Consider the following 57,671-nt stretch of genomic DNA (forward strand, 5'->3'; position numbering starts at 1 on the left):
GTTTTTACTGGGGCCAATGCCTGCCTTAATGGAGCGTAAAGCTGGTCGTTACCGCTATCAATTGCTGTTACATTGTCAGTCACGGAAATTACGTTTTCAGTTAATTGAGCACTTGCTGCCGCAGATTAACGCCTTGCCGTTATTGAAAAAAGTACGCTGGTCGCTGGATATCGATCCGCAAGACTTCAGCTGATTAACAACTAAGCGGTTTTTTTTATCGGGCGTAGCGATTAAACTAAGCGCTTTGAATTTCCTCTTCGATTTTTCATACAGGTAGTCGCATTAATGAAAGAACAACTTGAACAGTTACTGGCCGAAGCCATTGGTCAACTTAAAGCACAGGGGAAAATCCCTGCGGATCACCCAGTAAAGATTCAGTTGGATCGCCCTCGCGACAAATCGCACGGTGACTTTGCGACGAACCTGGCACTTATGTTGGCAAAGCCGGCAAAGTCGAACCCGCGTCAGTTGGCTGAAGCTATTGTTGATGCGGTCCCGGAGAACTCTCTGCTGTCGAAAATGGATATTGCCGGACCGGGCTTTATTAATTTCACTATTTCGCAGGACCAGCTGAAAGATCAGTTAACGGCGATGCTAAACAGTGACCGCCTGAATACCGATGTTGCTCACCAAAGCAAAACCATTGTCATTGACTACTCGTCGCCTAACCTGGCGAAAGAAATGCACGTCGGCCATTTACGTTCTGCCATTATTGGTGATGCCGTGTCCCGCGTGTGCGAGTTTTTAGGTCATAAAGTGGTTCGCCAAAACCACGTGGGCGACTGGGGTACACAGTTCGGTATGCTTTTGGCTTACATGGAAGCGCTGGATAACCAGTCGGCAGAATATGAACTGAGCAACCTGGAAACCTTTTATAAAGCAGCCAAGCAGCGTTTTGACGACAGCGAAGAGTTCGCTGACCGTGCTCGACAGCTGGTGGTAAAACTGCAGTCGGGCGACGAATACTGCCTGAAGCTGTGGAATCAATTTATTGATGTATCACTCAGCCATTGCCAGGAAGTTTATGATCGTTTGGGCGTTAAGCTGACCCGTGATGACGTGATGGCAGAAAGTGCCTACAACGACAAGTTACCGGGTGTCATCGAGCACCTGCGTGAAAAAGGTTTGCTGACCGAAGATCAGGGCGCGCAGTGCGTGTTCCTGGAAGAGTACAAAGGTAAAGAAGGCGAACCGCTGCCAATTATTGTGCAGAAAAAAGGCGGTGGTTATCTGTATGCCACCACCGATTTAGCCGCCATTGAATACCGTCAGAAAGTATTAGGCGGTGACCACTTAATGTATTTTGTAGACGCCCGTCAGGCACTGCATTTTGACCAAATTTTTACCCTGGCGCGTAAAGCAGGCTTTGTTGAGGGTGAGATACAGCTAGACCATTACGGTTTTGGTACGGTGATGGGCAAAGACGGAAAACCTTACAAAAGCCGTGACGGGGGTGTGACTAAACTGGCTGATTTATTAGATGAAGCCGAACGCCGCGCACTCGAGTTGCTTCAGCAGAAAACGACCGACTTAACAGACGAGCAGCAGAAACGCGTTGCTGAAGTGGTGGGTATTAGCTCGGTGAAGTATGCCGACTTGTCGAAAAACCGTACCAGTGACTACATTTTTGACTGGAATCACATGCTGACCTTTGAAGGCAATACAGCGCCTTACCTGCTTTATGCTTACACCCGTGTGAACAGCATTTTTGACCGACTCGGCGATACCGCTTTTGACCGTGATGCAGACATTATTCTTAATGACGAGCGTGAGCTGGCACTTGCGAACCAGCTGGTGCGTTTTAATGAAGTGCTGCATCAGGTTCAGGATAAAGCCATGCCGCACTTCTTATGCGGCTATCTGTTTGATCTGGCCGGGCGTTTTTCCAGCTTTTACGAAGCCTGCCCTATTTTGAATCAGGAAGATGAAGCCCTTCGTAACAGCCGCCTGAAGTTGTCGATGTTAACGGCTAACGTGCTGAAGCAAGGCCTGGATTTGCTGGGCATTCCAACCCTGGAGAAGATGTAACGCACTATGGATTACGCGAATCGTAAGCCAAAATCGCCGAAACGTAAGCCGGCTAAGAAAAAGGGAAGCAATAAAAAGCAGCAACGTGGCGCAAAACCTGTTGGTGAACGTAAAGCTGTCCCCTGGTTCGTGGTTATTATTGCCATTGGCTTAATCGCCTTATTTACTTATATTCTGGTGCAAATTAGCGGTAAGTCCGAGGAAGTTGAGCAACCGCATGTGCAGCAACCACCGGCCGATCTGTTGCCGGAAAAGTCGGCCGAACGCTGGCGTTATATTGAAGAGCTGGAAAGCAAAGAAGTGGAAGTGGATGTACCCGAACGCGAAGTGGGTCCACCTAAGCTTATGCAATGTGGCTCTTTTCGTCAGCAGGCTGACGCAGAAAGGCTGCGTGCGCAAATTGCTATGGCGGGTCTGGAATCTCAGGTTAGAGCAACGGACGGCAGTAATGGTCTTTGGTACCGGGTTATTTTAGGGCCTTATGAAACAAAACGTGACGCCGAACGTGATCGTCATAAACTGCAGCGGAATCAGGTGTTTGGTTGCGCAATTTGGAACTGGAACATTGATTAATCCATACCCACCATTGAAAAACACGATATAGACCCTCAAATACTTGTCATTGATGTCACAAAGACAAAAAAGAGGGTCTTGATTTGACTACTATCGTATCTGTTCGCCGCGGCGATAAAGTTGTAATTGGCGGAGACGGCCAGGTTTCCTTAGGTAATACCGTAATGAAAGGCAATGCACGTAAAGTGCGTCGTCTTTACCACGACAAAGTGCTGGCAGGTTTTGCCGGCGGAACCGCTGACGCTTTCACACTGTTCGAACGCTTTGAATCCAAACTTGAGCAACATCAGGGCAACCTGATGCGTGCTGCTGTGGAACTGGCAAAAGACTGGCGTACTGACCGGGCGCTGCGTCGGTTAGAAGCTCTGTTGGCAGTGGCTGATAAGGAAACCTCACTGATTATAACGGGTAACGGCGACGTTGTTCAGCCTGAGAATGACCTTATAGCTATTGGCTCGGGTGGTCCTTTTGCTCAGTCAGCGGCAAGAGCGTTGCTGGAAAACACCGACTTGAATGCCCGCGACATTGTGCAAAAAGCATTAACTATAGCGGGTGATATTTGCGTATATACGAACGGCAATCAGACCATTGAAGAAGAAGAGTCTATTGCTGAAGACAAAACAAAGCAGGGGAAAGAATAAGATGTCTGAGATGACCCCAAGAGAAATTGTTGACGAATTAAACCGACACATTATTGGCCAGGATAAAGCCAAACGCGCTGTTGCCGTTGCTTTGCGTAATCGCTGGCGCCGCATGCAGCTGGACGATGAACTGCGTCAGGAAGTGACGCCAAAGAATATCTTAATGATTGGCCCAACGGGTGTTGGTAAAACGGAAATAGCCCGTCGCCTGGCAAAATTGGCAAAGGCACCGTTCATTAAAGTAGAAGCCACTAAGTTCACCGAAGTTGGCTATGTGGGTAAAGAGATAGAGTCTATTGTTAAGGACTTGACCGATGTAGCAGTGAAGCAAACTCGTGAAGAGATGATGCAAAAGGTACGTTACCGCGCTGAAGAAGCGGCGGAAGAGCGTATTCTGGATGTACTGTTGCCTCCGGCGAAGAAGTCGTCCTCCGGTTGGGCTCAACAACAGGAAGAAACACCTGAAAACGATGATCAGCGCGGCACACGTCAGGTATTCCGTAAGAAGCTGCGCGAAGGCCAGTTAGACGACAAAGAAATTGAAATTGATTTAGCTATGCCACAAATGGGTGTTGAAATCATGGCACCACCGGGCATGGAAGAGATGACGTCGCAACTGCAGAATATGTTCCAGAACATGGGCAACGATAAAACCAAAGCCCGTAAGATGCGTATCAAAGACGCCTACAAACAACTGGTCGAAGAAGAAGCGGCGAAATTGCTGAACCCAGATGAAGTCAAAGAAGCAGCGATTGAATCGGTTGAGCAAAACGGCATTGTCTTTTTAGATGAAATTGACAAGATTTGTAAGCGCGGTGATACCAGCGGACCGGATGTTTCACGCGAGGGTGTGCAGCGTGACCTGCTGCCTTTGGTTGAAGGTACAACGGTGAACACCAAGCATGGCATGATAAAGACCGACCATATTCTGTTCATTGCCTCTGGTGCATTCCAGATGAGTAAGCCATCGGATCTTATTCCGGAGCTTCAGGGTCGTTTGCCGATTCGGGTAGAACTGGAAGCGCTGACCAGCGGCGACTTTGTTCGCATTCTGACAGAGCCTAGTGCTTCACTGACGACGCAATACCATGCGTTACTGAACACGGAAGGCGTGGAGGTTAACTTTACCGAAGAGGGCATTCAGCGCATAGCTGAAGTTGCATTCCATGTGAATGAGACGACCGAGAATATCGGAGCTCGCCGGCTGCACACCGTGCTTGAGCGCTTGATGGAAGAAATTTCCTTCCATGCAACAGACCACAACGGTGAGAAGCTGACCGTAGACGCAGATTACGTCAACGAACATGTTGGTGAGTTGTCGCAGGACGAAGACTTAAGTCGCTTCATCCTGTAATACATTACCGTTAAAAAGCCGTTGCAAACTCCCCGGGAGGCAGCGGCTTTTTATTGCTCTGAATTTGACGTTCAATAAATTGTTCGGCGAATTGCAGGCGCATTGGCGGCGAATAGAAATAGCCCTGCATCATGTCACAACCCAGTTTCTGCAACATATCCTGCTGTTCTTCGGTCTCAATTCCTTCAGCAATCACTCGTTTTCCTAAACCATGAGACAAGCGGATCATGGCTTTTAAAATGGTCGCGTCGTTATTATTTTGCTGAAGTTCGCTGATGAAACTTCGGTCAATTTTAATTTTGTTAATAGGCAAGGACCGTAAATAAGCCAGAGAAGAATGTCCTGTACCAAAGTCGTCGATGGATATACCAAAGCCCATCTCCCGCAAACGTTGAATGACACTCATGCCATTATGCAAGTCAGACATAGCGACATTTTCAGTAATTTCTAATTCCAGCCATTCCGGCGAGATACCGTAGTCTTCCTGCAGCCGCTGCATTTTTTCAATCAACTGGAAATGCTGAAACTGAGGTGCAGAGAGGTTTACCGCAATTGGCCAGCATACGCCAAACTTTTGTTGCCAGGAGCTAAGAATCGCAGCGGCCTGATTCAGCACCCAGTCATCTAAATCGGTAGAAAGGCCGAGTTGTTCTATGTAAGGCAGGAACTCTGCCGGACTCAGCAAGCCCCGTTCGGGGTGTTGCCAGCGTATGAGGGCTTCAAACCCACAAAGCTGCTGATGGTCGAAGTCGAACTGAGGCTGAAGGTACAAAGTGAATTCATTTTCTTGCATTGCCTTACGAAGCACTGGCTCCATATCAACCAGATAGGAGTACATTTCGTCCATGCCGCGCTCATAAAAGGTTATGGTGGGCTGGTGCGACTGCTTGGCCTGAGTTAAACCTATGGTTGCCTTATTGAGCAAGACTTCCGATCGGCTGCCGTGCTGAGGGTAGCGCGAAATACCAATGCCTACTGCAATATTTACGGTTTTCTCGCCAATATCAATGGGCAGGGTCAATGCTTCCTGAAGTTCTGTGGCTAAGTCTTGTATCAGGCTTCGGTTCTTTAAGTGGTCAAAAGCAATAGCAAAAACGTCACCGCTGATACGTGAAACAGTGAGGGGCTGCTTAGTAAAATTTTGCAGGCGGCGGGCAATTTCCTTTAGAACCTGGTCACCGCCGCGAATACCGATATTTTCGTTCACCACTTTAAAACGGCTGACACCAATTAGCATCATGGTTAAGTGGCGATTGTTGCTACGGCAATATTCAATAAATAACGGAATTTTACTGACCAGTTGATCGCGGTTAGAAACCCCTGTCAGAGCGTCATGAGTGTGAAGATATTCGGCGCGTTGAATAGCGCGCACTGCGGTATTGCGCTCTGACTCCAGCAGCCAAATAATGACGCCAACAATAACAACGGCAATGATAATAACCGTTAACAGAGCCTGGAAACTTAAAACCCAGTCGATGGCGTTGGCTGATAACGAGAACATTCCGGCCAGCACCAGAAAGTTTTTAATGCCAATACTCAGAAAACCACCTGATACTAACTTGGGGCCGATACCTGCGCCTAGCCTACGCCACATGAAAAAGCCGATAGCAATAAGCGCTAAGCCTGTGACTAAAAAGCGCATAAACCCGGCATTGGGGGTGCTGCCGACAGAGCTGATAGTTGGCTCCAGCCAGAAGTAGGAGATAACCCCACCAATGAGTGAAACGGCGTAAGCAATATACTGCCAGTATTTTTGTGGTTTGCTGTTAAAGGCGGCACAGGACGCCCCCAAAGCAATAAAGCAAATTGCCAGGTACTGGAAGGTTAAGGCAATGCCTTGTAAGCCGCCGGACCAGTTAAGTGCAGACTCGGGTGCAACCATTGCGCTGCCTGCAAGAAAGGCGCGAATTAACTCACTGGGGCCAAAGGCAAAGCAGGCAAAAGACCAGTAACTTAAGTAGTCACGTCGATAATAACGGTGATAATACATAAGCAGCGACGCGAAACCGATAAGAAAAACGGCTTGTATGGCGTGCGCAAAGGTCTCTATTGCCAGACTTGTCATTAGGTCAAGCTGCGGCATGAAAATAGCGATTCACTTTATTATTATTATAGTTAGTTAGATTAAACGGGTTTTTATTCTATAATTCAAGGGTTTCGTTACCTCTGTCGGGCTTACTTTTGTCCTTGCCGGATAGCAGGTATACTGCCAGTCACTGCTATAGCAACGTCAGGAACACAATCATGGAATACAACACTTCAGAACTTTGCGATTTATACCCCGATATGGTCGATGTGGTTGAGCCCATGTTTGAGTCTTATGGAGGCCGTAGCTCTTTCGGCGGTCGTCTGGTTATCATTAAATGCCACGAAGACAAAGGGCTCATTGAAGAAACGGTGGCGGCAGACGGTGGCGGCAAAGTATTGCTGATAGATGGTGGTGGCTCGGCACGTCGTGCTCTGCTTGATGCTGCTATAGCTGAACAAGCTATGGATAACGACTGGGAAGGCATTGTCTGTTATGGGGCTGTGCGCGAAGTTGATGCGCTGGAAGAACTGGACATTGGTATTCTTGGCGTAGCTTCTATTCCTGTGGGGGCAATTAGTGAAGGTGTGGGTGAAGTGAATGTGCCGGTTAACTTTGGCGGCGTCACCTTTTTACCCGATGATCATCTCTACATTGATACCACCGGCGTCATCTTGTCTCCGGAACCACTAGATATTGAATAACTATGAGTGAGATTTCTTTTTTAGAATTAACCGATCCGGCTAAATGGGTAACGGTGCGCGAGCAGGAAACAAAAATTGGTCAGGCTATTCGGGTTCTTTCTGAGCAGGGAACTTATGAAGAAAGCCTGGCTGCAGCCTGGGAAGACGGCCAACGCGTAGCTTTAGTGGGAGTTCCGGAAAGTATTGGCGTGCGCGCGAATCTTGGGCGGGCAGGTGCCGACGATGGCTGGCAGTCCTTTCTCAAGAGCTTTTTGAACCTGCAGAAAACCGGCTTGCTTTCTACCCATGAATTGTTGCTGATTGGTGCTGTTAATTGTGATGATTTGAATGAAAAAGCTGAGGAGCTGGATACTTCGAACCCGCATGAACTAGCGACGTTACGCGAACTTTGCGCACAGGTCGATGCGCGGGTGGAAAAGGTGCTGACGCCGCTGTTCGAGCAAGGCTTTGAAGTCATTGTTATTGGTGGTGGTCACAATAACGCGTATCCACTATTGAAGAGCCTGCATAAAGTGACCGGTGAAGCCTGTGGAGCCGTGAATTTAGACCCGCATGCAGACTTTCGCCCGCGCGAGGGTCGCCACTCTGGTAATGGCTTTAGCTATGCCTATATGGAAGGCGCGCTGGAGTTTTATCATATTGTTGGTCTGCATCAGGGGAAAAACTCCGCCAGCAGTCTTCGCCAGTTGCAGGACGCAGGAATGCGTTACCATACGCTGCACCGCTTGTACGAGCGCCCATTTACTGAAGTGATGGACGAAGTGGTGGCAAAAGCGGTGTCCTGGCAACGTCCACTGGGCATTGAGGTTGACGTGGATGCCTTAAACGCTGTGCCTGCCAGTGCGGTGAATTATGTTGGCTTGAGTCTTGGACAAGGCTTTCAGTACGTTAAGCGACTGGCAGAGGTTAGCGAGGCACGTTACCTGCACCTTGCCGAAGCCGCACCGTCATTATGCAGTGCGGGCTTCGATGAAGGCATGAAAATTTGCGGACAGCTGCTTAGTGAGCTGACCACGGCTTACTTACACGGTCGTGAGCGACGCCGTTAAACCACAAGGTTTTTAGCGGGTTTACGCCAAATTGGTAAGTGAGCTCAGCGGCGTCCTGACAATTCCATAGCGCTAAATCTGCGTAACAGCCTTCGGCAATAACGCCCCGCTTCTGTTCACCTAAGGCTTTGGCAGCATTAACTGTTACCCCGCGCAAGCATTCTTCCGGTGTCATGTGGAAGAAGGTAGCGGCCATTTGCAGCATTAACGGTAGGTTGTGAATAGGCGAAGAGCCCGGGTTTGCATCGGTGGCAATGGCCATGGGAACGCCGTGTTTTCTCAGTAATTCAACCGGCGGCTTTTGGGTATCGCGCAGAAAATAGAATGCGCCCGGCAATAACACCGCCACTGTGCCATTTTCGGCCATGGCTTTAACGCCTTCCTCGTCTAGCTGTTCAAGATGATCAGCAGATAACGCCTGATATTCCGCGGCCAGCTTGGCACCTTGCTGATTAGTAATTTGTTCGGCATGAAGCTTAATAGGAAGTCTTAACTTTTTAGCTGCTTCAAACACTTTTTCAGTTTGGGCCGGGCTGAACCCAATGCTTTCACAAAAAGCGTCAACAGCATCGACCAGCCCTTCGTTCGCCAGAGTCGGCAGAATGTTTTGGATAATTTCATCAATATAGCCGTCGGCGTTATCCTTGAACTCTGGCGGCACGGCATGCGCTGCCAGTAGCGTGGTCTTTATGTTCACCGGCAACTGTTCGGCTAACTGACGCGCTACGGTTAACTGTTTGCGCTCGTTTTCTAAGTCCAGCCCGTAACCGGATTTCACTTCAATGCTGGTGACGCCTTGTGACATGAGCGTTTCTGCGCGCTCTAAAGCTAATTTAAGCAGCTTTTCCTGTGAAGCTTCGCGAGTGGACTTGACGGTGCTTTTAATGCCGCCGCCCTGCTCGGCAATTTCCTGATAGCTGGCGCCATGCAAACGTTGAGCAAATTCGTTAGCCCGCGAACCTGCCCATACCAGATGGGTATGGCAGTCGATTAACCCAGGGGTCAGCAAACCGCCGTTACCGTCAATGACTTCCGCCGTGGGAGTGGCGGGAGCGTCAAAGGCTGCACCTACAAATTCAATTTTTCCTTTATTGATAATGACTGTAGCGTCGTGGATCAGACCATAGCCCTGATCATCGTTCATTGTTGCTGCGTTGATGTTTTCTATACGTTGCATAGCAGTCCTTAAAGGTGAGTTCTGATAAAAGAATAGCAAAAGTAACTTGTATAGACAATTATTCTGGACTAGACTTTTACCCTCAAAAGTACCGTGTCATATCATTCATTGTTGGGGTCGGGATGAATAAATTCTCAAAGATAAAACAGCACATTTATCTGAAGATAGAGTCCGGTGAGTGGCCTGAAAACCACCCTGTCAGTTCGGAAAACGCATTATCGACGCAGTTCTCGGTCAGTCGTATGACGGCTCGCAGAGCCTTGCAGGAGCTTGCGGATGAAGGTCTGGTGATAAGAACGCAGGGGTCCGGCACTTACGTTGCCCCCATCAAGTCGCAAACCTCGTTTATGGCCATTCGCAATATTGCCGATGAGGTGCGTTCGCGCGGACACGATTACCGCGCCAAGGTGCATTTGCTAAAAGAACAGCCGGCAAGCGCTCAAATTGCGGAAGCACTGGAGCTGGAAGAAGGGAATCCGGTTTTTCATTCGCTGATCACCCACTATGAAAATGACCAGCCGGTTCAGCTTGAAGAGCGTTTTGTGAATCCGAAGCTGGTACCCGATTATCTTAAGCAGGACTACAGTAAGGTCACTCCGCATGAATATTTATGCGTAGTCAGTCCGCTAACCGAAGCCAGTCATCAAATTGAAGCCATTCTGCCGGTCAGCACGATATGCCAATACTTAAATATCGACCGTCACGAACCTTGTCTCAGAATTTTGCGCCGTACCTGGAGCTCAGGCGGTGTGGTCACCTTTGCCACACTGACTCACCCTGGCTCCCGGTTTAAGTTAGGCGGCCATTTAACCTTTAAGGAGTAAGTCATGTCATTCACCCGTTTGGATAAAAGTCGCAAAATAAGCGCACCTCATGGAACCGAGCTAACCACCTGTAACTGGCAGGTAGAAGCTGCAAAGCGGATGCTAATGAACAACCTGGATGACGAAGTTGCCGAACACCCACAGGCACTGGTCGTTTATGGTGGTATTGGGCGTGCTGCGCGCAGCTGGGAATGCTATGACAAAATTATTGAAACTTTAGAGCGCCTGAAGCCAAACGAATCTCTGTTGATTCAGTCGGGTAAACCGGTGGGTGTATTTCCGACTCATGAAGACGCGCCGCGTGTATTGATTGCAAACTCTAACCTGGTGCCCGAATGGGCAACATGGGAGCATTTTAACGAGCTCGATAAAAAAGGCCTGATGATGTACGGGCAGATGACTGCGGGTTCATGGATTTACATTGGCTCGCAAGGCATTGTGCAGGGCACTTATGAAACCTTTGGCGCCGTTTCGCGTCAGCACTTCGACGGCGACGCTAAAGGTAAGTGGGTACTTACTGGTGGTCTTGGAGGCATGGGCGGAGCTCAGCCGTTGGCGGCCACCATGGCCGGTTTTTGCATGTTAGCGGTGGAGTGTGATGAGTCGCGCATCGATTTCCGTTCGCGCACCGGCTATGTGGATCATAAAGCCACCAACCTGGACGATGCGTTAAAGCTGATTAACGACGCCATGGAAAAGGGCGAAGCCATTTCAGTGGGCTTACTGGGTAACGCCGCTGACGTTTATTCTGAATTGCAGCAACGCGGTGTCACACCGGATGTGGTGACTGACCAAACGTCTGCCCACGACCCTCTGCACGGTTACTTGCCACAAGGCTGGACGCTGGAGGAGTATAAAGAGCAGCAGGAAAGCGACCCCAGTGGCACGGTAACCGCCGCGAAAGAATCTATGGCGGTACAGGTTCGCGCTATGCTGCACTTCCAGAAAGAAGGCGCAGCTGTACTGGATTACGGCAACAATATTCGTCAGATGGCCAAAGACGTTGGCGTTGATAACGCCTTTGACTTCCCGGGTTTTGTCCCCGCTTATATCCGTCCGCTGTTCTGCGAAGGTATTGGTCCATTCCGCTGGGTGGCGCTTTCGGGTGATCCGGAAGACATTTACAAGACCGACCAGAAAGTCAAAGAGCTGATTCCGGACAACGAGCACTTACACAACTGGCTGGATATGGCCAAAGAACGCATTAGCTTCCAGGGCTTGCCGTCACGTATTTGCTGGATTGGCCTTAAAGACCGCGCCCGCATTGCTCGTGCGTTTAACGACATGGTTAAAAGCGGTGAGTTAAAAGCTCCTGTGGTTATTGGTCGTGACCATTTGGATTCCGGCTCAGTTGCCAGCCCTAACCGCGAAACCGAAGCGATGCAGGACGGCTCTGATGCGGTATCGGACTGGCCCCTGCTGAATGCGTTGCTGAATACAGCCGGCGGCGCGACCTGGGTCAGCCTGCACCATGGTGGTGGCGTAGGTATGGGTTATTCACAGCACGCTGGTGTGGTGATTGTGGCCGATGGTACCGAAGAAGCCGACAAGCGCTTAAGCCGGGTGCTGTGGAACGACCCGGGCACAGGCGTTATGCGTCATGCTGATGCCGGATACGATATTGCGAAAAACTGCGCCCGTGAACAAGGGCTTGATTTACCGATGCTGGATACGAAGTAAGGAGGTTGCATGAGTCATTTTGAATTACAGCCAGGACAGTTGCAGTTAAGCGAACTGCGCCACTGGTTTTATCAGCATCAGACGCTAAAGCTTTCTGATGAAGCGAAAGACAACATTGCGACTTCGGCAAAAACCGTTGCGGATGTACTGGAGCAAGGGCGAGTGGTTTACGGTATTAATACCGGTTTTGGACTACTGGCGAATACACGTATTCCACCAGAACGTTTGACTGATTTACAGCGCCGCATTGTGTTGTCGCACGCCGCCGGCACCGGTGACTTAATGGAAGACGCCGTGGTGCGTTTAATGTTGTTGTTGAAAATTAACTCTCTGTCGCGCGGGTTTTCTGGTGTGCGTCCGGTGTTGGTTGATGCGTTGATTAAACTGTTGAACGCCGAGGTGTATCCCTGCATACCGGAAAAAGGTTCCGTAGGCGCATCTGGTGATTTAGCCCCGTTAGCGCACATGGTATTGCCGTTAGTAGGCGAAGGTACGGTGCGCCATAATGGCGAGGTGCTAAACGCTAAAGAAGGTCTGAAAATAGCGGGCATTGAGCCTTTTGAACTTGCGCCGAAAGAAGGTCTGGCCTTATTAAACGGCACTCAGGCATCAACCGCACTGGCATTGGCAGGTTTGTTCCGAATTGAACGTAACTTCCATGCCGCCATTGTGGTGGGTGCGACTTCTGTGGAAGCCGCTATGGGCTCTCGGGCGCCATTTGACGAACGTGTACACGCTGTGCGAGGACAGCCGGGGCAAATTAAAGCGGCGGAAATGCTGCGTCACGTGCTGACTGACAGTTCTGAAATTGCCAAAGACCACGAAGACTGCGAGAAAGTGCAGGATCCGTATTCTCTGCGTTGTCAGCCTCAGGTAATGGGTGCAGTATTAGACCAAATTGAGCATGCCTCGGGCATTCTGGTACGCGAAGCTAACGGTGTTACTGACAACCCACTGGTATTCAGCGAAGAGCAGGACATTATTTCCGGTGGTAACTTCCACGCCGAACCTGTTGCTATGGCGGCGGATATTCTGGCCATTGCAGCGAGCGAAATTGGCGCTTTGTCAGAGCGTCGGAGTGCGCTGCTGATAGACAGCCATTTAAGCAAATTGCCGGCGTTTTTGGTGAATGACGGTGGGGTTAATTCGGGCTTTATGCTGGCGCAGGTTACTGCCGCGGCATTGGCGTCAGAGAATAAAACTCTCGCGCATCCTGCCTCGGTGGATAGCCTGCCAACCTCTGCTAACCAGGAAGACCATGTGTCGATGGCAACCTTTGCAGCACGCCGGTTAACGGACATTGCTAAGAACGTCAGCGACATTATTGCTATTGAGTGGTTAGAAGCGGCGCAGGGTCTGGATTTCCGTCGTCCTTTAAAAGGTGCGGCTGCGGTTGAAACGGCCTTTAACTGTCTGCGTGAGCAAGTGGCGTATTATGCGGAAGACCGCTTCTTTGCACCGGATATTAAAGCCGCCAGTGACCTGATTCAAAATGGCGAGTTAGCGGCAGTGGTGCAACTACCGCATATTTTGTCTGAAGTGTAAGGGTTAATCCCGTTTAGCAAGAACCACGAAGCGGCCGGTAAATTCTGCTACCGGCTGCTCTTCGTCGAGTATTTGAGCTTTTAGTGTTAACCGGGCATTTTTGCCTTGTTTTAACGCAGAAAAGTCACCGGTAACATCACTTAACCGTGCTACTGCCCGAGGCTCCTGAGTCACCGGCTTATGGTAATGAATGTTGCCATCGCCCAGTACGACTGACCCTTCAAGTTCCCGCTCCAACAGCTGCAAATGCAACAACCCCCAGCAGGTTAAGGTGCCCAGTGAATAAATGCTGCCTGCAAACATGGTGCCGTGTACATTAATGTTCCGTGATAGAACCGCGCGGGTTTCGAAAACACGCCCTGTGTATTGATGAATCTTAATGCCCATGGCATCGGAAATAGGAATGTCTTCCTGCCAGGTTTTCTGTAGCTCAGTACACCATTCGGGTCGATAAATTATGCGGTTATATTCAGTAAAAGACTTACGTAAGTGATGTTCTGCCATTGGGTTATTCACGGTATCGGCTTCTTCCGCGACTTCGTAACCACACTTCTTGTAAAAGCCGATGGTATTGTCGCGTGAGTTGATCACGACATGTGTTGCGCCTTCTTTGCGCGCAGCAAGCTCCAGCGCGTAGATAATAGCAACCCCATGGCCTTCGCCACGGTATTCAGGTGCAACGGCCATAAAGCGTATTTGAGCTTCTTCCGGGCTATTAAAATGCAGCCGGCCAACGGCAACGGCTTCGTCAGCTTCATTCACGACCATTCGGTGATGACCCACTTGATCGTATTCGTCTTGTTCAGAGCCCAGTGGCCGTTGAAAGGGTTCACGCAGAACCCGCCAGCGAAGGTAATAATAACGTTCGAGTTGCTCGTCGGTTTCAGGAGTAATAACGCGATACATGACAGTTATACCTTCAATTCAAATGTAACCGGGCCGTCATTGACCAGTTCAACCTGCATATCGGCCGCAAAACGACCGGTTTCTACCGGAACGCCCTGAGCTTTCAGCTTTTCACAAAACACCTGATATAAGTGTTGAGCCTGGTCGGGTGTTGCTGCAGATGAAAAGCTGGGGCGACGGCCTTTACGGGTATCTGCCGCCAGTGTGAATTGAGAAACAACCAGGGCTTTGCCTTGTTGATCAATGACACTGTTATTCATTTTGTCGTCGGCGTCACTAAAAATCCGATAATGAGCAATGCGTTTTGCCAATTTTTCGGCACTGGTTTCGTCGTCCTGGTGTTCTACTCCGAGCAAAACTAGCAGCCCGTGGTCAATGGCACCGACAACTTCATCGGCAACGGTGACCTTGGCATGGCTAACGCGCTGAATCAGTCCGATCATGAGTACATACCTTTAAAAAAGAGAACCGCTATGGTCGGTGAAAATTCACAGCAGGTCAATCAGACTTCGGCTCAGGCAGCTGTAACTGATACTCCTCTAAGCTAACGGTTAAAACCGCGCCAATGAGTACAATCAACCAGGAAAGGTAAATCCATACAATAAGAATAGGAATAGTGGCCAGCGCGCCGTAAATGGCCTGATAGGTTGGGAAGAAGGTGATGTACAGTGAAAATAGCTGTTTACTCAGCTCGAATAAAAGTGCCGCGATAACCGCACCAAAGGCGGCATAGCGGAATTTAACCTGACGGTTAGGTACCAGCTGATACATGAGCACAAAGAATACAAAAGAGGTGACAATGGGTACGAACCATAAGACAAAGTTTTGTACACCGGAAACATATTCATCAGCAAACTGGCTGAGTGATATCAAATAAGACGTGGCTGCCAGGCCGGAACCGATAAGTACCGGGCCGAGTGTAAGCAGCATCCAGTAAACCGCAAAAGAAACTAACCAATGTCTGCTGCTGGAGTCTCGCCAGATATTATTCAGTGCTTTATCAATGGCTGACATGAGCATAATGGCCACAATGAACAGAAAGCCAACGCCAATGGCTGTCATTTTCGAGGCGTTGGTAACGAACTCATTCAGGTATTGCTCAAGTTGCTCGCCCGAAGTGGGAAGTAAGTTGGCGAACAAGGCCTGTTCAAGGTTTTCCTGTAACTCCTCAAACATGGGGAAAGCGGAAAAAACCGTAAACATGACCACTAACAGAGGCACTAACGACAGCATGCTGACGTATGTTAAATGACCAGCGGTAATGTTCGTATTGTCACTGTTAAACCTCTTACCAAAGTACTTGAGAAAGCCTAAGGTATGTTCGAAATACGATTTCCAGTCAAGTTGCATCATGATGTACTGAGCTAATCCAGTTTAAATAACGTAGGGAAGTATAAACTATCATGATAGAGAGTAGCGCAAATGGCAATGGTGGTATTGGGTGCCGGTGGTGGATTAGGCCAGGCCTTAACACTGGAATTACAAAATCAGTTTCCTGATGAAGAAATTATTGCGTTGTCTCGTCAGCCTCAAACCGGGTTATTTGACTCGGGTAAAATAACCTATTGCCAAATTGATGACTACAGTGAAGACTCGTTGAGTGCGTGGGTGAGTGACTTTAAAAGTGGCGGTAAGCAGCTGACGGGAGTCATTTCAACTATTGGTATGCTGCATGATGAAAAGACGTTTCCAGAAAAGAAATTGTCAGACATTACTGCGGACAATCTGACTAAGTTGTTTTCTGTTAACGCAATAAAGCCGCTATTAGCGCTGAAGGCTTTTTTACCTATTCTTGACCGTAAAAACACCCGGTTTTGGGTGCAGTTGTCGGCAAAAGTGGGCAGCATTGAAGATAATTATCTGGGTGGCTGGTATGCATACCGGTCGAGCAAGGCGGCGTTAAATATGCTACTGAAAACGGCGTCTGTAGAATTAAAACGAACCCATAAAAAATTATCGATAGCAGCGGTGCATCCGGGGACAACAGATACTGACTTATCGAAACCTTTTCAGCAGCGTATTTCAGCCGACAAGTTGTATTCGCCGGAATTGTCCGCAGAACGAATAGTCGAAGTCGTGAAAAATTTGAAACCCGAGCAGTCCGGTGGGTTATGGCACTGGGACGGCTCAGCGTTACCTTATTGATTTAATTTGCTTTTCGTTAAGGAATGTCTCTTAATTGGTATAGGGCACAATGCAGTGCAAGGAGAACACGATGTTATATATTTTAGCGATTTTATTCCCGCCGATTGCAATTCTCTTCACCGGGAAAATATTTCAGGCAATATTTAATGCGATCATCGCCATTATTGGTGTGGTTCTTTTTATTGTATCTTTCGGTGCGTTAGGTGTTATTTATCTGGTCGCTATTATTCACGCTATTATCGCCGTGCATGATTACCGTCAGACCAAACGCGACGAACGCTTAATTAAAGCGGCACGAGGTGACAAATGATGAAATGGACTTTACCAATTGTTGCGGTATTCATACTGTCAGCCTGCCAAAGTGCCTACTACGGCACCATGGAAAAGTTTGGTGTAGAAAAGCGCGACATTTTAGTCGACAGAGTGGATGACGCTCGCGACTCGCAGTCCGATGCGCAGGAGGAGTTCCGTTCAGCGCTTGAGCGTCTGGATACCATGCTGAACATTGATGGTGGCGAGTTGGAACAGCAATACAATGCGCTACGGGACGACTATGAAGACAGTAAAGACGCAGCTGAAAAAGTTCGCAGTCGTATCGATGAAGTTGATGAAGTTGCGAATGACTTGTTCGACGAATGGAGTGAGGAGTTAGGCGAGTACAGCAATGACAATATGCGTCGCGAAAGCGAGCGTCAGTTGCGCGAAACTGAACGGCGTTACGCTGAGTTACTGAGAGTTATGGAACGCGCGGCGGATAAGATGCAGCCGGTTCTGGATAAAATGCAGGACAATGTGCTTTATCTGAAGCATAACCTGAACGCTAAGGCGATTGATGCCATTCGCGGTGAGTTCAGTAATCTGCAAAACGATATTTCCGTACTAATAAAAGACATGGAAGCGGCAGTAGCTGAATCGAACCGCTTTATCGAAGCTATGAAAGATTCCCAATCTTAACGATCAGGAGATGATATGACAGTTTTATTTATTGGTGGCAGTCGCCGTAAAGATTCGCTCAATACCAAGCTCAAGCACCGTTTAGCAGAAGTGGCGGATAAACACGGTATTCGCTATGAGCTGGTTGATGCTGACGCGCTGGATGCTCCGATTTACCACGGTGACTTAGAAGCCGCTGATGGCGTTCCCGAGCCGATGAAAAGGCTGGGTGAAAAAATCCAATCCGCATCGAAAGTGGTTTTGGTAAGCCCTGAGTATAACTCGTCGGTGTCGCCGTTAGTGAAAAATGCCATCGACTGGGTGTCACGGCTTGATATGGGGGCATGGTCTGGTAAAACGGTTTTATTAGCTGCGGCTTCCCCTGGTGGTTTAGGTGGTTTGCGTGCGGTCAGCCATTTGCGCGATATACTTGCGAATGTAAAAGCCTGGACGGCTCCTATGTGTGCAAGCTGTCCTAATGCCACTGATGAGGCTATTGCTGCAATGGACGAGAGCTTTTTAAAGAGCTTTTTAGAACAAGGAAAGGACTGATTAGTGATTGACTGGCAAATTGTTCAGGAGCTGGGTCCATACTCCTGGAGGGGAATAGGCACCGCACTTTTGTGTGGTGCTATTGTGGGTCTGGAACGACAAATTCGTGGTAAACCGGTTGGTATAAGAACCTCTGCACTGATTATTCTGGGCACCTACCTGTTTTTGGTGGGTGGTTCATCCGTTGTCAGTCAGGGTGGCGATCCATCGCGAGTGATAGGCCAAATTATTACCGGTATCGGCTTTCTTGGCGCCGGTGTTATGCTGGCGCGCGATGGCGTGGTGGTCGGCGTAACATCCGCTGCGACCATCTGGGCTTTGGCGGCCATTGGTATTGCAGTAGGCCTGGGAATGTACGGTGTGGGTATTGTGTTGTCGTTGGTTATTGTTGGCGTGTTGCTTGGCGTTGACCTGCTTGAAGACACTTTTCAATCACTAACCCGTGGCGTACACCGAAAATACAGCGGCTGGCGCCGCCGTCGTGGAGACAGTAACGAGCCTTAACGAGTTAAGCCATTGATGTAACTGTCGATGGCCTGGTTCCCGTACTCGACTAAAGGAAAATAGTCTGGTGCGAGCAACCAGTTGTAAATGAGCCCGTCTACCAAAGAAAAAAGACCAATAACAGCAATTCGGGCATCAACTGTTGTTGCTAATTCGCCCCTTTCAATAGCTGATTCAAAAAGCTTTTCAATATCGCAGATACATTCATTACGGCCACTTACATGTCGTAATTTAATTGGGTTTACTTCGTCAATGTATTCGCATTTATGAAGTAAAATACTGGCCAGTGAGCGTACTTGCGGGTCTTCCTGAACGCGGCTGATAAATTCCTTCGAGCGCCCTTTAATTTCCTCCAGAGGATCAAACTCGGAGCCTTCAGCGATTTGCTCACGCATTTCATCAATGGGTAGTTTGACGCGTCCCATCAAGGATTCAATGAGATCCATTTTGTTCTCAAAGTGGTGATAGATAGCACCGCGAGTGACACCTGCTTTTTCAGCCACTTGCATCATAGACGTATGGGTTACACCGTTTTCACTGAATAGAGCTTCAGCAGCATCTAATAATTTGGCGCGGGTCTCCATTGCGTCTTCTTTTGTGCGTCGAACCATTTGGGGCTCCAGTTTCTTAACATTCGTTCATTATTATAACGGTTTTTGTTTAATCATGCATCAATGTATGTATATTCTAATACAAGGTTTTCAAAACAATTCGGTAAAAGCGGTTGTGGAATGGGATTTCCGCCCTAATAATAAAGGTATACATTTAGTAAAACGCTGAGGTGTGTGATGAAAAACGAACTCGATAACAAGCTGATGTTGGATGCGTACGAAAAAATCCACACTCATGGTGAAGCCCGTCAGGGGCGTCACTATTTAGAAGGAATTGAAGCTTATACCGACCATGATGGGTATACCGTTTTTTTGGAAGGACATGGCGTTAAGCTGACATTACAATTCCATAACTCGTATCACTTAGACTACGACAACGAAAGACAATACGACCAGTTTATACGGGCCCTTAAAAATATCAGTAAGGGGTATGAAACTCCTGGGCTGGAGAGAGGATGAGTCAACATAAAGCCTATACGGCAATGGAAGAAGTTGCTCACGCGCTAACTCACGGCGTGGGGGCCGTTCTAAGTGTCGTTGCTTTGATTGTCATGTTGGTGTGGACTTCAACTCATGGCGATGCTTTTCATGTTGTAGCGGTGAGTGTATACGGTGCGAGTCTTATTCTGCTTTATACGGCCTCTACGCTGTACCACGCATTTCCCTGGCCAAAAATTAAAGCGGTGTTTCAGCAGTTGGATCATGCCGCTATTTATGTACTGATAGCCGGTACTTATACGCCGTTTGCATTAATTAACCTGAGGGGAGCCTGGGGCTGGACGCTGTTAGGCGTAGCCTGGGGTATTGCGCTCTTGGGTGTCGTTCTTGAACTTGGTATGAAAAAGCGAATAAAGTGGCTGTCGTTGAGTTTGTATCTTGGCATGGGTTGGATGGCACTTATAGCGATTAAACCCATGATTGATAATGTGGATTCCGGAGGTCTGATGCTACTGGTTGCCGGTGGTCTGGCATACACCTTTGGTGTTATTTTTTATGTCTGGAAAACCTTGCCGTACCATCATGCTGTTTGGCATTTATTTGTATTAGCCGGCAGTGTTTTTCACTTCTTTTCTATTTTCTACTTTGTGTTGCCTCAACCGGACTTATTGTCAGTGAACGGATGAGCATGAGCCGGATAATAGACAATAAAAAAGCCCACTATGATGAAGTGGGCTTTTTACTATCTAACTAAAATGAATTAGCCGTTCTTCGGTTCACGACCTAAACGTTTACGATCGTTTTCTGTCAGAGCACGCTTACGGATACGAATAGATTGTGGTGTTACCTCAACCAGTTCGTCATCGTTAATGAACTCAAGCGCCTGTTCCAGTGTTAAACGAATAGGCGTACTCAGCGTTTGCGCTTCATCCGTACCAGAGGCACGAACGTTGGTTAGCTGCTTACCCTTCAGACAGTTTACTGTCAGGTCGTTTGAACGGTTATGAATACCAATGATCTGGCCTTCATAAACTTCATCACCGTGCGATGCAAATAGCTTACCGCGTTCCTGCAGATTAAACAGAGAGTAAGTCAGAGCTTTACCCTGGGCATTTGAAATCAGTACACCGTTACTACGCTGACCAATGGTGCCGCCTTTGTGCGGGCCGTAGTGGTCAAACGTATGGTACATCAGGCCAGTACCAGAGGTTAAGGTCATAAACTCTGTCTGGAAGCCAATCAAACCACGGCTTGGTACTTCAAAGTCGACGCGAACGCGACCTTTACCGTCTGGTGTCATGTTGGTCATTTCGGCTTTACGTAAGCCTAATTTTTCCATAACGGCACCCTGATGCTGCTCTTCAATATCAACCGTCATGGTTTCGTAAGGTTCCAGTTTTTTACCATCTTCGTGCTTGATAATAACTTCCGGACGAGAAACGGCTAACTCGAAGCCTTCACGGCGCATGTTTTCGATAAGAACACCTAAGTGCAGCTCACCACGGCCTGATACACGGAAACGGTCCGGGTTATCAGTTTCTTCAACGCGCAGTGCTACGTTGTGAACCAACTCTTGCTGCAAACGCTCAAGAATTTGACGAGAGGTAACAAACTTACCTTCTTTACCCGCGAAAGGTGAGGTGTTGACCTGGAAGGTCATGGTTACAGTAGGTTCATCGACGGTTAGCGGCTTCATTGCTTCGGCTTTACCAACCGCACAAACGGTGTCGGAGATTTTTAATTCGCCCAGACCGGTAATAGCGCAAATGTCGCCTGCTGCTGCTTTGTCGGCTTCAATTCGGTCCAGACCTAAGTAACTAAAGACTTTACCAATTTTGCCGCTGCGTTCTTTGCCGTCAGCACCAACAATAGTAACTGGTTGGTTAACTTTAACGCTACCACGGGTAACACGGCCGATACCGATAACGCCTAAGTAGCTTGAGTAGTCCAGCTGTGACACCTGCATCTGCAGGTCACTTTCGGGGTCTGCGTCCGGGTGACTTACCTTATTAACGATAGTTTCGAACAATGGCGTCATGTCGCCATCCTGGTCGTCTGCGTCTAGTGATGCCCAGCCATTAAGTGCTGATGCATAAACAACCGGGAAGTCCAGCTGCTCGTCGGTAGCGCCGAGGTTGTCAAACAAGTCGAAGACCTGATCCATAACCCAGTCTGGGCGCGCACCAGGACGGTCAACTTTGTTGATAACCAAAATTGGGTTAAGACCGTGAGAGAAGGCTTTCTGCGTGACAAATCGAGTTTGAGGCATAGGGCCGTCAACGGCGTCAACCACTAACAATACAGAATCCGCCATAGAAAGTACGCGTTCAACCTCGCCGCCAAAGTCGGCGTGTCCTGGAGTATCCAGAATGTTAATACGGTAATCTTGCCAGTTAACCGCGGTATTTTTGGCCAGAATGGTAATGCCACGCTCTTTCTCAAGATCGTTGGAATCCATAATACGGTCTTCTATCTCACCACGGCTTTCTAAGGTGCCGGATTGTTGCAACAGCTTGTCAACTAGGGTGGTTTTACCATGGTCAACGTGCGCGATGATCGCGATGTTGCGAAGTTTTTCTATATCAAATACCTGAATTGTCATTAAGAACTGCCTGTAGTTGTCCGGGAGCGAAACCCGTCCAAGGGGTTTTGTGAAAAATAGCGGCGTATTCTACCTTTTTGAGTTGGATTAAGAAAGGGCTGATTGTTTTTTGTCCATTATATTTTCTTTTCCTTTCTTTTTGTTTTGCACCAAAAATGTGCGATATGCGCTATACTGGTGCATATAAACTTTTAAAAGAAGACTGAATTTAACTTAAGAGTATGAATATAAAGAGAAAGTTCAGTTGGCACAGGCTTTGCTATACTTAGGCTGTATTTTTAGACGCTGTCTACGGAGGACAACATGTCAGCTAATAAGATTTTCGATACCATTAAAGAACACGACGTAAAATTCGTCGACTTACGCTTTACCGACACCAAAGGTAAAGAGCAGCACGTCACTATTCCGGTGTCGCAAATCGATGAAGACTTCTTTGAAGAAGGCAAAATGTTTGATGGTTCATCTATTTCCGGCTGGAAAGGGATTAACGAATCGGACATGGTGCTAATGCCCGATAATGAGTCTGCCGTTCTGGACCCGTTTACTGATGAAATCACCCTGAATGTCCGCTGTGACATTCTTGAGCCTGAAACCATGCAAGGTTACAGCCGTGACCCTCGTTCAATTGCTAAGCGTGCAGAAGAATTCCTGCGCTCGTCAGGTATTGCCGATGAGGCTTACTTTGGCCCTGAGCCAGAATTTTTCCTGTTCAATGACGTTCGTTTCCACACCGATATGAGTGGTTCGTTCTACAAAATTGATGCAGAAGAAGCGAAATGGAACTCTGGTCGTGAATATTCAGAAGGTAACCTGGCTCACCGTCCTGGCGTAAAAGGCGGTTATTTCCCGGTACCTCCGGTTGACTCTGCACATGACATCCGCGGCACTATGAGCCTGGTTATGGAAGACATGGGCCTTGTTGTTGAAGCGCATCATCATGAAGTAGCCACTGCTGGTCAAAACGAAGTAGCAACTCGCTTTAATACTCTGACATCTAAAGCTGATGAGATGCAGGTTTACAAATACGTTGTGCATAACGTAGCGCACTCTTATGGCATGACAGCAACCTTTATGCCGAAGCCACTGGTTGGTGATAACGGTTCTGGTATGCACGTGCATATGTCTCTGAATAAAGGTGGCGAGAACTTATTTGCCGGCGACCAATATGCAGGGCTTAGCGAAACGGCATTGTATTACATTGGTGGTATTATCAAGCACGCTCGTGCTATTAACGCCTTTGCGAATGCTTCAACTAACTCGTACAAGCGTCTGGTTCCTGGTTTTGAAGCTCCGGTAATGCTGGCTTACTCAGCGCGTAACCGCTCGGCTTCTATTCGTATTCCATTGGTTTCCAGCGCCAAAGGTCGTCGTATTGAAGTGCGCTTCCCTGACCCAAGTGCCAACCCTTACCTGGCCTTTACTGCCTTATTAATGGCGGGTCTTGACGGTATCCGTAACAAGATCCATCCGGGCGATGCAATGGACAAAGATTTATACAATCTGCCTCCTGAAGAAGCGAAAGACATCCCGACGGTTTGTCATTCACTGGAAATGGCTCTGGAAGCTCTGGATAAAGACCGTGACTTCCTGAAACAGGGCGGCGTTATGGATGACGACATGATTGATGCTTACATCGATCTGAAATATAACGAAGTAGAGACATTGAAGAAGACTACCCACCCGGTAGAATTCGATATGTACTACAGCGTTTAATGGCGAATTATCGGGTGAGGCTTTTAGCCTTGCCCGATTGCACCAATACGGTGCATAACCCTCTCCTGCCTTCGTGAATAACAACGCGCTACTTAACCAATTACTCACAGGCATACTCATCCTTGATGACCGCCTGACCATTCGTTATGTCAATTCATCCGCGGAATCGTTGCTGGATCACAGCGCCAAGCGACTATTAGGTGAACTGTTTAGCGCCGCGTTTTATCATTGTTCTCTGGCGTCGGAAACATTAATAGAATGCCTGAATAGTGAGCAGACTGTGCTGAATGCGGAAGTTCATTTTGCACTGCATTCTGGTCACGATATTCGTGTGGAAACCAGTATTCAGACAGTTGATCAAGAATTTGGCCGGGCATTGTTGCTGGAACTCAAACAAGTTGATCAATTGCGACGCATCAACCAGGAAGATCAGCAGCGTAATCAGTTATTTGCGACACAGCATTTACTACGCGGTATGGCTCACGAAATAAAGAATCCGTTAGGTGGTTTGCGAGGCGCTGCGCAGCTACTGGCAAGGCAGCTTCCCGATGAAAAACTGACCGAGTATACCGACTTGATTATCAGTCAGTCTGATCGTTTACGGTACCTGGTGGACAGACTGTTAGGGCCAACTAAGCGTGGTGAATCAAAGCTGACCAATATTCATGAAGTACTGGAGCGTGTGGTTCGGACACTAACTTATGAGTACGGCGAGTCACTGAAGCTGACCAGGGACTATGACCCTTCTTTACCGGACATTCGGGTGGTGCCTGAAGCTTGTGAGCAAGTGTTCCTGAATATTGCCCAGAATGCGGCGCAAGCTATGTCTGGTGCTGGCACTATTGTCATTAAGACTCGGGTCGAGCACCAATTGACGTTGTTTGGTCTGCGTTATCGGCAGTGCGCGGTGGTGACCGTTACCGATAACGGACCCGGCATACCGGCGGAGTTACGCGATACATTATTTTACCCTTTAATTAGCGGACGTGCAGAGGGAACCGGCCTGGGTCTTTCATTGGCGCAAAACCTTGTGCACCAGCATAAGGGCAAAATTGAATTTGACTCAAGCCCGGGCAAAACCCGGTTCTCAGTTTATTTGCCGTACCTTACTGCAGACAATGGTAACGAGGTAATAGATGACCACTAATGCTCAGTTATGGATCATTGATGACGATGACTCAATTCGGTGGGTTTTGGAAAAAGCTTTTGCCGACAGTCGCTATCATGTTCGCAGTTTTGCTAACGGAGAAGACTTTTTTTCCGCATTAAAAGCCGATGCTCCGACTGTGGTGCTGACGGATATTCGAATGCCCGGCGAAAACGGTCTGGCCGTGCTTGAAAAATTAGGCCGTGAGCAGCCGCAATTGCCAGTGGTGGTGATGACCGCACATTCAGACCTTGAAACCACGGTAAAGGCATTTCAAGGTGGGGCTTTTGAGTATTTAGCGAAGCCTTTCGATATTGATGAAGCGATAACAGCAGTGGACCGGGCGCTGCAACATGCAAGGCAAAGCGAAACCGCGTCGAATGAGCCTATTGATAATAGCGTTCCGGAGCTTATCGGTGAGGCACCTCCCATGCAGGATGTTTTCCGCGCCATTGGCCGGCTGTCGAGTTCCAGTGTCAGCGTCTTGCTGACCGGTGAAACCGGAACCGGTAAAGAGGTGGTTGCACGAGCTTTGCATAAACACAGTCCGCGCGCGGAAAAGCCTTTTATTGCACTTAACATGGCGGCCATACCGGCTGACTTAATTGAGTCGGAGTTGTTCGGGCATGAACGCGGTGCTTTTACCGGAGCTGACAGAAAGCGTGTGGGCCGTTTTCAGCAAGCCGATGGCGGAACCTTGTTTCTGGATGAAATTGGCGACATGCCATTACCGGTTCAGACACGTTTGTTACGAGTTCTGGCCGAAGGGCAGTTTTATCCAGTCGGGGCGCATCAGCCAGTTAAAGTTGATGTTCGCGTTATTGCAGCGACACACCGGGAGCTGGAGCAGTTAGTCGATAAAGGACAATTCCGTGATGACTTATATCACCGGCTTAATGTTATCCGGTTGCGTTTACCCCCTTTGCGCGAGCGAACAGAAGATATAGCGACTTTGGCAAAGCATTTTCTGAAAAAGTCGGCTGAAGAGTTGAATGTTACACCAAAAACGTTGTTAAATGAGACACTTAGCAAGTTAATGGGTTATTCTTGGCCCGGTAATGTAAGACAGCTGGAAAATACCTGTCGCTGGTTAACTGTTATGGCACCCGGGCAGCGCATTGGTGTTAATGACTTGCCAGAAGACATTCTGGTGCCAGCTGATTCAGAACCTGAAAATTTTACCGGGGAACTTACCTGGCTGCATTGGCTCGAAAGAGAACTGGAAAAACACCCGTTAGAGGCGCAGGATGTTTTGCAAAGTTATCAGCATCAGTTGGAAAAAATTGCTTTGCAAACTGCTTTACAACGTTTTTCCGGCCACAAGCAAAAAGCGGCGACATGGCTGGGCTGGGGACGAAACACCTTAACCCGAAAGCTGAAAACTCTGCTAAAGTAAAAGTTATGTAAAGGGGGTCGTATCGATGCCCGGCATTTTGGATCATGGATTTATTTCTGGAGAGAACAGTAAGTTATGAGACATTCCGTACTACTCATTGATGACGATACTGAAATGTCTGTCATGCTGACAGAATTGTTTAAACGTGAATCCGTAGATTTAAGCGTTGCCGAAGATGGCGTGACCGGCCTCGACAAAGCACTTAACGGCGACTACGAGCTTATTTTGCTGGATGTCATGTTACCCGGCATTGATGGTATGCAGTTGTTGCAGCGTTTGCGCCAACAACACCGCGATACTGCTGTGCTTATGCTGACGGCCCGTGGTGATGACGACGACCGCGTTATGGGTCTGGAGCTGGGTGCAGATGACTACCTTCCAAAACCGTTTAACCCGCGTGAGCTGGTTGCCAGGGTGAGAGCTTTACTGCGTCGTACACCTAACACCACCATGCAAAACGAAAGCCTGAACGTGTGCGGTATTGTATTAGATCCGGCCACAACGGAAGTGAAATGCGACGATGCTGAACTGATACTGACCCCCACTGAATTCGATATTCTGCGCTGCTTAATGCAGCAAGCGGGTCAAATGGTCAGTAAAGATCAATTATCGGTTGCAGCGCTGGGGCGTAAAATGGAGCCTTTTGATCGCAGCCTGGATGTTCATATCAGTAACATTCGTAAAAAGTTTCCAACGAAACCTGATCGTATTCAAACCATTCGCGGCCGTGGCTATCGACTGATCGCCAGCTTATGAGAAACCGGCGTACGCGGTGGTATCGATCGCTAGCCCTAAGGTTACTTTTTATTTTCTGGGCGTTGCTGTCGGTCACAGCGGCCAGCGGTTATCTGTTAGCGGTTTGGAATAAGCCGAAAGCAGAGTTAAAGCCGCTGGAGCCGGATATTTATCAAACTCTACAACCGCTACTCAGCGATGCTTTAACTTTTAAGTCTTTGCAACCTGGGCGTTTAATCGCAGGCGACTACCGCGTGGCTGCTCAGCTGTCTGTGGAAGGCAGTGAAAAGCTGTTGATGGACGAAATGCTGAGAGTCAGTCACGGCTCAACCTTGTTGCGTATGCTGGGACAAACCTCACCTCAACAAATACCTCTGGACGAACGTTTACTGATGGGTCCGTTTGAGCTGGACGGTAATAAAATATTGGTCACTAAACCTCTAGGTATTGATGAGCAAGTTAACCGGGAGCAGTTAGAAAGAGAGTCAACCCGGGCGCGCTTACTTACCTTGTTAGTGGGTAGTGGTTTACTTGCGGTTTTACTGGGCATTTGGCTTATCCGCCCAATACGACGAATGATTTTGGCTATGCGTGAGGTAGCAGACGGTAGCGCAACTCCTGAGTTAAAGCGACTACCAAAACGCGGTGATGAAATTGGCGAACTGGCGCGAGCGCTGTCCCAGGGTGCTGTCGATTTAGCGACATCGCGCGATGCCCAACGGCGTTTACTGAGTGATGTATCGCATGAGCTACGCTCACCGATGGCACGTATGCAGGTTGCCCTTGATTTAGCTGACTGCAATGAGGATGACCCAAACTGGCAGCAGTTACGTCGCGATACTGAGCGTCTCAGCGTAATCATTGAACGTATTTTATCATTATCGCGGTTAGAGAACGGCCTGGTAGAGCTTAACCATGAGAATCTGGACAGCGGTGAGCTAGTGCAACAACTTATTGGTGATATGTGCTATCAGAACCCGGAGGTTAGTGGACGCCTGATTCAGCAAGATGGCGACTGGCCTATTATTGATACTGACTCTGAATTGCTCAGGCTGGTGCTGGAAAATATTGTTCGTAATGCGCTGCATTACACTGATGATAAAGTCGAACTTTCTTATGACGATTATGGCGAAGGGTGCCGCATTCGTATTCGTGACCATGGTCCGGGTGTGGATGAAAGTACATTAGAAAAACTGTTTGTCCCATTTTACCGCGGCGACCCGGCTCGTCACCATAAGGCCGGAGTTGGTCTTGGGTTGGCCTTAAGTCATCGTGCTGCGGCTGTTTTAGGGGGCGAATTAAAAGCCAGTAATCACTCTGAAGGAGGACTGGAAGTCGTGTTAGACTTACCTAAAAGTCAGCCTGAACCAAATACATGAAGCAACCCGATAGACAACATCAGCGGCCTGCAGATGATACCCCTGAGTGGCCGGAGTTTTTCAAAAATCAGGTCGAACCCTTTTGGGAACAACAGGTTATCTCTGAATACTTCAAGGCATTCGACGGTATCCAGTTACATTTCGCTTACTATAAACATAGCGCTGATGCACCATTAGTGGTCATTGCTCCGGGTCGGATAGAGTCGGCTCTTAAATATCAGGAGCTGTTTTGGGAGTTGGCTCAGCAAGGCTTTTCTGTGGCGGCGCTGGACCATCGGGGCCAGGGCTTATCGGCTCGGTTGACGGCCAATTATCATCAGGGACATGTCGACAACTTCAACGATTTTGTGCGCGACTTCTCAGATTTTACCGACCGATTAACAAGCCTGTTTGGTGATGTTCCTAAAACCTTATTTGCTCATTCAATGGGTGGCACCATTGCGACAATTTACTGTGCAACTTATACTCACCCATACAATAAGCTGATTTTATCCGCTCCCATGTTCTCTATTGAAACCGGTAAAGTCCCTTATTGGCTGGCGCGTTGGGTAGTTGCCGCAGGCGCATGTATTAATCGGTACCTGGCTAAGCCCTGGTATTTTTTTGGTATGGGTGACTACCAGGCGGTACCCTTTGAAGAGAATGTTCTCACTCACAGCAAACAGCGTTACCAAGCCTTTCGCAGAGCATACGATAATGTCGCTGAGGTGCAGCTGGGCGGGCCAACTTTTAACTGGCTTTACGAAGCGGTTAGTGCAGCCATGAAGGCTCAGCAACTGGCGAGTGATGTTCACATTCCGGTCATTTTATTTCAGGCTGGTAATGATCAGGTTGTTTCTGCTGCCGGGCAGAAAAAAGTCGCCGCGGCAGTCACCCGGCAGTATTTTCGGTTTGAAACCATTGAGGGCGCATCGCATGAGCTGATGATGGAAACGGACAGATTCCGCCAGCCAGTGTTGGATGCCATCATTGAAGAGACCCACGAGCTCGTTAACGCTTAAGTGAACCTTCCACCACGGCGACAATTTCAGGATCCATATGCACAATGATGTCTGCTCCCGGGAAGGCTTTCATAAGCTGTGCCTCAACATCGTCAGCTATGGCGTGGGCGCGCAATAACGACAACTCGTTAGCCAGTTCAATGTGTAATTGAATAAAGCGTACCGGGCCGGCTTCGCGCGTGCGCAAACCATGAAAGCCTCTGACACCATCCACCGCCATAGTAATGCGACCAATTTGCTCCTGCAGATCCTCTGAAAGCTCTCTGTCCATTAGTGCCTGAAAGGCATCCCAGCCAATGCGAACAGCACCAATAATTAAGTAAACGGCAATACCAATGGCAAAAATACTGTCGGCCCAGAGCCAACCGTAACTGCTGAGAATTAAGGCAACAATAACCGCTAAGTTCAGCAGTATGTCCGACTGATAATGAAGGTTGTCGGCTTGTACGGCTTTAGAATTGGTATGCTGAATGGCCATGCGCTGAATAACAATCAGAACAAAGGTAATGACAATTGCGATGCCAGAAACAGCGATGCCGTAACCCACTTTCGGAACGCTACCACCCTGCATAAACTGCTGCACACTGTGAAAAATAAGCAGCATGCTGGAACCGGCAATAAACGCGCTTTGCGCCAGAGCGGCCAGTGACTCCGCTTTACCATGACCAAAGCGGTGCTCTTCATCTGCGGGTTGCAACGCATAGCGAATGGCAAAGAAACTAAAAATTGAGGCGCCACTGTCCAGAATGGAGTCTGTCAGGGAGGCAAGCATACTGGCCGATTCTGTCTGAAACCAGGCAAAAAGCTTAATGCTAATGAGGGTTATTGCAACAACAACGGATGCCGTGCTGGCCAGACGCACCCAAAAAGCGTAATTTTGTTGGTAATTTTTCTGATTTGCCACAGCGCCGGTACACATTTCTAAAAAATATTCTGCTATTCTACCGCTTTTACTGAAGCGATGAAAACGACCATGTTGCACCTCGTACTGTTTGAGCCTGAAATACCCCCTAATACGGGCAATGTGATTCGTCTGGCGGCGAATACCGGAATGTCCCTGCATTTGATAGAGCCCCTGGGTTTTGAGCTGGATGAGAAAAAGGTTCGGCGTGCCGGTTTGGACTATCATGATCTGGCTTCTGTGAAAATTCACAAAGACTGGCAAAGCTTTTTAGATAACACGAAAGTTAATCGTATATTTGCCTGCACGACAAAAGGTAAGACTAGCTATGCTGAGGTAAATTATGAAGCGGGCGATGTTCTGCTTTTTGGCCCTGAAACCCGTGGATTGCCTATGGAAGTGCTGAGAACCTTTCCAGAAGAGAACTGGTTGAGGTTGCCTATGGCGGACAGCAGCCGCAGTCTTAACCTGTCAAATTCTGTTGCTATCTTTGCCTATGAAGCGTGGCGCCAAAATGGTTTTAAAGGGGCCTGTTAACTTATTTATCAATGGCTATTGGGCTTTGCTGAGCCAGAACCGTGTCGAATAAGCTTCTAAGTGAGCGGCCTCGTGGCGTGTCTGAAAACGCCACAAACAGTGGCAGAGGATCCGATAATTTTTGTTTTTTGTAAGGCTGTTCTGTCCAGTCTGGCAGGTTATCCTTGTAGTCCACAACCGCACTCACCCTTTCCATATCGAGCAGCGCAAAACAATCAAGAGAGTTTGATGCGCGATAAAAAGGGCGCTCTGTATCAACCAAATTTTCCATAAAACGAGGGCCTGCAATGCAAATAGGGCCTTCGTTGGGCTCTTCCAGGGTAAAGAGAAAAACACTGTCGTCATAAGCGACATGGTATTTTGACAGAATAATATTCTCTATTCTTTGATCAGGACGAACACCGATGAGGGCATCAGCACGGCCTTCCTGGATCAGCTGAATACTGCGTTGCCAGCTACTGACAACGGTATTGAGTTGAGAAGTAAACATCGGGAACGTTGACTTTGCTATTTGCCAAAGTTTACCGGTGCCGTCGGCATTCAGTAAGCCAGGGTGTATGGCGCCAACAACCGTCAGTTGCTCCGGACGTTTAATAGGCTCCACCGCAGGCTCGGGCTTTATTCCATACTTTTCACGAAGCACTTTCATACGACCATTCTCATGCATCTCTTGCAACTGATAAGTAAGCTGAGGAATAAGTCGTGCGTGTTCTTCGTTTAGATAATGGAAGCCAGTTTCGGTGGACAGTTTGTGGGTAATAAAGTGTGGGTTATCGCTTAATTCCGAACTTTGAAACTGGAAGTCCCCCATAAAAGCAAACTGAATGCGTCCCGATTCAAGCAGCTTTAGTACTTGTTCGAGATCAATAGGCGTTACTATGGACGGCTGGTGAGGAAGACTTTCAACGACGTCAGTAATGGAATCCATACCATCGACGTATGCCAGACTTTCTATTTTCGACAATGGGCAGTAACCGCAGTCGCGCCTGTCAGCGACAGCTATGATGTCGAAAGTGAATAATGGAAATGGGATACGGCGAAGGTCGCGACGCTTGTTCTCAAGCATGGCTGTTCTTCCAAGCTCACCAGCAATGGTACCTTCAGTCGCTAGCTGTTCACCACGAGCGCGAGGTAGCTCAATATATTCAAGCTTGATATCCAGTTTGGCATAAGCTTCTTCAAGAACTGCTGTTACGTATTGCGTAAAAGGGCCTTCGTCAGGCGCACGAAAGACCAGTTTCTCCTGAGCGAGCGCGAGACTGGTTGTTAGGAGACTCCCCAGAAACAGTAGCAGGACGCAAAAACGTAGCGATGAATTCATAGCTTATAAGTGTGGTCTTATTTCGTGAATCAGGGGTTAGTATAGCAGTGTTAGAATGGCTATCACGAGCCCTGAAAACTATTTATTTTCAAAAGGTTACTGCCATTAACAACGGTGTCACTAGTGGCTATTACATAAGTTAGTGCAACGGGAATTCAAGACACATCTATAATAAATACATTAATTTGTTGTCTTAAATTTGACAGCTGGGTAGCAGACACTCTAGCGTTGCAGTCTTATACTATGTCAATTGAAATACTTAAGCGGCGCACGCCGTCGGTAAAAAGGGGTTCTATTTATGGTTAAGTCGTTGTTTTCCTTGCTCTCTTTGACGGTGCTGGCGTCTCTCTTTACAGCGCCTTCAAATGCGGAGGAAGATGGTAGCTATCGACATCTATTACTTGCCGGCGGCGGATTAGAGGCTTGTTCCAGTTTCGCGTCGGACAATTGCGACAACGTTGACTGGATAGATAAGGACACCATGCGCACCGACAGATACCTCAATCTGTCAAAAAAGTTTCGCTCCAAAGCAACGGCGGAGTCGGTTTGGCCAACTTACCGTGAAGAAACTCGCAAGAAGGTGGCTGATGCGCTGGAATTGATTCATGAACGTTTAAAAGAAGACATTGTTCCTGAACGTGTTTTTCTGCGTGAATTTACCCGTCGTGCGACACAGCAGCTTTATAACGCATTGTCAGACGCGGAATGGAACCGGATTATCGATTTAATTGAGCTTCCTGTTCCTGACTCTGCCCGCGAAGTCGTTAATTTGGATGAAAACCTGAAAGGTGAATCGAAAGCAATTTTTCAGCGTTTTGTTGAAATGGCTCAGTCTGTTGCCGGAAATGATCAGAAGCCGACTATTTATTTTCTGACCTCTGCATCACGTAACCCTTATGACGCTATTGATTTTTACAGCAGTGTATTTGAGCAATTGGGCGCTGAAGCGCGTTGGCTGCCTTTGGATTCGGCGTTAGTCAAAGCTCAGCGTGAGGGCCGCTGCGATGAACTGGCAAAAATTCAGCAGGAAGAACTGGGCGCTTACGAACGTGACCGTGTGCACAGAGACCGTTATAAAGAACAGGTCGCGTTTTGCAAAGACTCTGATGCCGCCGCAGAAATGATAGCGAAGGCCGACGGACTGTTTTTTAATGGTGGCGACCAGAATTTAACTCGTTCGACCTTTGTTAAGGCGAATAATCAGCCTGGCGATGTGCTGAAAACGATTATTGCCGCTGTTCAGGAAAAAGAAGTGGTTGTTGGTGGAACCAGTGCAGGTACGGCGGTCATGACCTCTAAGCCGATGATCTCTAACGGTACAACCGCTCAGGCGATAAAAGAAGGGGCGATTGCCTCTGATCCACCGCCGTTTGGGTGTGATTTAGACACCACTTGCCCGCCGAATGTCGGGCCGGACAGCCTGACTTACCATCCGTTAGGTGGCTTGAGCCTGTTCCATTATGCAACCTTAGATACGCACTTTTCTGAGCGAGGCCGGCATGGTCGCTTAATGCGCTTAGCTGCGGCAAGCTCAACACCTTTGTCGATTGGTATTGATGAAAATACCGCTATGGAAGTGAATCTTGAAACTGGGGCGTTTGATATTATTGGCGAGCGTGGTGCGTTCTTTGTAGAAGATGCACAGGGCACCGATAACGCGGTAGCCGGTACTTTCCATTACCTGGTTGCCGGTGCTTCAGGTGTGATTTCCCCTTATGGCCTGCAAACCGCAGAATTTGCTGAAGGTGATGACGTAGTACAGACAGAGCCAACCACAAACTTCTTGTCTGACCGCGGCTTAATTGATTCTATGCGCATTCTCTGCGGAGAGCGTAAGCAGGTTAGCTTGTTGAATAAGGACTACCGCTTAATAGCTCAGCGTGGTGAATCAAGTCGGGTTAAGTCTTCAGGTGGTGAATGTCAGGTTATAAACGGCAGCATTGGCATTGCCTGGCAGCCACAGGAACAGCTGTAACGGGTGGCTGCGAATGAAAACGGCTGGTGATTACCCCCTCACCTGAAAGACGCCGTGAACCCATCCCTGGGGGCTTGGGTGGCGCCATCCTTGGCGCCACACACTTTCAGGTGAGGGAATAATCACTTATTGCCGTTTTCCTGGTAGCCTGACATTCATGTCAGGTGAGATATTGGACCTGACGTAAACGTCAGGCTACGCAAATACGTATCAGGCGACGCCGAACTCGGCGCGATAAGCTTCAACTTTGGGAAGATATTCTTTAAAGGTGTCGTCATCTTTCAAAAAGGTGATTACATCATTTAAGCTGACAATGCTGACAACCTGAGCGCCAAAATCACGCTCAACTTCCTGAATAGCCGATAGTTCGCCTTTGCCTTTTTCCTGACGGTCTAAAGCAATCAGCACACCGGACAATTCGGCACCGTTAGCCTGAACTATGTCCATGGCTTCGCGAATAGCTGTGCCTGCGGTAATCACGTCATCCACCAGCATAACTTTGCCTTCCAGCGCAGAACCCACCAGGTTTCCGCCTTCGCCGTGGTCTTTCTTTTCTTTACGGTTAAAGCAATAGGGTGTGTCCTGCTGATGGTGGTCGTATAAGGCAACGGCTGTGGCGGTGGCAATTGGAATGCCTTTGTAAGCCGGGCCAAAAAGCACATCAAAACTGATACCGGAGTCGACCAGCGCGGCGGCATAAAAGCGGCCTAAGCGGGCTAAGTCAGAGCCTTTATTAAACAGCCCTGCGTTAAAAAAGTACGGACTGGTGCGGCCGGACTTTAAGGTAAATTCACCAAACTTTAATACGCCACGCTCTATGGCAAACTCAATAAACTCTTTTTGATACGCTTTCATTGCCTGCTTATTCCTCGATTACGTTTATACTGAAGCTTACGCTAACGCTTGTTTCTGAATATCAATTAACTCGCGAATGCTGTGACGCGCCATTTCGACCAGACTGTTCATTTCGTCAAAACTGAAGGCTTCGCCCTCGGCTGTGCCCTGAATTTCGATGAACTTGCCGGCTTCTGTCATAACAATGTTCATGTCGGTATCGGCTTTTGAGTCTTCAATGTATTCCAGATCGCTGACCGGTTCGCCGTCTAAAATACCGACTGAAATTGCCGCGACCATTTCTTTTAACGGGTTCACTTTGACCATTCCCTGGCCGCGCATCCAGTTCAGCGCGTCAACTAAAGCGACACAAGCACCGGTAATAGACGCGGTACGTGTGCCGCCGTCGGCCTGAATTACGTCACAGTCGATAGTAATGGTGTGTTCACCTAAAGCGCTCATGTCGATGCAGGTACGCAGTGAACGGCCAATCAAACGCTGGATTTCTAAGGTGCGACCGCCTTGCTTACCGCGGGACGCTTCGCGGGCAGAACGAGTATGAGTTGCGCGTGGTAACATGCTGTATTCAGCGGTAACCCAGCCCTGGCCTTTACCTTTTAAAAAACGCGGAACGCCGCGTTCTACCGATGCATTACAAAGCACCTTGGTTTCGCCAAACTCTATTAAAACCGAGCCCTCTGCGTGTCTGGTAAAGTTACGGGTAATGGTTACCGGTCGAATTTGCTGTGCCGTACGGCCACTTGGACGCATGTCATCTCCTTACTGAGTGAATGTCGCGATGTATAAATTGAGCGCAATTGTAGCAGAATTGGACGATTAATGGATCGCGATTCGCGCAGCAACGTATTACACTAGACCGAGCAAAAGAATATGAGCGGGAGGCAGTATGTCGCGTTCAGATGATGAAGAATTTGAGCTGTTTCGTCAGGAAATGACTGACGTAACGCCCTTAGCGGGTGAAGAAGTTGCTGATATTAAGCAGGCTTTTGAACCGACGCTGGCGCAAAAAGAGCGCCGCCGCGCCGCTGAGGCAGAAGAGGCTGAAAACGAAAACTTTTTATCGACCGAGTACGTGGACTTAGTTGAGCCGGATGACGTTATTGAGTTTCATCGCGACGGTGTCCAGGCAGGTGTATTCAAGCGCCTGAAGCAGGGGCGTTACAGTATGGAAGCCAGCCTGAATTTGCACCACCATACATTGGCAGAGGCGCGCACGGCGCTGTTTAACTTTGTGAAAGATTGTCACGCCGCGGGTGTACGTACGGCTTTAATCATTCACGGTATGGGTAAGCACACAAAGCCGCATCCGGCACTGATAAAAAGTTACGTGAATAAGTGGCTGCGCGAGCTGGAGCCGGTACTGGCGTTTCATAGCGCACAGCGACCCCATGGTGGCCGCGGCGCAGCCTACATAATGATGAAAAAGAACGCTGAACAGAAACAAAAGAACCGTGAAAAGCACGCTAAGCGGTAACAGAAACGATTCGTTTTAAAGGAACCGACATGATTCAAAGTATGACCGGCTATGCTCGTTACGAGCAAAAAGCCGACTGGGGCACCGCAGTTTGGGAAATTCGTTCAGTTAACCAACGTTATCTGGAAACTTACTTTCGTTTACCGGAAACCTTCCGTTCACTGGAAAATTCACTACGTGAGCAGTTTCGTAAAAAGCTGCAACGCGGCAAGGTCGAGTGCAAACTGAGCCTGCAGGTAGATGAAGCCCAGCAAAGCGCCTTGTCGATTAACGAAGACCTGGCAAAAAGCGTGATTGCCAGCGCCAAATGGGTAAGCCAGCACTCCGCTGCCGGGCAGTTAAACCCTATTGATGTTCTAAAATGGCCCGGCGTTGTTGCTGCTCAGGACCAGGACATGGACGAGCTGCAAAAAGACGTTCTGGCCGCACTGGAAAAGACCACCAACGACTTTATCGAAAACCGCAAAAGCGAAGGCGCGGCTATTGATAAAATGCTGCAAGAGCGCCTGGACGGTGTGACTACTCAGGTAGCTTTTGTGCGTGAACGTATGCCAGAAGTTATGGCCTGGCAACGCGAGCGCTTACTAACCCGCTTTGAAGAAGCTAAAGTTGAGTTGGAGCCGCAGCGCGTAGAGCAGGAAATGGTCATGCTGGCGCAGAAAACCGACGTAGCCGAAGAGCTTGACCGTTTAGACGCGCACGTTGAAGAAGCCCGCAAAATATTGAAAAAAGGTGGCCCTTGCGGACGTCGTCTTGATTTTATGATGCAAGAGTTCAACCGCGAAGCAAACACTCTGGCCTCTAAGTCTATTAACTCAGACATTACCGCTGCTGCGGTGGAGTTGAAGGTTTTGATAGAGCAAATGAGAGAGCAGATCCAGAATGTTGAGTAATGTCCTCTCTCTTCCTAGGCTAGTTGTTAACCCTTAATTGTAATGGTCTTTTTAGTTTTAAGTGTCCGGCAATGTCCGTATTAAGTGGTGGGTTTCCAATAAATAATGGTGGGTAAACTGGTGGGTGTGGTATAGTTTCACAAGTCGTGAGTGGTGGGTAAATTTGAATTCTCACCTTTAACCAAAGGAATCAGTAACTTGGCTAACTTGACCGCATCCAAAGTCGCTTCATTAGCAAAGAAAACACCAGGTAGATTCGCGGATGGTGGTGGGTTGTATTTTGTCGTACCCACCACTACTGATAAAAAGCCCGGCCAGGCGTATTGGATGCTCCGCTATAGCTTTAACAAAAAGCGCCGCGAATTGACATTGGCTAAATACACCGACATGTCATTGAGTGAGGCACGTGCTCAAGCGGCATTGAAAATGGCTCAGGTTCGCGAAGGTCAGAATCCGATTGCATTGAAAAAACAGTCTCAGATGCAAGAGTTCAAGACAGTAAATGATCTGTTCGAAGACTGGCAGCAGGTTAACCGCAATCGCTTAAAGCATCCTCAAATTCCAGAGCGGGTTTACCGTAAAGACATCGCTCCCCACATTGGCGAATATAACGTAGACCAAGTTACTGCTCGGGATATCCGTCGTGTTATCACGGCCATTAATGATTCAGGTCGCCCCTCCATTTCTAACGATGCACTGATGTACTGTAAACAGTTGTTTAATCACGGCATCAAGCTTGATGTGATTGGGGCTAACCCGGCAAGTGCATTTCACGTGGATGATGCTGGTGGTATTGAGAAGAGCCGTGACCGAGCCCTCACCATAGAAGAGCTAAGCCAGGCGTTTGAAGTGTTCAGGGCGAACCCGCAGTCATTTACCCGCGATAATTACCTAGCCTGTTCATTGCTCGTGTTGCTAGGCTGTCGAAAATCGGAACTGTGTGAAGCGAAATGGAAAGAATTTGACCTCGATAAGGCGGTTTGGGAGCTTCCTAGGGAACGAAGTAAGTCAGGTGTAGGACTAACTATTCCATTGCCCGATTTAGCCGTAGAAATGTTCCACGAGCTTCAGATTCGAGCTGTTGACTCGGATTACGTCTTTCCAAGTCGTCGCTTAGCGATCCGTCCGCACATGGGGCCGGATACACTAAATCGTGCAATTTGCAAAATGTTCGGCATCGAAACAGGGAAACGCACTACACCACCCAATTTGATGGGTGATTTAGAATATTTTCGGGTACATGATTTACGGCGTACTTGCCGAACGTTACTGGCTAGTTTGGGTGTACCTGGCCACGTTGCGGAGCGATGCCTCAACCACAAACTGAAAGGGGTTGAGGGCATCTATGACCGGCATGATTACTTTGAGGAACGAACAGAAGCGCTCGCACTATTAGCGCAACGACTCAGACCAATTATCGCTCCGGGCTAAATACTAAGAATCTTTGGTAGGCATTTCAGGGCCTGCGAGTTTTGTGGAAGCGATTTCGTCTGGTGTTACATGGCCAATTTGCGCTCGCTTAATCATATTCTTAAACGACTCGATTGAGCTGCGTAATTCTTCGTATTCAAACCTTGATGGAATGCGGCGAGCTCCTCCTTCGATTTGCGTCAAACGGATATTAATCATTTCGTTCTGCACCTTATTTCGTTCTTCCATTAAAGAAAGCGCAAATTCACCCAACGCCTCAATAATGGCTCGCTGTCGTTCCATATCCTCGTCTTCAAACTTCAAATCCTTGAGCTTAAGGCTTAATTCGTGTTCCAGGTCACGATTTGCGCTAGACAGTTCAGCCAGCTTGTCCTCAAGGTTTTTGACGCGACTATTTAATCCTGGATTTTGTAAAGCGTCAGTGACTAACTTATCGATAATCTGATCTTCGCCTACAGGTGAGCTGCCAGGCCGCTTTTGATTCGCTTTCTCGAATTTGTAGCGATATTTTTCGAGCTTAGAAGCCGTGCGCATTTCCAACGAAAACACGTCATCAATGCGCAGATCGTCTATGGTCCGTCTGGTTTCTTCGGTCGTTAGCTTGCGTCCGTACATGCCAGGTGCTGATCGACTAGCAATCGACTTATTGATGTTGTGCAGAATACCCTCGCGTATCATAAGGGTGAGAACGTCCTCGTGCTGCAATGGGTTTACTTCACCGTTGTTTGCGTTTGCTTGCTTGTTTAGTTTGTCAATAAACACACTAATCTTCTTGCCGAGTGATATCTCATCAGGGAAAGTTTTATTCCCGAACACAAAATCACCCACGCCCATTTCCTTTCCGAACGGGCTGAGAATGTCTTTCACCGTTAGCTTTTTACGGTGCTTTTTCTTATTTGAGAATAGCGCGAAGGTGTTGGCGGACTCTCGAATAAGGGTGTCAATAATCTCGTTTTTACTAACTTCAGTTTCACTACTCAAAGTATTTAGCTGGCTATCCGACGCAACCGATATTTCATATGTCCGACTGATTTTTTCACCTCGATTTCGGCGCTTTTCAAATTGCCGATACGCCGCCTTCATATTCGACAAAAACTTAAAGTCTGCGTCGTCGTCTCGCTCATAAAGATTAATGATGTGCTCTTTAAGTGATTGATGTTTTGATACGTTTGTTCGTGTGACATAACCTGCCCGACGATCGTTAAAATAATTCATCAACCAGCTACTAGAGGCGATGTCCTCAACATCAAAGTTCTTGATCCAATCAGATACTCTTCCGGTCATCATTCAATCCTTAATTGGTGTAATAGGCACATGGGCTTTTTATAAAACTGGCTTTAGAACACGCTATGAAACCTGTATGAAACTTGTTTTTTTATTTTTCACAAGCCACGTCGTTAATGGGCTATTAGAATCATCAATCTTAGAGCGCGTCAATGAAAACTAAATTTTATAGTGCATTATAATTCTTTGTAAGAGTGATAATTATCAGATTTTTGCACTGTTTGTTGAAAGAATCCGAAGCATTCAGTACATGTCAGTGTCTGTATTAATTAGTATTAATAAAAGTAATGGGTAGTAAGTGATGAGCTGTCTTAAAGCGATTCTGCTATTCCAGTCATCTATTAATATTTACAGGTAGGTGAGTTCCTATGAAATAACTCAATTAGGAGCACTACCATGAATGTAAGATCACGCAATAATCGTAACTTAACCATCACGACTAATAGCCACCATCGAGGACTTGAGGTTATCACTTCACGAGGACCATTAATTGTCGAGTATCTGGATGCAATTCACGAAGTGATGGAAGAGGCATTGAATGATTATGCCCGAGTGTTTGCATTTCGGGTGGACTTGAGAGTTCCGGCTAGTTACGAATGCGAGTTAGACACTAATGTGATCACTCGTTTCATTTCATCGTTGAAAGCAAAAATCACTGCCGACTACTATAAGAAGAAGCGCAAATATGGTCGATGCCATCCGTGTGCTTTACGGTATGTTCGAGTTAAAGAGCAACGTAGTGGCCAAACAGCTCATTATCACGTTGCGCTGTTCTTAAACAATGATCGGTTTTGTGCTGTTGGTAATTACGGGGCTGATAGTGAGAATTTAGCATCACGCATCAAGGAAGCATGGGCTAGTGCGTTAGGTATTGATAAAGAAGGCGTCGGTGGTAGCGTTCATTTCCCGAAAAACAGTTGGTATTTGCTCGATAGAGTCTCTGGCGCTCAGGGGTCTGAATTTGGCAAAGCATTTTACCGGTTGTCATATCTGGCTAAAGAGGACACGAAAGGCTTTGGAGATGGAAGTAAGTGGTTTGGTCGTAGCCATGGCTAAAGTGAGCTAGCACGGACTAAACGGCACATCGATAAATAAATACTGGCCTGACACATTCTGTGGACATGTACCCACAGGAGAAAGTTTAATGTCAGATACTATTCACTACTGCGATACATTTAAAGGCTTGCCCGTTGTTCAGCACCAAGATTCGTTTCACACTAGCGTGCTTGAGCATTTGTTTGATAGCTTGGTTAACCGAACTGGCCACAGTGGCCGAACTTACACCATACGGGTAAACCTCAGTCAACCGGAGCGAGCCTTTGGGTATCCACAAGGACTCATGAAGGCATTTAAGAACCGTTTCATCAGTGAGCTACGTTGGGATGGTGAGCGCCAGCACAGAGACGATACTGGCTATTACAGTGCTCGGGTGCACCTGATTCACCACGAAGTACAGGAGATTAGCTCGGAGCCACCAAGATATCAGCTGGCCATTATTATGGATGCGGAGATATTTGAAGGCGTCATTGAAACTTCATCGGCATTACTTGAGCGAGCACAAACAGCCTGGTGCTATGCATTGAAGATGCAAATGTTCTCACCAGAGGACTATGTACAGTTAGCCAGCAGCCACACCAATGTATTGGATAAATCTGAGGTGTCTTACTGGACTGACTTGGCACACACTTTTGATCGTTTAAGCTTTCTGGCGCGTCTTAGCCCCTTTGAGGTAACGATTTGTGAACTGGCAACCGGAGCCTAGGGATTCGTGTTTATCTTTTACCCCATGCCTCACCTAGTAAACTAAACAATTCCATCACGTCTTCCGACAATTTTTTTATGGCACTAGTGCGCTAACACAATAGCAAATGTTGGCTGGTTTATCGGTGTGCGGTAGAAAATGCCTTTAACCAGTCAGTGCTCAAGATCCGTGAGTAGTTAGGCGTGATAAACAAGCAGGAAACAAACTTTATGAACTATCGAATTCGACCACTTAAAGCAGATCAAATAAAGGCAATAGCAAATCGGACCAAGTACAAGGAGAAGATATCCAAGGAGTTGGTCGATTCTATAACAACGATGTCGAGCTTAATCACCAAGGAGGGTATGCAGATTCAGGAGCAGGCCATTTACTTAAGCACCACCCTTGCCAACCGATTGCCAAAGTCGCTTGAGTCCGTGGGCTTTTGCTCGTCATTGGCCCAGGAGTTTTTAAGTCAGAATCTGGAAGCGCTTTATTTGGCTGGCCGGGAAGGTAAAAAATAAATTGCTAACAGGATTGTTATGGGCTGGCTGTATTATGGCTAGATTTTTCAAGTGCATGCCGACGCGAAGCACAATTCGATGTTATCAACCCCAACATGTTGCATGCACTTTAAACTGAAAATCCGTGCTTACTCATGTATGATTTGCGTGCTATAAATAGCATTAACCTCTGATGGTGTGAAAGGAATTAGCCAATGGCCAGCTCGGCTCAATTAAAAGCGTTGTTACATGCCCATGTGTCAGGCGATATCGAAAGATTCCGCTCTGTGGCACTGCAAGTGGCTGCGCACGAAGCGAAAATTGGCCATGTTAAGCTTGCTGAGGAGCTCCGCGATTTAGTTAAGAAAGCAAAGAGTCAGCAACAAGTTGTATCCATCTCAAAAGGACAACGTGACTCGTCAGGTTTATTAAATATATCCAGCCCATCAACCAAGCTTAGCGACTTAATTCTTGATGAAGAATCAAGGTCTCAGTTGGACCGTATCATTAAAGAAGTTTCCCACATTAATGAGCTGCGAAGCCACGGACTCAATGCTCGTCGTAAGATCCTGTTAGTAGGACCACCAGGTACAGGGAAAACATACACGGCTGCGGCATTGTCTGGCGAATTAGGTTACCCGCTGTTTGAGGTGCGACTGGACTCGGTGATCACTAAGTTCATGGGTGAAACATCGCTTAAGCTGCGGCAGATTTTTGATTCGATTGAGAGTGTTCGTGGCGTCTACTTTTTTGACGAATTCGATGCACTTGGCGCAGATCGGGCCAGCGGCAATGATGTAGGTGAAGCCCGTCGTGTATTAAATAGCCTACTTACGATGATTGAGCAGGACAACTCCGCAAGCTTGATTATCTGTGCAACCAATTATAGCGAACTGTTAGATCGTGCTTTATTCAGACGCTTCGATGACGTGATTAACTATCACCTCCCTTCAGCGCAGAATATTGAAAACCTTCTGGCTCGGCGACTAAAGCCATATGCACCTGCTCGCTTAAACTGGAAAGCCCGTGCTGCGAAAGCAGAGGGTTTGAGCGCTGCTGATGTAAAAGTTATTGCTGATGATGTTGTAAAGGAAGTACTGTTATCGAAGGCAACAAAGTTCAAAACCGAATGGCTGGACAGAGCTATTAAAGAGCGTCAGCAGGTCACAAGGTCCCAACGCAAGAGTAGGTAACGACAATGGCAGACAGGGATAGTAAGCCTCATCTATACATCGGTAACGACGGCGTCAGCCATTTAATTCATAGGAAAAGCCCGCGTCAGAAGCCACCTGTTCGAGCAATAAACCGTGGTCAGCATGGAGGTAACTTATCTTCGTATTTGAATGATATCAAAGCATTTGAGCACGAAGTAAAGTTAGCACCACTAGCGGAAGAAGTAGAACGTATCGGCTTACAAGTAACGTTCGAGAGTTTTGATGGATTTGAAATTGTATTTGATAGCCTTTCTAACGCCCCAGCTGGAATAGAACTTTTAAATATTCAGCGTCGAGACAACAAATATTACGCTACAGTTTTTATTCCTGAAGGGAAACTCGTAGTCTTTCAGAAAAAAATTGAACAGTACATTGCTACTAGCTCCGATGAGACTCCAAAAAATCGACCATTGATAGAGAGCATTGAAGCTTTTTATAGGGCAACGATAAAAGCGCTTTGGACCGATTCGGTTGAGTTGTTTCCGTCAAATAACGACGAACCCGTTAATTGGGAAATATGGTTATTGAAAAGTGATGGCACTCCAGAGAGAGATTTTCGACATTTGGCGAAGCTGTTGGAAATAGAAGTTTTACCTGGGGTACTGAGATTTCGAGAGAGAGTCGTTATTTATGTTAACGCTTCGACCAATGACCTTATGTCAAATATCCATTTATTAAATACCATCGCAGAATTGAGGAAGCCGAAGGAGACAGCAGAGTTTTTCGATCACTTAATGATTCAAGAACAGCGTGAATGGGCTGATGAATTACTGGAACGCGTACAAAGTTTTCCTAATGAAGATGCCCCTATCATTAGTATCTTAGATACCGGTGTTAATATTGGACACCAATTAATCGCGCCATTCTCATCACAAGATCAACTGTTTACAGTTAACGAAGCAATTGGAACGGCTGATACTGATGGTCATGGTACTAATATGGCGGGGTTAGCTATCTGGGGAGATTTGAAAGAAGCTTTAGAATCAACGAGCACCATTTCAATATCCCACAATATAGAATCAGTGAAAATTATTAATTCGGGTGGCGACAATAGAGATCAAGCTTATGGCGCAATCACGATAGATGCCACAACGGCTTCAGCTACAAGCCGACCACAAAGCACTCGAATCTTTACTATGGCCATTTCAGCAACAGACACGCGGGATATGGGACGCCCTTCAGCTTGGTCAGCAGCGATTGACGAACTATGCTTCAATCGCATCGGTGATCAAGATCCAAAACGGCTTTTTATTATTTCGGCGGGAAATTCAATATTGCAACCTGCAGATTTTAAAGGATATCCAGACTGCTTAGAATCTCAGCCTATTCATGATCCCGGTCAGTCTTGGAACGCAATTACAATTGGAGCCTATACTCAGAAAGTGGGGATTAGTGATCCGTCAGAGGGAGGGGCACTTGCATCGTTCGATGAAATATCGCCATACTCGTCGACTTCGGTAGTATGGGGAGATAAGCAGCCGATCAAGCCGGACGTAGTTTTTGAAGGCGGGAACGTGGCAGTTAGTGAACTGGGAGGTTTTACTCACCCATCCCTGTCATTATTGACGACTGACCATGACATTCAAAATCGACTCTTCACGACCTTCTGGGCAACAAGCGCGGCAACAGCTTTAGCTGCTGAATTTGCAGCAAAAGTTTGCGTAAAATATCCAAGGTTTCGACCCGAAACGATAAGAGCATTGATGGTTCATTCAGCAAGTTGGACGGAGGCCCAATATAAACAGTTCGCGCCGACCGGAACCGCTAAACAAAAATCATCTAAATTGATTAGACGAGTTGGCTATGGCGTGCCAAATATAGAACGAGCGCTGGAAAGCGCAAGTCAACGAGTTTCTGTCGTCATTGAGGATGAAATTGTCCCATATAAAAAAGATCCAAGCGTTAAATTAAATGAGATGAAACTTCATGATCTTCCGTGGCCCAAAGAGATACTCCAAAGCTTAGGTAATATAGAAGTTACACTAACCGTGACATTGTCTTATTTTATCGAACCGAACCCATCTAACCGTGCGTTTTCAAATAAGTATTCGTATCAGAGCCATAATCTTGGATTTGAGCTAAAGAGAGCACTCGAAAGCGTCGACGATCTGCTCCAAGGAATTAATACAGGTACACGACCAAAAACATTCCAGCGCCCAGATGACACTGGTGATTGGATTATCGGACCTCAAAAAAGGGCTCATGGATCAATCGCGAAGGATATTTGGGTGGGAACGGCAGTAGATCTCGCATCAAGAGATAAGATTGCGGTGATACCAACAGCAGGCTGGTGGAAAACACGAGAGTCCTTAAGGATGTATGACGAATCAACACGTTACTCTCTGATTTTGACGATAGAGGCTCCAGAGACTGAAGTTGATATTTATGCTGCAATTAAAAATATTATTGAAACTGGTGTTGAAACACCAGTGGATGTTTCGATCTGAGTTGAATCAAAAAATAAGGGACATCATCGCCCCTTAGATTTCAAGCTCGACGAAGTCCCGGTCGACATCCTCCTGGGTGATACCGATGTAGCGCAGAGTGACAGCTTCAGATCCGTGGCGTAGCATCTTCATTACTCGGGCCAGATCGTTGGTATTTTTGTACAAGTGGTAACCTCGGGTTTTTCGCATTGAATGCGTGCCTAGTGATAGCCCCACTTCCTCGCCTATCATTGAGATGGCTTTGCTCACATAACAGCGACTGAGTGGTCTGGGCCCTCTGTTGAGTGACCAACGGTTACGATGCGATTGGAACAGGTACACGTGGTCTGGATTATCACGGCGCAAGCGGTCGATAATACTCAGTGCCTTATCGTTCAATTTGATGGTCGCGATTTTGCCTGTTTTACGCTCCCGGATATTCAGGCGATCGCCTTGAATGTCTTCAAAGCGAATGCTGAGTAGATCTGATATGCGCAGTGCCAGGTTTAAACCTAAATCCCAAATGTCAGCAATCTGTTGGCCGAAGGTTCGGTTCAGCAAGTGGCTTACTAATTTTATGGTATCAAGGTCTTTCACAGCATGAACTTCAGACATGGTTAAGTTCCTTTTTTGTCGTATAACGCAAAAACGAGTACTTAGAAGCCTTCGTGACGAATAAGTACCCGTTTTTACTGGGTTGCAAAGTATTCAAATTACATAATTGTCTGCTTCATTTAGGGTTGGTCGCCTTTGGGCATGAACGCTCGTTGAAAAACTCGGACACCAGCTTCTGATAACGCATCGGCAATCAGTGGTACAACCTTGCGAGCCACAAACTCAGTCTCCAGATGTAAAATTCTGCGATCGAACGTGACGACTGCAGCGTAAGCTTTGGTGTCTTTTGCGATACGAATTATTTCTTCACGGTCCACTCTGTAACGATTCACCACGTCATGTTCGAACCGATGCGACGAAATAACCTCGCCTTGGCTATTAAGAAATAAGAGTCCGTATATGCCGGGTGCAGACGCGGATTGACTCTTTGCTGAGTCATCTGACGGAGAATGAGTAGCTTTGATCATAGAAGGGATTTCTCGGGCTTGCTGCTGGTGCTTACGGATTTGCGGAAGTACGGCCAGTGCCGTGATTGCCGCTTTAATGCCGAGTATTGTCCACTTGCGAGCTTCAGGGCTTTTGAAAATTAAACTCATCATGCTCTCCTTAAAGTAAGCCGCGCTCGGCAAAGGACACAGTGGTCTCACCGACAACTATGTGGTCAAGAACAGTGATGTCGACAAGCTCCAATGCTTGCTTCAATCGCTCGGTTACGCGTTTGTCAGCTTCCGATGGCTCCGGTATTCCCGATGGATGGTTGTGCGAGAAGATGACCGCAGCAGCGTTGGTTTCCAGTGCAGCCTTCACGACTTCACGCGCATACACAGGTGCGGCATTGATGGTTCCTTGGAATAGTTCGCGAAACTCAATCATGCGATGTTGTGAGTCGAGCAGCATCACGCTGAACACCTCACGTTCCTGGTGCGCCAGTTTATATTGCAGGAAGTCTTTTACGTTTTGTGGGTTGCAGTAAGCATCACCACGCTGGAAGCGCTCTTCAATCAACTGGCTGGCGCGACTAAATAGCTCAGTCTCAGTCAGTCGCCGTGTGGTGACATAGTTCTTCTTGGGTTTTGGATTAGGGTTGTCTGTGTGCATGGTTGAATCCTTTGATTATGGAAATGCACACAGGTGATATAGGTTTGAAAAAATATTGAAACCAAGCGCTGGAGCCACTATACGAAAGACAGAGCTATGGCTTTGCGTTAAACCGACTTGAAGGCAGTTGGTAGTAAATACATAAAAACATACGGGCACGGCCAATCGCATGACGAACTAAGACAGGAGACACGTCATGCGATTAATCAGACTACCCCAAGTAAAAGACCTGACCGGGCTAGGCCGCTCATCAGTTTATAAATTAATGGCTGAAAATAGTTTCCCAAAGCCAGTCACGCTTATTGGTCGCGCGAGTGCTTGGGTTGAGGGTGAGGTGATTGAATGGATGGAGGAACGGGTTGCAGAGCGAGACTCAGCATTTAGTGGGGGCAGCTAGATCGGGTTTTTATTTCAGTATGTTTTGGGTAATTGCCGCTGGCCAGTGTAGGCTAATCATTTTGCTGAAAGCGAGTGATAGAAGTTTGAAATATTTTAGGGCCTTGCTTGTGTATCAGTGACTATCAAAATATTTGATGTCCAAAATGGTTTGTTCAGGTGTAAATAGCATCGTTAAGCTATCAGTTAGTTCTTAGGGTGGCAGTTAAAAGTATCTCTAACAAAAAGGTAATCAGGGATGAAAGTAGAGAAAATAAAACTACAGAATTTTCGCTGTTTCGGAAATGACGCAGTCGAGCTCAATTTCGATAAAGTTCTGACGACTCTTGTCGGGGGGAACGGTTCCGGAAAAACGGCAGTGCTACAAGCAGTATCACGGTTGTTTGGTACATCGTCAGTCCAGCGATCGATACAGCGTCGAGATTTTCACGTACCCGTTGACCGACAGGAGCTTCAGTCTGGCGACAGCCTGTATGTTGAAGCGATACTTGCCTTTCCTGAACTTGCAGAGCAAACCGGCTCTCCTCTTGATGCGGTTCCTGAGTTCTTCAATCAGATGGCTGCATCCGGTCAGGGAGAGCCGCTCAAAGCTCGGATAAGACTACAAGCAATATGGACGGATGACGGTACACCAGAGGGCGCAATCGAAGAGGACCTGCGCTGGATAAGAGCCTTAGATGATAATTTTGAATGGGATGATTGCGCCAGAGTCCAGGCGGTAGAGCGCTCTTCGATCCAGTTCATTTACTTACCGGCCAATCGTGATGCGACGACGCAGGTGACCGCTCTTCTTAAAGGGCGATTATGGCAGGCTGCCAAATGGTCGACGGCATTCAGAGAGGCAAGTTCTGATAATTCGGGTCAGATCCAAAACGAATTCGAGCAGGAAAAGCCTTCGAGGGTTCTGCTGCAGCGTCTATCAAAACGGTGGCAACAGGTTCACGAAGCCGATACAGATAGCAAACCGCGTTTAAGGTTGATTGAAAAACGTTTTGAGGAGCTTGTTCGAAAAGCTGAGTTTACCTTTGCGCCTGATGAACAAGGTCAGGAGCGCAGGTTATCCGAGCTGAGTGACGGTCAACGCTCTCTTTTCCATATCGCTCTTACAGCAGCGACGCTTGAAACCGAGCGGGAAGCTTTCGCTTTGCCTGCTGAGGAAAGTTCATTTGAGCAGGATAAGTTACGTCGTGTTCACCTAACGATTCTCGCTGTCGAAGAGCCTGAAAACAGTCTGTCGCCGTTCTTTCTTTCTCGCATAATTGGACAAGTGCGAGAGATCGGCGCACTATCTTCCGCGCAGGTTCTTCTATCGAGTCATTCGCCAGCAATCCTTAGCCGGATAGAGCCCGAGGAAGTGAGATATGTTCGTATGGATCGGCGTGCTCGAAGCTCATCGATCCGCGAACTGACCTTGCCGGAGGATGGTAATGAGGCAAGCGTATATGTCAGACTGGCTGTGAAAGCTTATCCCGAATTGTATTTTGCGCGATTTGTAATTCTAGGGGAGGGCGACTCAGAACGTGTCGTTATTCCAAAAATAGCTGAAGACATGGGGATTTCCCTTGATCCGTCATTTGTTCCAGTTGTTCCGCTCGGGGGACGGTTTGTGGCTCATTTTTGGCGGCTTCTCAATGATCTCAATATCCCTCACTCCACATTGCTAGACCTTGATCTGGGGCGCAGGCATGGCGGAGCCAAAGTAATGAGAGATTGCATTGAAAACCTGGCTAATGTGGGTAATGATTTTGGGAGTCGCAATATAGCTACTGTTTCTAAGGTCACCGACCAGCAAATTTATCATGAAGAACTGCAAAGTGACTGGCTTCAAGCCTTTGGAAATGAAGGCGTTTTCTTTTCCTATCCCATTGATCTCGACTTTGCCATGTTACGTGCCTTTCCAAATGCTTATCAGGTTGCTAATCGCGGTGGACATGGGCCTCAGAGTAGTGATGCGGCTATTCGGGCCAAAAAGGTTAGCACCCTGAAAACAGGTGGTAATCTTGCCTTGTATACCGAGGAATATGATGATGCATTTAAATGGTATCCTTATCTTTTCTTGAGCCGCAGTAAGCCTGAAACTCATTTGGCGGCACTTTCCCGTATCCCAGATGGCAATATTGCTACCTCCGGCCCTAATGAGCTCAAGGCTCTCATCCAGTATGTGAAGGACAAGCTCGATCTGTCAGGAGTGGATGAATGACTCGCGTACTTAGGGACGACTGGGTACCTCAAGGTGTTGGTGGTCTGGAAAATCGAGCATGGGAAGCTTTACGCGAGAATGATAGCAGCATCCTCGTTACCGCTGGCGCTGGTGCTGGAAAAACCGAGTTCCTAGCACAAAAGGCGACCTATCTTCTTCAGACCGGTATTTGTCCGGACCCCAAACGTATTCTAGCTATCAGCTTTAAAAAGGATGCCGCCCGGAACCTTGCCGAGAGGGTTGCAAAACGTTGTCCGAGGGATCAGGCGCGGCGCTTTGATTCAATGACTTTTGATGCCTTTACCAAAGGAATTCTGGATCGGTTCCGTCCTGCACTACCAGAGCCTTTCAATACCCCTGGCACATATCAGATTGTTACTCCGTTTCGTAGGGATTATGAGGATTTTATCGAGCGTCATGGCTATGAGGGTGTGAGCGCTCAGGAGCTTGAAAGACGAATACCTCTGACAGACCTGCTAATTGATCTGTCAAATGGCTCTGAAGTAAATCGTGCATTAGCTGATTACTGGCATGAAAAGTTTTTTGGGGAAGACGAGATATCTCTCTCCTTCCCTATGATCAACAGACTTGTGAAACTGCTGCTGCAGGAAAATTCGTATATCCGCCGAGCCTTACAAGCAACATACCCCGTCGTCTTTCTTGATGAATACCAGGATACTACCTACACCCAGTACGACATGCTGCGGACTGCATTTGATGGTAGCGGTGCTGTTTTCACAGCAGTTGGCGATGATAAGCAGCGTATAATGGGATGGGCGGGAGCCATGGACGATGCGTTCGATCAGTTTGAAAACGATTTGGAAGCTAGGCGTATTACCCTGCTTTCGAACTGGCGGTCACACGAGGACTTGGTTCGTATTCAGCACGAGATAGCCCGACGTATAGATGGCAATGTGGAAGAGGCGCAAGCGCAAGGGATCCGTGAGATCGAAGGTGATATTTCTGCAATCTGGCAATTTCGGAGCACAGATGACGAGAACAATTATCTCGCTGAATGGGTGAGCCGTGAGGTGCAGTTAGGGCGTGTCGAACCACATGATGTTGCGATTCTTGTCAGGATGCGAGCAGATCAGGTGGAAGGTGAGATAGCCCCTGCTTTTGCAGCCCGAGGCCTTCGGATCAGAAACGCCGCGCGGTCAGTTGGCGAAATTCAAATACAGGATCTTCTTGGGGAAGAGCTGACTGGTATATTCGTTCCTTTGCTCCGCTTGGGAACGACACACCGAAGTCCGGACAATTGGGCGCTGGCTCAGCAGAACTATATTTTTCTTGAGGCTGCTGACCCTGATAATGACATCTCGCAGGAACGATTACTGTTTAAGCTTGAGGCGTTCGTCCGTCAGTTAAGGGTAGAGGTGGCGCGTCGCCAGCCTACACCTGATTCGGCTGAAGCGATTGCAGGCATGCTTCTTGAATTTATCGGCTCTGCCACGCTAAGACAATCGTATCCGGCATATCAGCGAGAAAGAGACTTTGAGAGGGTCTGGAGTGGGTTTGTCATACTTTTGAAAGAGTGTGCAGAACATAGTAGTAGCTGGACGGAAGCTTTGAACGAGTTTGAGGGCATTGGTCAAGTTGCTCTGATGACAGTCCATAAAAGCAAAGGGCTTGAGTTTCATACCATGATATTTTATGGACTCGATAATCAAACTTGGTGGAGTCTTATGCCGCACAGAGGTGAAGAACTAAACACTTTTTTTGTCGCCTTTACCAGGGCAAAGCAGCGTGCATTTTTCTCGCAGTGTGTTGAACGAGGAAACTCCATAGGCTGGATACAGCAATTACTGGCTCCTGCGGGGGTCGAAACGATAGATGGTACGACTATCGTTGATATCATCTAAGCAATATTAAGTTAAGCTTTCCACCTAATCGCACTGTAAATTATTACATGAGATACGTCATGCGATTAATCAGACTTCCTCAAGTAAAGGAAATGAACGGGCTTTTTCGCGCGAGTGCTTGGATTGAAGGTGAGGTGGTTGCGTGGATAGAAGGGCAAGTTGCGGACCGGGATGGTCACTTTGAAAATGAGCCACAATGACAACGCCTAATATTTGTTGTAATTTGTAACTAATAATTCTAAATATCAACACCTGCTATAACCAAATCGAGAACGCTCCGAATGCCAATCTTTCGCCTTCATAATGACCAACTCACAGCGCTTCGAACAACGAGGTTTGATCAACACGCTGTCTATGAGCGCAACCATTTGCAACAAATATTGAAAAAGCAAATTGATGTGCTTCATCCAGATATCTTGATTGTGGCCGAGGAGTTCGGTGATTGGGATGAAAGTAGGCGCCGAATCGACTTACTAGCGATAGACAAAGAAGCTAGGCTGGTGGTTATCGAATTGAAGCGTACTGAAGGTGGTGGACATATGGAACTTCAGGCGATTCGATATGCGGCAATGGTATCAACACTGACGTTTGACCGCTTGGTGGGAATATTTGGCGATTATATCGATGCAAACGGTTTGGAGTTTGAAGCGCGAGAGAAGTTACTTGATTTCCTTGAGTGGAACGAGCCAGATGAGGATAGTTTCGCTCAGGATGTCAGAGTCATACTTGCGTCTGCCGATTTTTCTAAAGAACTCACCACTTCGGTTCTGTGGCTCAACGATAATGGTTTGGATATCACATGCATCCGCATGCAACCCTACGTTTACGATAATGAGTTATTGATCGACATCCAAAGCGTCATTCCCGTGCCCGAAGCGAGTGACTATCAAATAAAAATAAAAGAGAAACGACAACGCGAACGAACGGCACGCACAACGAGCAATGACAGAACGGTTTATGATTTGAGCGTTGATGGAGTGGCTTATCCAGAATTGAGCAAGCGTTGGCTGGTATACAGGGTTGTAAAAGCATGTATTGATGAGGGCACCAAGCCTAGCCAGATTCACCACGTGATCAGTAATTTGCCGAATCACTCAAGGAACGCGTTCCATGTTTTTGATGGTGAATTAAGCAACGAAGACGTTCAAGACAAGTTCAATGAGTTGGACGCAGGTGGCCAAATACATCGTAGTCGTCGGTTTTTCTCACAGCCAGGTGAATTCTTTCATGAAGATGGAAAAACATATGTGCTTACGAACCAGTGGGGCACAGGTTCAATCGAAACTGTTGATGCGCTAATTAATGCCTTTGGCGACGGCCGTATTACTTACACCAAAAGTGTGGATTAGCTGTCGTGTTTTTAGCGGGCGTCGATCTGGCTTGGACGAATCACCATCCTACCGGTATTGCCTACGGTGAATTGAAGGGGAGCGTCTTAACGGTCACGGATATTAATCATGGCGTACTATGTCCTGATTCAATTTGTGAGGAACTTGAGTATAAACGTACTTCAGGCGTGGCGATCGATGCGCCAACGATCATCAACAATCAAACAGGAATGCGGGAATGTGAAAAAGCTATCGGGCAAGCTTTTGGTAGGAAGAAAGCATCATGCATGCCGAGCCACCTTGAAAAATATCCAAACCACCCTGCGGTTGAGCTCTCTCAAAAGTTAGAAACCCAAGGGTTTCAGCACCTCCTTAAAACCAATAAATTTCAGGTGGAATGTTATCCGCACCCCGCAATCATCAACCTGTTTGGATTACCCGAGCGACTGAAGTATAAAAAGAAAAAGGGAATGAAGGTTGCCGACCAAATCCACGGACAACGTCGACTCGGTTGGTTGCTGCGAAGCCTCGAGGGCTCGCCCGTTCTAAGCTTAAAAATAGCGAACTATGTTCAAGTTACCCATTTTAAATTCGACCAAGAGTACAATCTCTCTGGCGCTGCATTAAAAACGCATGAAGACAAGCTTGATGCCATCATTTGTTTGTACGTAGCAGCGCTGCATGCGAAAAGCCAAACTGATATTTATGGAACGAGAGCCGATGGCTACATCGTGGTGCCGAAAGAGCAAATCTATCAAGGGGTTGCAAAAGACAATGAGTGGGAAATGGCACCCTGGGCGGTCGAAACGGCCTACAAATATTATTTGGCTGCAGTACAAACTTATTCTATTTGCGGTGGAGTTAGCATGACGAACGCTGCGCTCTCGATTGAAATTATCTTAAAGAGTTATCTTTTAACACCCTCAGTGAACTTGGGCGCATTGAATCAGCGCTATGATAGAGCGAAAGTATCGGGTGATGGACATGATTTATCTAATTTGCTGGATCGCTTACCCAGCTGCATACAGCGCAAGTTGGTTCCGTCAGCTTTTGAGCGTGAGATGCTTTACAAATATCGCAATTACTTCAAAGAGTCACGCTACGCGTATGAAACAAAGGCTCAGTCGGGACATAGCGGTACTTTGCATTCAATTGCAGAGCGTATGATCCGAGAAACCGTCAAGATTTATCGTGAGCGAGGGTGTGGAGATCCTTGGATTAAAAACTTCTCATGATTAGATCAGCGATTGCCTCATTAGAAGTTACAAGCGTTCATGGTAGTGTACTTCTAGTCCAATTTTATAATTTGCTCTTTATTTTTTGCCGTTTCAATATGGTAATATTTCGCTACTTTCATTAATTCGTAACAACTGAATTAACGATTAACAATTTTAGTATTACGATGTTCATAAAGAGCAGCCATTCAGATGGGTAAACGTGTGTAGTGCCAGAACCGACGATGAGCAGGAATGCTGACAAGAAGGGAATTAACTCATGAGCAAAACTGAGGCACAAACAAGGTCAGAAGTTATTGACTCACAACTGGCTAAAGCAGGCTGGGATGTTAAAAACCCTACTCAAGTGGTCGAAGAATTCGGCATCGGAACTCAATTGCATGAAGGGGTTGCAGAGTCGATTTCCGGTTATTGTGGACATCAGTTCAGTGATTACGTGCTACTTGGTAAAGGTGGAAAACCCCTTGCAGTAATAGAGGCGAAGAAAACCTCGCGAGATGCTGCAATTGGTCGAGAACAAGCTAAGCAATATTGTTACAACATTCAAAAGCAAATTGGCGGTGAGCTACCATTCTGTTTTTACACCAATGGTCATCAGCTTTTTTTTTGGGATCTAGAAAACGCCCCGCCGCGTAAGGTTATTGGTTTTCCTACTCGTGATGATTTAGAGCGTTTTGCTTATATCCGGCGTAACCGCAAACCGCTCACGCAAGAATTCATCAATACATCGATTGCCGGACGAGATTACCAGATCCGCGCAATTCGCTCAGTACTTGAGGGTATTGAGAAAAAGCAACGTGATTTTCTTTTGGTTATGGCGACGGGAACGGGAAAAACCCGCACTTGTATAGCTCTTGCTGATTCCCTAATGCGAGCAGGTCATGCTGAAAAAGTACTGTTTTTGGTTGATCGAATTGCACTACGTGAACAGGCGCTAGCAGCTTTTAAAGAACACATGCCCAATGAGCCTCGTTGGCCGAATGTGGGTGAGAAGCTGATTGCTAAAGACAGGCGGATATATGTGGCCACTTATCCAACCATGCTAAATATTATTCGTGACGATACTCAATACCTGTCGCCGCATTTTTTTGATCTTATCGTGGTCGATGAAAGTCACCGCTCCATCTATAACACCTTTGGTGAGGTACTAGCTTACTTCAAAACCATTACTTTAGGTTTAACGGCTACGCCTACGGATATCATAGATCATAACACCTTCGAGCTGTTTCACTGTGAAGATGGTATTCCTACCTTCGCCTACACCTATGAAGAAGCAGTCAACAATATCCCGCCTTACCTGTGCAGTTTTCAGGTGATGAAAATTCAAACCAAATTCCAGATGGAAGGGATCAGCAAGCGCACTATTTCATTAGAAGACCAGAAAAAACTGATTTTGCAAGGTAAGGAAGTAGAAGATATCAACTTCGAAGGTACTCAGCTGGAAAAGCAAGTGGTTAACAAAGGTACTAATACCCTGATCGTCCGCGAGTTTATGGAAGAGGGCATTAAAGATAGCGACGGTGTGCTGCCCGGCAAAACTATTTTCTTTTGTGCTACCAAAGATCATGCACGTCGCATTGAAGAAATCTTTGACAAGCTCTACCCGCAATACCACGGTGAATTGGCCAAGGTACTGGTGTCTGACGATCCGCGCGTTTACGGTAAAGGTGGCCTGCTCGACCAGTTCACCAATAACGATATGCCCCGCATTGCCATCAGTGTTGACATGCTCGATACTGGTATAGACGTGCGCGAAATCGTTAACCTTGTATTCGCCAAACCAGTTTATTCCTATACGAAATTCTGGCAGATGGTTGGCCGTGGCACTCGTTTACTGGAATCCAACAAACCGAAACCCTGGTGCTTGGAGAAAGACGTCTTTCTAATTATCGATTGTTGGGATAACTTTGAATACTTCAAGCTAAACCCTAAAGGTAAAGAACTTAAACCCCAGTTACCGCTGCCGGTTAGGTTAGTTGGTTTGCGATTGGATAAAATCGAAGTCGCCAACGATACCGGTCATGCTGTTGTCGCGGCGAATGAAGTGATCAAGCTCCGCGCACAAATTGCCGCCTTGCCACAAAACTCCGTAGTCATTAAAGAAGCTGCAGGTGCTCTTGCTCGCCTTGAAGATAAAAACTTCTGGGTTAGTCTTAACCATGACAAACTAGAATTTTTAAGGGCAGAAATTAAACCGCTATTCCGAACTGTGTCTCAAGATGACTTTAAAGCCATGCGGTTTGAGTGCGACGTGCTGGAATACTCGCTAGCTATTTTGCAGGATGAAAAGGCTCAAGCCGATGTTCTGAAAGAAGGTGTCGTTGAAAAAATCAGCGAGCTTCCGTTGTCCGTACCTTTTGTAAAGCTCGAAGAAGTATTAATCCGAGAAGCACAAACGCCAATGTATTGGAGCAAGGCTGATGAGTGCCGTTTTGATGAGTTAATCAATAAACTCGGGCCTCTGATGAAATTTCGCGAACAAAATATCGGACAAGAGCAAACTCATCTCGACTTGATGGACGAACTGCATAAAAAGGAATGGGTAGAGTTTGGCCCACAAAATGAAGCAGTGAGTGTTACGCGTTACCGGGAGATGGTCGAGAATTTAATTACCGAACTGACAGAACACAATCCGGTACTTATAAAGATAAAAAATGGCGAAGGGGTAAGTCCTGAAGAAGCCAACGAGTTGGCTGAACTATTAAACGAAGAGCATCCC

Annotated in this window: 55 protein-coding genes (2 of these 55 cut by a window edge); 40 read left to right on the plus strand and 15 right to left on the minus strand. The window is 47.4% G+C overall.

Annotation, left to right across the window (positions count from 1 at the left end; genetic code table 11):
- From priA to hslU, 5 genes are all read left to right on the plus strand, one after another.
- Positions 1-193, plus strand: the 3' portion of a protein-coding gene (gene priA, locus VBY75_RS11610; RefSeq protein ID WP_222235948.1) for a primosomal protein N'. Its footprint begins 2,018 nt before the window's first position; the window shows 193 of its 2,211 coding nt (coding positions 2,019-2,211); its start codon lies beyond the left edge, outside the window; its stop codon occupies positions 191-193.
- A 92-nt stretch (positions 194-285) separates the two neighbouring features.
- Positions 286-2,028, plus strand: a complete 1,743-nt coding sequence (gene argS / locus VBY75_RS11615; protein ID WP_222235947.1) for an arginine--tRNA ligase — start codon at positions 286-288, stop codon at positions 2,026-2,028.
- A 6-nt stretch (positions 2,029-2,034) separates the two neighbouring features.
- Positions 2,035-2,601, plus strand: a complete 567-nt coding sequence (locus tag VBY75_RS11620; protein WP_054490326.1) for an SPOR domain-containing protein — start codon at positions 2,035-2,037, stop codon at positions 2,599-2,601.
- 83 nt (positions 2,602-2,684) lie between these two features.
- A complete protein-coding gene (gene hslV, locus VBY75_RS11625) occupies positions 2,685-3,242 on the plus strand; it encodes an ATP-dependent protease subunit HslV (RefSeq protein WP_054490324.1) in 558 nt (185 codons plus the stop codon).
- Between the two features lies 1 nt (position 3,243).
- The gene (hslU, locus tag VBY75_RS11630; RefSeq protein ID WP_199495055.1) at positions 3,244-4,596 is read left to right on the plus strand and encodes an HslU--HslV peptidase ATPase subunit; all 1,353 of its coding nucleotides are present in this window, start codon (positions 3,244-3,246) and stop codon (positions 4,594-4,596) included.
- Between the two features lie 10 nt (positions 4,597-4,606).
- Here hslU and VBY75_RS11635 read toward each other — a convergent pair whose 3' ends face one another.
- Positions 4,607-6,679: a putative bifunctional diguanylate cyclase/phosphodiesterase gene (locus VBY75_RS11635; protein ID WP_224798383.1), complete on the minus strand. Its 2,073-nt coding sequence runs from the start codon at positions 6,677-6,679 to the stop codon at positions 4,607-4,609.
- Positions 6,680-6,840: 161 nt separating this feature from the next.
- On the opposite strand from VBY75_RS11635, the gene rraA reads away from it, so the two are divergent.
- Both rraA and VBY75_RS11645 read left to right on the plus strand, forming a co-directional pair.
- Positions 6,841-7,326: a ribonuclease E activity regulator RraA gene (gene rraA / locus VBY75_RS11640; RefSeq protein WP_054490318.1), complete on the plus strand. Its 486-nt coding sequence runs from the start codon at positions 6,841-6,843 to the stop codon at positions 7,324-7,326.
- A 2-nt stretch (positions 7,327-7,328) separates the two neighbouring features.
- Positions 7,329-8,375: a formimidoylglutamase gene (locus tag VBY75_RS11645; RefSeq protein WP_199495053.1), complete on the plus strand. Its 1,047-nt coding sequence runs from the start codon at positions 7,329-7,331 to the stop codon at positions 8,373-8,375.
- On the opposite strand, the gene hutI is transcribed toward VBY75_RS11645, so the two are convergent.
- Positions 8,326-9,552, minus strand: a complete 1,227-nt coding sequence (gene hutI / locus VBY75_RS11650; RefSeq protein ID WP_222235945.1) for an imidazolonepropionase — start codon at positions 9,550-9,552, stop codon at positions 8,326-8,328. The two genes, VBY75_RS11645 and hutI, sit on opposite strands and share 50 nt — an antisense overlap.
- Before the next feature lie 122 nt (positions 9,553-9,674).
- Here hutI and hutC point away from each other — a divergent pair, with 122 nt between their 5' ends.
- The 3 genes from hutC to hutH are packed head-to-tail and all read left to right on the plus strand — an operon-like array spanning position 9,675 to position 13,601.
- Entirely contained in the window at positions 9,675-10,376 is a 702-nt protein-coding gene (gene hutC, locus VBY75_RS11655) for a histidine utilization repressor (protein ID WP_054490313.1), read from the plus strand.
- A 3-nt stretch (positions 10,377-10,379) separates the two neighbouring features.
- A complete protein-coding gene (gene hutU, locus VBY75_RS11660) occupies positions 10,380-12,056 on the plus strand; it encodes a urocanate hydratase (RefSeq protein WP_222235944.1) in 1,677 nt (558 codons plus the stop codon).
- A gap of 9 nt (positions 12,057-12,065) precedes the next feature.
- Positions 12,066-13,601: a histidine ammonia-lyase gene (hutH, locus tag VBY75_RS11665; protein ID WP_222235943.1), complete on the plus strand. Its 1,536-nt coding sequence runs from the start codon at positions 12,066-12,068 to the stop codon at positions 13,599-13,601.
- A gap of 3 nt (positions 13,602-13,604) precedes the next feature.
- On the opposite strand, the gene VBY75_RS11670 is transcribed toward hutH, so the two are convergent.
- Genes VBY75_RS11670 through VBY75_RS11680 form a run of 3 tightly spaced genes read right to left on the minus strand, consistent with a single transcriptional unit; the run spans position 13,605 to position 15,860 of the window.
- Entirely contained in the window at positions 13,605-14,507 is a 903-nt protein-coding gene (locus VBY75_RS11670; RefSeq protein WP_199495049.1) for a bifunctional GNAT family N-acetyltransferase/hotdog fold thioesterase, read from the minus strand.
- A 5-nt stretch (positions 14,508-14,512) separates the two neighbouring features.
- Positions 14,513-14,950 (minus strand): D-aminoacyl-tRNA deacylase, encoded by a 438-nt coding sequence (gene dtd, locus VBY75_RS11675; protein WP_222235942.1) that lies wholly within the window; start codon positions 14,948-14,950, stop codon positions 14,513-14,515.
- Between the two features lie 55 nt (positions 14,951-15,005).
- The gene (locus VBY75_RS11680; protein WP_054490303.1) at positions 15,006-15,860 is read right to left on the minus strand and encodes a virulence factor BrkB family protein; all 855 of its coding nucleotides are present in this window, start codon (positions 15,858-15,860) and stop codon (positions 15,006-15,008) included.
- Between the two features lie 69 nt (positions 15,861-15,929).
- Between VBY75_RS11680 and VBY75_RS11685 the strand changes: the two genes are divergently transcribed.
- From VBY75_RS11685 to VBY75_RS11705, 5 genes are all read left to right on the plus strand, one after another.
- On the plus strand, positions 15,930-16,652 hold the full coding sequence (locus tag VBY75_RS11685; protein WP_278356351.1) for an SDR family NAD(P)-dependent oxidoreductase: 723 nt from the start codon (positions 15,930-15,932) through the stop codon (positions 16,650-16,652).
- Between the two features lie 70 nt (positions 16,653-16,722).
- Positions 16,723-16,962 (plus strand): hypothetical protein, encoded by a 240-nt coding sequence (locus tag VBY75_RS11690; protein WP_054490299.1) that lies wholly within the window; start codon positions 16,723-16,725, stop codon positions 16,960-16,962.
- On the plus strand, positions 16,959-17,606 hold the full coding sequence (locus VBY75_RS11695; protein ID WP_222235940.1) for a DUF2959 domain-containing protein: 648 nt from the start codon (positions 16,959-16,961) through the stop codon (positions 17,604-17,606). The genes VBY75_RS11690 and VBY75_RS11695 overlap by 4 nt, the downstream gene beginning before the upstream one ends.
- Positions 17,607-17,621: 15 nt before the next feature.
- A complete protein-coding gene (locus VBY75_RS11700; RefSeq protein WP_199495046.1) occupies positions 17,622-18,137 on the plus strand; it encodes an NADPH-dependent FMN reductase in 516 nt (171 codons plus the stop codon).
- A 3-nt stretch (positions 18,138-18,140) separates the two neighbouring features.
- The gene (locus VBY75_RS11705) at positions 18,141-18,641 is read left to right on the plus strand and encodes an MgtC/SapB family protein (RefSeq protein WP_199495045.1); all 501 of its coding nucleotides are present in this window, start codon (positions 18,141-18,143) and stop codon (positions 18,639-18,641) included.
- On the opposite strand, the gene VBY75_RS11710 is transcribed toward VBY75_RS11705, so the two are convergent.
- Entirely contained in the window at positions 18,638-19,252 is a 615-nt protein-coding gene (locus tag VBY75_RS11710) for a TetR family transcriptional regulator (RefSeq protein WP_199495044.1), read from the minus strand. The two genes, VBY75_RS11705 and VBY75_RS11710, sit on opposite strands and share 4 nt — an antisense overlap.
- A 177-nt stretch (positions 19,253-19,429) precedes the next feature.
- Between VBY75_RS11710 and VBY75_RS11715 the strand changes: the two genes are divergently transcribed.
- On the plus strand, positions 19,430-19,711 hold the full coding sequence (locus VBY75_RS11715) for a DUF3081 domain-containing protein (RefSeq protein ID WP_054490288.1): 282 nt from the start codon (positions 19,430-19,432) through the stop codon (positions 19,709-19,711).
- Positions 19,708-20,376: a PAQR family membrane homeostasis protein TrhA gene (gene trhA / locus VBY75_RS11720; RefSeq protein ID WP_416512638.1), complete on the plus strand. Its 669-nt coding sequence runs from the start codon at positions 19,708-19,710 to the stop codon at positions 20,374-20,376. Before VBY75_RS11715 ends, trhA begins: the two co-directional genes overlap by 4 nt.
- Before the next feature lie 74 nt (positions 20,377-20,450).
- Here the strand turns inward: trhA and typA are convergent, their stop codons facing one another.
- Complete coding sequence (gene typA, locus VBY75_RS11725; RefSeq protein WP_054490284.1) at positions 20,451-22,292, minus strand: translational GTPase TypA; 1,842 nt, start codon at positions 22,290-22,292, stop codon at positions 20,451-20,453.
- A 303-nt stretch (positions 22,293-22,595) separates the two neighbouring features.
- On the opposite strand from typA, the gene glnA reads away from it, so the two are divergent.
- The 6 genes from glnA to VBY75_RS11755 all read left to right on the plus strand — a co-directional run bounded on the left by glnA (position 22,596) and on the right by VBY75_RS11755 (position 29,663).
- Positions 22,596-24,005 carry a glutamate--ammonia ligase gene (glnA, locus tag VBY75_RS11730; protein ID WP_054490281.1) on the plus strand — a complete coding sequence of 470 codons (1,410 nt, stop codon included), beginning with the start codon at positions 22,596-22,598 and terminating at the stop codon, positions 24,003-24,005.
- Between the two features lie 73 nt (positions 24,006-24,078).
- The gene (glnL, locus tag VBY75_RS11735; protein ID WP_054490278.1) at positions 24,079-25,152 is read left to right on the plus strand and encodes a nitrogen regulation protein NR(II); all 1,074 of its coding nucleotides are present in this window, start codon (positions 24,079-24,081) and stop codon (positions 25,150-25,152) included.
- A complete protein-coding gene (gene ntrC, locus VBY75_RS11740; protein ID WP_278358923.1) occupies positions 25,142-26,548 on the plus strand; it encodes a nitrogen regulation protein NR(I) in 1,407 nt (468 codons plus the stop codon). The genes glnL and ntrC overlap by 11 nt, the downstream gene beginning before the upstream one ends.
- A gap of 75 nt (positions 26,549-26,623) precedes the next feature.
- The gene (locus VBY75_RS11745; RefSeq protein ID WP_054490274.1) at positions 26,624-27,304 is read left to right on the plus strand and encodes a response regulator transcription factor; all 681 of its coding nucleotides are present in this window, start codon (positions 26,624-26,626) and stop codon (positions 27,302-27,304) included.
- Positions 27,301-28,662: an ATP-binding protein gene (locus tag VBY75_RS11750; RefSeq protein WP_416512642.1), complete on the plus strand. Its 1,362-nt coding sequence runs from the start codon at positions 27,301-27,303 to the stop codon at positions 28,660-28,662. The genes VBY75_RS11745 and VBY75_RS11750 overlap by 4 nt, the downstream gene beginning before the upstream one ends.
- Complete coding sequence (locus VBY75_RS11755; RefSeq protein ID WP_416512644.1) at positions 28,659-29,663, plus strand: lysophospholipase; 1,005 nt, start codon at positions 28,659-28,661, stop codon at positions 29,661-29,663. The genes VBY75_RS11750 and VBY75_RS11755 overlap by 4 nt, the downstream gene beginning before the upstream one ends.
- Here VBY75_RS11755 and VBY75_RS11760 read toward each other — a convergent pair.
- Positions 29,653-30,582 carry a cation diffusion facilitator family transporter gene (locus VBY75_RS11760; protein WP_054490268.1) on the minus strand — a complete coding sequence of 310 codons (930 nt, stop codon included), beginning with the start codon at positions 30,580-30,582 and terminating at the stop codon, positions 29,653-29,655. The genes VBY75_RS11755 and VBY75_RS11760 overlap by 11 nt on opposite strands.
- A gap of 54 nt (positions 30,583-30,636) precedes the next feature.
- On the opposite strand from VBY75_RS11760, the gene trmL reads away from it, so the two are divergent.
- On the plus strand, positions 30,637-31,101 hold the full coding sequence (trmL, locus tag VBY75_RS11765; protein ID WP_199495037.1) for a tRNA (uridine(34)/cytosine(34)/5-carboxymethylaminomethyluridine(34)-2'-O)-methyltransferase TrmL: 465 nt from the start codon (positions 30,637-30,639) through the stop codon (positions 31,099-31,101).
- 1 nt (position 31,102) lies between these two features.
- On the opposite strand, the gene VBY75_RS11770 is transcribed toward trmL, so the two are convergent.
- Complete coding sequence (locus tag VBY75_RS11770; protein WP_054490265.1) at positions 31,103-32,422, minus strand: hypothetical protein; 1,320 nt, start codon at positions 32,420-32,422, stop codon at positions 31,103-31,105.
- Between the two features lie 298 nt (positions 32,423-32,720).
- Between VBY75_RS11770 and VBY75_RS11775 the strand changes: the two genes are divergently transcribed.
- On the plus strand, positions 32,721-34,397 hold the full coding sequence (locus tag VBY75_RS11775; protein ID WP_416512645.1) for a cyanophycinase: 1,677 nt from the start codon (positions 32,721-32,723) through the stop codon (positions 34,395-34,397).
- Between the two features lie 210 nt (positions 34,398-34,607).
- On the opposite strand, the gene pyrE is transcribed toward VBY75_RS11775, so the two are convergent.
- Together pyrE and rph are read right to left on the minus strand one after the other, a co-directional pair.
- Positions 34,608-35,252, minus strand: a complete 645-nt coding sequence (gene pyrE / locus VBY75_RS11780; protein ID WP_222235929.1) for an orotate phosphoribosyltransferase — start codon at positions 35,250-35,252, stop codon at positions 34,608-34,610.
- Positions 35,253-35,288: 36 nt separating this feature from the next.
- Positions 35,289-36,002, minus strand: coding sequence for a ribonuclease PH (rph, locus tag VBY75_RS11785; RefSeq protein ID WP_224798449.1), 714 nt, complete (start codon positions 36,000-36,002; stop codon positions 35,289-35,291).
- 136 nt (positions 36,003-36,138) lie between these two features.
- Here rph and smrA point away from each other — a divergent pair, with 136 nt between their 5' ends.
- The 3 genes from smrA (at position 36,139) to VBY75_RS11800 (ending at position 39,050) form a co-directional block, all read left to right on the plus strand.
- On the plus strand, positions 36,139-36,726 hold the full coding sequence (gene smrA / locus VBY75_RS11790) for a DNA endonuclease SmrA (RefSeq protein ID WP_199493759.1): 588 nt from the start codon (positions 36,139-36,141) through the stop codon (positions 36,724-36,726).
- 29 nt (positions 36,727-36,755) lie between these two features.
- The gene (locus VBY75_RS11795) at positions 36,756-37,619 is read left to right on the plus strand and encodes a YicC/YloC family endoribonuclease (RefSeq protein WP_416512648.1); all 864 of its coding nucleotides are present in this window, start codon (positions 36,756-36,758) and stop codon (positions 37,617-37,619) included.
- Positions 37,620-37,817: 198 nt separating this feature from the next.
- Positions 37,818-39,050, plus strand: a complete 1,233-nt coding sequence (locus VBY75_RS11800) for a tyrosine-type recombinase/integrase (RefSeq protein ID WP_416512650.1) — start codon at positions 37,818-37,820, stop codon at positions 39,048-39,050.
- A 3-nt stretch (positions 39,051-39,053) separates the two neighbouring features.
- Here VBY75_RS11800 and VBY75_RS11805 read toward each other — a convergent pair whose 3' ends face one another.
- Positions 39,054-40,337: a hypothetical protein gene (locus tag VBY75_RS11805; RefSeq protein WP_416512652.1), complete on the minus strand. Its 1,284-nt coding sequence runs from the start codon at positions 40,335-40,337 to the stop codon at positions 39,054-39,056.
- 393 nt (positions 40,338-40,730) lie between these two features.
- On the opposite strand from VBY75_RS11805, the gene VBY75_RS11810 reads away from it, so the two are divergent.
- From VBY75_RS11810 to VBY75_RS11830, 5 genes are all read left to right on the plus strand, one after another.
- The gene (locus VBY75_RS11810; protein ID WP_416512654.1) at positions 40,731-41,390 is read left to right on the plus strand and encodes an inovirus Gp2 family protein; all 660 of its coding nucleotides are present in this window, start codon (positions 40,731-40,733) and stop codon (positions 41,388-41,390) included.
- Between the two features lie 88 nt (positions 41,391-41,478).
- The gene (locus VBY75_RS11815; RefSeq protein WP_416512656.1) at positions 41,479-42,096 is read left to right on the plus strand and encodes a YagK/YfjJ domain-containing protein; all 618 of its coding nucleotides are present in this window, start codon (positions 41,479-41,481) and stop codon (positions 42,094-42,096) included.
- Between the two features lie 209 nt (positions 42,097-42,305).
- Positions 42,306-42,599, plus strand: a complete 294-nt coding sequence (locus VBY75_RS11820; RefSeq protein WP_416512658.1) for a hypothetical protein — start codon at positions 42,306-42,308, stop codon at positions 42,597-42,599.
- 194 nt (positions 42,600-42,793) lie between these two features.
- Positions 42,794-43,771, plus strand: a complete 978-nt coding sequence (locus VBY75_RS11825; protein WP_416512661.1) for an AAA family ATPase — start codon at positions 42,794-42,796, stop codon at positions 43,769-43,771.
- A gap of 5 nt (positions 43,772-43,776) precedes the next feature.
- Complete coding sequence (locus VBY75_RS11830) at positions 43,777-46,239, plus strand: S8 family peptidase (protein ID WP_416512663.1); 2,463 nt, start codon at positions 43,777-43,779, stop codon at positions 46,237-46,239.
- Between the two features lie 33 nt (positions 46,240-46,272).
- Here the strand turns inward: VBY75_RS11830 and VBY75_RS11835 are convergent, their stop codons facing one another.
- From VBY75_RS11835 to radC, 3 genes are all read right to left on the minus strand, one after another.
- The gene (locus tag VBY75_RS11835; RefSeq protein WP_416512665.1) at positions 46,273-46,833 is read right to left on the minus strand and encodes a tyrosine-type recombinase/integrase; all 561 of its coding nucleotides are present in this window, start codon (positions 46,831-46,833) and stop codon (positions 46,273-46,275) included.
- 119 nt (positions 46,834-46,952) lie between these two features.
- On the minus strand, positions 46,953-47,432 hold the full coding sequence (locus tag VBY75_RS11840) for a hypothetical protein (RefSeq protein ID WP_416512667.1): 480 nt from the start codon (positions 47,430-47,432) through the stop codon (positions 46,953-46,955).
- Positions 47,433-47,439: 7 nt separating this feature from the next.
- Complete coding sequence (gene radC, locus VBY75_RS11845; protein ID WP_416512669.1) at positions 47,440-47,931, minus strand: RadC family protein; 492 nt, start codon at positions 47,929-47,931, stop codon at positions 47,440-47,442.
- Between the two features lie 196 nt (positions 47,932-48,127).
- Between radC and VBY75_RS11850 the strand changes: the two genes are divergently transcribed.
- The 7 genes from VBY75_RS11850 to VBY75_RS11880 form a co-directional block, all read left to right on the plus strand.
- Positions 48,128-48,328 (plus strand): helix-turn-helix transcriptional regulator, encoded by a 201-nt coding sequence (locus tag VBY75_RS11850; protein WP_416512671.1) that lies wholly within the window; start codon positions 48,128-48,130, stop codon positions 48,326-48,328.
- Between the two features lie 237 nt (positions 48,329-48,565).
- Positions 48,566-50,527, plus strand: coding sequence for an ATP-dependent nuclease (locus tag VBY75_RS11855; protein WP_416512673.1), 1,962 nt, complete (start codon positions 48,566-48,568; stop codon positions 50,525-50,527).
- Positions 50,524-52,389 (plus strand): UvrD-helicase domain-containing protein, encoded by a 1,866-nt coding sequence (locus tag VBY75_RS11860; RefSeq protein ID WP_416512675.1) that lies wholly within the window; start codon positions 50,524-50,526, stop codon positions 52,387-52,389. The genes VBY75_RS11855 and VBY75_RS11860 overlap by 4 nt, the downstream gene beginning before the upstream one ends.
- Positions 52,390-52,448: 59 nt before the next feature.
- Positions 52,449-52,589 carry a hypothetical protein gene (locus VBY75_RS11865; protein ID WP_416512678.1) on the plus strand — a complete coding sequence of 47 codons (141 nt, stop codon included), beginning with the start codon at positions 52,449-52,451 and terminating at the stop codon, positions 52,587-52,589.
- A gap of 81 nt (positions 52,590-52,670) precedes the next feature.
- Complete coding sequence (locus tag VBY75_RS11870; protein WP_416512680.1) at positions 52,671-53,738, plus strand: hypothetical protein; 1,068 nt, start codon at positions 52,671-52,673, stop codon at positions 53,736-53,738.
- A gap of 5 nt (positions 53,739-53,743) precedes the next feature.
- Entirely contained in the window at positions 53,744-54,952 is a 1,209-nt protein-coding gene (locus VBY75_RS11875; RefSeq protein ID WP_416512682.1) for a DUF429 domain-containing protein, read from the plus strand.
- A 259-nt stretch (positions 54,953-55,211) separates the two neighbouring features.
- A protein-coding gene (locus VBY75_RS11880; RefSeq protein WP_416512684.1) for a DEAD/DEAH box helicase family protein crosses the window boundary here: on the plus strand, positions 55,212-57,671 show its 5' portion. The gene runs 339 nt beyond the window's last position; only the first 2,460 of its 2,799 coding nucleotides appear in the window; the start codon lies at positions 55,212-55,214; its stop codon lies beyond the right edge, outside the window.

Origin of the sequence: Idiomarina sp. HB (assembly GCF_048059115.1) — a bacterium.
GTDB classification, from domain to species: Bacteria; Pseudomonadota; Gammaproteobacteria; order Enterobacterales; family Alteromonadaceae; genus Idiomarina; species Idiomarina abyssalis.

Bases quoted from the DNA above. Each gene is read 5' to 3' on its own strand.
- VBY75_RS11620 (WP_054490326.1), top strand. From the start codon at position 2,035: ATGGATTACGCGAATCGTAAGCCAAAATCGCCGAAACGTAAGCCGGCT.
- VBY75_RS11695 (WP_222235940.1), top strand. From the start codon at position 16,959: ATGATGAAATGGACTTTACCAATTGTTGCGGTATTCATACTGTCAGCC.
- VBY75_RS11805 (WP_416512652.1), bottom strand. From the start codon at position 40,337: ATGATGACCGGAAGAGTATCTGATTGGATCAAGAACTTTGATGTTGAG.
- VBY75_RS11775 (WP_416512645.1), top strand. From the start codon at position 32,721: ATGGTTAAGTCGTTGTTTTCCTTGCTCTCTTTGACGGTGCTGGCGTCT.
- rraA (WP_054490318.1), top strand. From the start codon at position 6,841: ATGGAATACAACACTTCAGAACTTTGCGATTTATACCCCGATATGGTC.
- trmL (WP_199495037.1), top strand. From the start codon at position 30,637: ATGTTGCACCTCGTACTGTTTGAGCCTGAAATACCCCCTAATACGGGC.
- hutC (WP_054490313.1), top strand. From the start codon at position 9,675: ATGAATAAATTCTCAAAGATAAAACAGCACATTTATCTGAAGATAGAG.
- VBY75_RS11635 (WP_224798383.1), bottom strand. From the start codon at position 6,679: ATGCCGCAGCTTGACCTAATGACAAGTCTGGCAATAGAGACCTTTGCG.
- dtd (WP_222235942.1), bottom strand. From the start codon at position 14,950: ATGATCGGACTGATTCAGCGCGTTAGCCATGCCAAGGTCACCGTTGCC.
- typA (WP_054490284.1), bottom strand. From the start codon at position 22,292: ATGACAATTCAGGTATTTGATATAGAAAAACTTCGCAACATCGCGATC.
- hutI (WP_222235945.1), bottom strand. From the start codon at position 9,552: ATGCAACGTATAGAAAACATCAACGCAGCAACAATGAACGATGATCAG.
- VBY75_RS11670 (WP_199495049.1), bottom strand. From the start codon at position 14,507: ATGTATCGCGTTATTACTCCTGAAACCGACGAGCAACTCGAACGTTAT.
- hutH (WP_222235943.1), top strand. From the start codon at position 12,066: ATGAGTCATTTTGAATTACAGCCAGGACAGTTGCAGTTAAGCGAACTG.
- VBY75_RS11870 (WP_416512680.1), top strand. From the start codon at position 52,671: ATGCCAATCTTTCGCCTTCATAATGACCAACTCACAGCGCTTCGAACA.
- VBY75_RS11795 (WP_416512648.1), top strand. From the start codon at position 36,756: ATGATTCAAAGTATGACCGGCTATGCTCGTTACGAGCAAAAAGCCGAC.
- argS (WP_222235947.1), top strand. From the start codon at position 286: ATGAAAGAACAACTTGAACAGTTACTGGCCGAAGCCATTGGTCAACTT.
- smrA (WP_199493759.1), top strand. From the start codon at position 36,139: ATGTCGCGTTCAGATGATGAAGAATTTGAGCTGTTTCGTCAGGAAATG.
- VBY75_RS11855 (WP_416512673.1), top strand. From the start codon at position 48,566: ATGAAAGTAGAGAAAATAAAACTACAGAATTTTCGCTGTTTCGGAAAT.
- VBY75_RS11690 (WP_054490299.1), top strand. From the start codon at position 16,723: ATGTTATATATTTTAGCGATTTTATTCCCGCCGATTGCAATTCTCTTC.
- VBY75_RS11715 (WP_054490288.1), top strand. From the start codon at position 19,430: ATGAAAAACGAACTCGATAACAAGCTGATGTTGGATGCGTACGAAAAA.
- VBY75_RS11825 (WP_416512661.1), top strand. From the start codon at position 42,794: ATGGCCAGCTCGGCTCAATTAAAAGCGTTGTTACATGCCCATGTGTCA.
- trhA (WP_416512638.1), top strand. From the start codon at position 19,708: ATGAGTCAACATAAAGCCTATACGGCAATGGAAGAAGTTGCTCACGCG.
- VBY75_RS11745 (WP_054490274.1), top strand. From the start codon at position 26,624: ATGAGACATTCCGTACTACTCATTGATGACGATACTGAAATGTCTGTC.
- VBY75_RS11770 (WP_054490265.1), bottom strand. From the start codon at position 32,422: ATGAATTCATCGCTACGTTTTTGCGTCCTGCTACTGTTTCTGGGGAGT.
- VBY75_RS11830 (WP_416512663.1), top strand. From the start codon at position 43,777: ATGGCAGACAGGGATAGTAAGCCTCATCTATACATCGGTAACGACGGC.
- hutU (WP_222235944.1), top strand. From the start codon at position 10,380: ATGTCATTCACCCGTTTGGATAAAAGTCGCAAAATAAGCGCACCTCAT.
- VBY75_RS11685 (WP_278356351.1), top strand. From the start codon at position 15,930: ATGGCAATGGTGGTATTGGGTGCCGGTGGTGGATTAGGCCAGGCCTTA.
- VBY75_RS11760 (WP_054490268.1), bottom strand. From the start codon at position 30,582: ATGTGTACCGGCGCTGTGGCAAATCAGAAAAATTACCAACAAAATTAC.
- pyrE (WP_222235929.1), bottom strand. From the start codon at position 35,252: ATGAAAGCGTATCAAAAAGAGTTTATTGAGTTTGCCATAGAGCGTGGC.
- VBY75_RS11645 (WP_199495053.1), top strand. From the start codon at position 7,329: ATGAGTGAGATTTCTTTTTTAGAATTAACCGATCCGGCTAAATGGGTA.
- VBY75_RS11700 (WP_199495046.1), top strand. From the start codon at position 17,622: ATGACAGTTTTATTTATTGGTGGCAGTCGCCGTAAAGATTCGCTCAAT.
- VBY75_RS11850 (WP_416512671.1), top strand. From the start codon at position 48,128: ATGCGATTAATCAGACTACCCCAAGTAAAAGACCTGACCGGGCTAGGC.
- VBY75_RS11860 (WP_416512675.1), top strand. From the start codon at position 50,524: ATGACTCGCGTACTTAGGGACGACTGGGTACCTCAAGGTGTTGGTGGT.
- VBY75_RS11835 (WP_416512665.1), bottom strand. From the start codon at position 46,833: ATGTCTGAAGTTCATGCTGTGAAAGACCTTGATACCATAAAATTAGTA.
- VBY75_RS11815 (WP_416512656.1), top strand. From the start codon at position 41,479: ATGTCAGATACTATTCACTACTGCGATACATTTAAAGGCTTGCCCGTT.
- VBY75_RS11820 (WP_416512658.1), top strand. From the start codon at position 42,306: ATGAACTATCGAATTCGACCACTTAAAGCAGATCAAATAAAGGCAATA.
- VBY75_RS11755 (WP_416512644.1), top strand. From the start codon at position 28,659: ATGAAGCAACCCGATAGACAACATCAGCGGCCTGCAGATGATACCCCT.
- ntrC (WP_278358923.1), top strand. From the start codon at position 25,142: ATGACCACTAATGCTCAGTTATGGATCATTGATGACGATGACTCAATT.
- rph (WP_224798449.1), bottom strand. From the start codon at position 36,002: ATGCGTCCAAGTGGCCGTACGGCACAGCAAATTCGACCGGTAACCATT.
- glnA (WP_054490281.1), top strand. From the start codon at position 22,596: ATGTCAGCTAATAAGATTTTCGATACCATTAAAGAACACGACGTAAAA.
- VBY75_RS11710 (WP_199495044.1), bottom strand. From the start codon at position 19,252: ATGGTTCGACGCACAAAAGAAGACGCAATGGAGACCCGCGCCAAATTA.
- VBY75_RS11840 (WP_416512667.1), bottom strand. From the start codon at position 47,432: ATGATGAGTTTAATTTTCAAAAGCCCTGAAGCTCGCAAGTGGACAATA.
- VBY75_RS11865 (WP_416512678.1), top strand. From the start codon at position 52,449: ATGCGATTAATCAGACTTCCTCAAGTAAAGGAAATGAACGGGCTTTTT.
- VBY75_RS11750 (WP_416512642.1), top strand. From the start codon at position 27,301: ATGAGAAACCGGCGTACGCGGTGGTATCGATCGCTAGCCCTAAGGTTA.
- VBY75_RS11680 (WP_054490303.1), bottom strand. From the start codon at position 15,860: ATGATGCAACTTGACTGGAAATCGTATTTCGAACATACCTTAGGCTTT.
- radC (WP_416512669.1), bottom strand. From the start codon at position 47,931: ATGCACACAGACAACCCTAATCCAAAACCCAAGAAGAACTATGTCACC.
- VBY75_RS11810 (WP_416512654.1), top strand. From the start codon at position 40,731: ATGAATGTAAGATCACGCAATAATCGTAACTTAACCATCACGACTAAT.
- hslU (WP_199495055.1), top strand. From the start codon at position 3,244: ATGTCTGAGATGACCCCAAGAGAAATTGTTGACGAATTAAACCGACAC.